The sequence below is a fragment of the Micromonospora cathayae genome (assembly GCF_028993575.1).
Classification (GTDB): domain Bacteria; phylum Actinomycetota; class Actinomycetes; order Mycobacteriales; family Micromonosporaceae; genus Micromonospora; species Micromonospora cathayae.
On the sequence record NZ_CP118615.1, the window covers coordinates 114,123 to 171,308 of the forward strand.

The following is a 57,186-nucleotide window of genomic DNA, read 5'->3' on the forward strand; positions in this document are numbered from 1 at the left end:
GTTCCTGCGCCGCCGCGCCGACCGCCGCCGCGCCCGCCGCCCGGTCCATCACTGACGGGCCCCATCGCTGACGGACCCGGTGGGCAGCCGAACGGGCCGGTACCCGTTGCGGGTACCGGCCCGTTGGTGACTCAGCTGTTCCAGTGTGCGGCGACCAGGTCAGCGGCCTGCTTCTCCCACTGCGCGTAGTGGTCCGGGTAGGCGGACACCTGGACCTTCTGCGCGGCCTGGGTCAGCGGCATGTCCTGCCAGCCGTCGACCTGCTTCAGGCCCTTCAGGAACGCGGTCGTGGAGTACTCGGGGTCGGTGATCTGCTCGACCGTGCCCCAACCACTGGACGGACGCTGCTGGAACAGGCCCTGCGAGTCGTGGTCGTTGCGGTCACCGAGGTGACCCAGGTTCTCCAGCTTCGACTCCTGCAGGCTGGTCGCGATGGCGACCACGGCGGCCCGCTCGTCCATGCCGGCCTTCTTGGTGGCCTTGACGATGGCCTTGGCGTTGGCGGTCTGCTCGGCGTTCAGCGGGATGCTCGACTGGCCGCCCGGCGTGCCGTGGGGCAGCAGCTTGCCGGTGTCCGGCTTGTCCGCCTGCACCGCCACCGGCGCGGCATGAGCCGGAGCCGCGTCCACCGCACCGGCGACCGGACCGGCCACCACACCACCGGCGAACGCCAGACCGGCGACACCCAGAACCGTCTTCCGCAGCAGCGTCGTGCTCATGATCGTGTTCATGGGGGAACTCCAATCCACACGGGGGAACGCACGCACACACCTGCGGGGGCAGGGCACGCACGCCGAAACAAAGATCAGGGGGTCGGCCGGGAGCCTGGCTCACCGCGCCGAACCATGTACAACCACCGGGCGGCCACCGGCATTCCACCGACCCGACCCGCATCCCGGATCCAGGCCCGGCCCACCAGGGCTCCTCCTCGGCCGTCCGGGAGATGTAACCACCCACCCCCGGCCCACATTCCACCCCGGCCGAACCCCGGAAACCGGACACCTGCCCTCCAACCGGACACCGTCGGGCAGCCGTCCCGGCCCTGGCCGCCGCCGACGCCAACTTCACCGGCGGCGTCGGGCGAATCGGTGCGAATTCAGCCGTTCGGTGGGATCCGGCCCACGGCGGTCACTGGGATCATCTCCCGGTGTCCGCGAAGAAGATCCGCGTTCTCCTGCTCGGTTTCGCCCTGGCCGCCGCCACCGGGCTCGTCGTCGTCAGTTGGACCGACCCCCCGGGGTCGACCGAGGCGGGTGCCTGGGTCACCCGGGCGCCCACCGGGCCGGCCCCCCGGACGCCGGGAGCGGACGTGTCCACCGCACCGGACGCCCCGCCCGGAACGGATGACGCAGCCGGGCGGATACCGGGCGCGACCCGGCCGGGCAGCGTACCGCCGGTGGTCGACCACGGCCCCCGGACCGGCAACAAGGTGGCGCTCACCTTCGACGCGGACATGACCGACGGGATGCTCTACCAGTTGCGTACCGGGCAGGTGCGGTCGTACGCGAACCTGCGGATCATCGACCTGCTGGAACGGGAGCAGTTGGCGGCCACCTTCTTCCTCACCGGCAAGTGGGTCGAGCGGTACCCCGACCTCACCCGGCGGCTCGCCGGCAACCCCCGGTTCGAACTGGCCAACCACACCTACGGCCATCTGGCGTTCACCGCGGACTGCTACGGCCTGCCCCGGATCGCCCGGAACGAGATGACCCGGGACGTCGAGCGGACGTTCGAGCTGGTGGAGGCGTACGGGGGGCGGCAGACCCGGTACTTCCGCTTCCCGGGGCTCTGTCACGACGGCCCGGCGCTGGCGGCGCTGGCGCCGCTCGGCGCGACGGTGGTCGACGGGGACGTGGTCAGCGGGGACCCGTTCGCCGAGGCGTGGCGGCCGATCGTCGACGCGGTGCTCAGCAAGGTGAAGCCGGGTTCGGTGATCGTCATGCACGTGACCGAGGCGAACGCCCCGATGACCGACGAGGCGCTGCCGCACATCCTCGCCGGGTTGGCCGAGCGGGGTCTGGTGCCGGCCACGCTGTCCGAGGTCCTCCGGGACGGGGACGATCAGGCGGAATCGGAGTCCACGCAGTAACAAAAGCCTAATATCTGGTCATAACGATCAGAGGAGGCCGGCATGACCAGCGCGATCGAAATGCCCCGGGTCGAGGAGTGCACCGTCACCCGGTGCTCGTACAACAAGAACGGGTGCCACGCGTTCGCCATCACCGTGGGCAGCAGCGACCACGCCCGCTGCCACACCTTCGTCGAGATGCCGGTCCGGGGCGGGATGGAGATGATGGTCGCGCAGGTGGGCGCGTGCCAGCGGCACGACTGCCGGCACAACTCCGAGCTGGAGTGCCACGCCCCGGGTATCCGGGTCGGCGAGCAGTCCGCCGACTGCCTGACCTACGCGCCGGCCTGAGCCGACCCACCCACGGCCGTCCGGCACGACCCGGCCCGGCCGCTCACCGCCCGCCTGCCTGGCACGGCCGGCCCGGCCACCCGCCCCGACCTGGGCCGGCCGCTCACCGCCCGCCCGGCACCCGCCGGAGGCGGCCGGGTACGGCTGCCTCGCCCCGCCGGGCGACGGCTCCCGACCAGGCCGCACACTTGACGGTATGGATGACGAGCTGGCGATCTCCGTCCGGGGGCTGCGCAAGGCGTACGGCGACAACGTCGCGGTGGCCGGCGTGGACCTGGCCGTCCGGCGCGGCGAGGTGTTCGCGCTGCTCGGCCCGAACGGCGCGGGCAAGACCACCACGGTGGAGATCCTGGAGGGGTACCGGCAGCGCGACGCCGGCGAGGTACGGGTCCTCGGCACCGACCCGGCCCACCCGACCCCGAACTGGCGGGCCCGGGTCGGCATCGTGCTCCAGGGCACCGGCGAGTTCGACGAGCTGACCGTCAGCGAGGTGGTCGGGCACTTCTCCGCCTTCTACCCGGACGCCGACGACCCGGTCAAGGTGATCGAGCGGGTCGGGCTCGGCGGCAAGGCGAAGGCCCGTACGCACACCCTCTCCGGCGGGCAGAAGCGTCGCCTGGACGTGGCGCTCGGCATCATCGGCCGTCCCGAGCTGCTCTTCCTGGACGAGCCGACCACCGGCTTCGACCCGGAGGCCCGCCGCGAGTTCTGGGAGCTGATCCGGGACCTCAGCGCCGCCGGCACCACCATCCTGCTCACCACGCACTACCTGGACGAGGCGGAGGCGCTCGCCGACCGGGTCGGGGTGATCGCCGCCGGCCGGCTGGTCGAGGTGGCTCCCCCGGCCGAGCTGGGTAACCGGCAGGAGGCGGTGGCGACGGTCTCCTGGCGTACCCCGGACGGGCGGGTGGAGAGCGCGGCGAGCGCGACGCCGACGGCGCTGGTGGCCGAGCTGGCCGCGCGCTTCGGCGGCGAGGTGCCCGGCCTGACCGTGACCCGGCCCACCCTGGAAGACATCTACCTGCGGATGATCGGACAAGCATGACCACCACCGCCAAGCCGGCGGCGTCCCCCGCCGCCCCGACCCGGACCCGCCGGAGGGGCCCGGTCGCCCTCGGGCTGCGCCAGGGTCGGCTGGAGCTGACCCAGTTCCTGCGCAGCCGGGAGTCCGTGGTCTTCACCATGGGCTTCCCGATCATCATGATCCTGATCTTCGCCGCGATCTTCAGCGACGAGATCGCCCCCGGGGTCAGCTACACGCAGTACTTCATCACCGGCATGATCGCCGCCGGGCTGATGACGGTGAGCTTCCAGAACCTGGGCATCTGGATCCCGATCGAGCGGGACCGGGGCGTGCTCAAGCGCTACCGGGGCACCCCGATGCCGAAGTGGGTGTGGTTCGCCGGAAAAGTGATCATGGTGGTGGTGATCGGCATCGCCGAGACCGCGCTGCTGCTCGCCGTCTCGGTCGCCCTGTTCGACCTGGAACTGCCGGGCAGCGCCGGCAAGTGGCTCACCTTCGCCTGGGTGTCCGTCCTCGGCGTCACCGCCTGCACGCTCTGCGGCATCGCGATCTCGTCGCTGGCCCGTACCGCCCGCAGCGGCTCGGCGGTGGTCACCCCGGTCGCCCTGGTGCTCCAGTTCATCTCCGGCGTCTTCTTCGTCTTCACCAACCTGCCGAGCTGGATGCAGCAGGTCGCCGCCCTGTTCCCGCTCAAGTGGATGTGCCAGGGGCTGCGCTCGGTGTTCCTGCCGGAGAGCTTCGGCACCCGCGAGCCCGGCGGCTCCTTCGAACTCGACCGGGTCGCCCTGGTCCTCGCCGCCTGGTGTGTGATCGGCCTGGTGCTCTGCCTGACCACCTTCCGCTGGACCACCCGCCGCGACGGCTGAGGCGTGCGGGCGGGCCCTCCGGCGTCGGAGGGCCCGCCGTCCCTCAGTACGTGTAGAAGCCCTTGCCGGTCTTGCGTCCCAGGTCACCGGCGGCGGCCATGCGCTGGAGCAGCTCCGGCGGGAAGAACTTCTCGTCGGCGGTGTCGGTGTAGATGTTCTTCGAGGCGTGCAGCAGCACGTCCACGCCGGTCAGGTCGGTGGTGGCCAGCGGGCCCATGGCGTGCCCGAAGCCGAGCCGGCAGGCGGTGTCCAGGTCCTCGGCCGAGACCACCCCCGCCTCGACCAGCTTGACCGCCTCGACCACCAGCGCGGAGATCAGCCGGGTGGTGACGAAGCCGGCGATGTCCCGGTTGACCACCACCACCGTCTTGCCGATCTCCTCGGCGAACGCCCGCACGGTCGCCAGCGTCGCGTCGCTGGTCTTGTAGCCACGGACCAGCTCGCAGAGCTTCATCATCGGCACCGGCGAGAAGAAGTGGGTACCGACGACCGACTCGGGCCGGCCGGTCACCGCGGCGATCTGGGTGACCGGGATGGCCGAGGTGTTGGTGGCGAGCACCGCGTCGGCCCTGCAGATCTTGTCCAGCGCGCGGAACACCTCGTGCTTGACCTCCAGCCGCTCGAAGACGGCCTCGACCACGATGTCCGCGTCGGCGGCGGCCTCCAGGTCGGTGGTCGGGGTGATCCGGCCCAGCGTCGCCTCGACCTCGGACGCCTCGATCCGGCCCTTCTCGGCGAACTTCTCCAACGACTTCCGGATGCCGGCGACGCCCCGCCCGGTGGCCGCGTCGTCCAGGTCCCGCAGGGTCACCTGCCAGCCGGCCTGAGCTGCCACCTGGGCGATACCCGATCCCATCAGCCCGGCCCCGACGACCGCGAGTCGACCCGCCATCTGCTTTCTCCCTCGCCTGGTGTTGACTGCTCTCCCCCGCACCCTAGTGGGGAGTCCTTAGCGAAGGTTAAGGCCGGGCGGGGCCACCGTCCGCCCGGCGGCCGGGCGGGCGAGGTGAGCCGGGCCGGCTGCCAGGGCAAGGCCGGGGCCAGGCGAGGGCGGGCCGGGCCGGGGCGGGGCGGGGCGGGGCAGGGCGTCAGATGGTGAGCTGGGGCTCCTCCGGGGCCCGGCCGCGTTCCACCCCGACCCCGAGGGCACGCAGGTCGGCCACGAAGTCGGGGTAGCCCCGGTCCACGTGGTGCACGTGCGAGACCTCGGTCGCCCCGTCGGCACAGAGCCCGGCGATGATCAGCCCGGCGCCGGCCCGGATGTCGGTGGCGCGTACCGGCGCACCGGAGAGCCGGTCCCGGCCGCGTACCACCGCGTGGTGGCCGTCGGTCTTGATGTCCGCGCCGAGCCGCATCATCTCGTTGGCGAACATGAACCGACCGTCGAAGATGTTCTCGGTGATCAGCGAGGCCCCGTCACTGACGGCGGCGAGGCCGATCGCCATCGGCAGCAGGTCGGTGGCGAAGCCCGGGTACGGCAGGGTGACCACGTCCACCGCCCGTGGCCGGTCGTCGACGCGTACCCGGAAGGTGTCGCCGCTGGTCTCGACCAGCGCGCCGGCCGAGACCAGCTTGTCCAGCGCGACCTCCAGGAACGCCGGGCTGGCCCCGGTGACCGTGACGTCCCCCCTGGTCATCGCCGCGCCGAAGGCCCAGGTACCGGCGACGATCCGGTCCCCCACGGTGGCGTGCCGCACCGGCCGGAGTTCGGGCACGCCCTCGATCACGATGGTCGAGGTGCCCTCCCCGGAGATCCGCGCGCCCATCCGGATCAGCATCGAGCAGATGTCGACGATCTCCGGCTCGCGGGCGGCGTTCTCGATCCGGGTGACGCCCCGGGCCAGCACCGCCGCCATCACCAGGTTCTCGGTCGCGCCGACGCTGGGGAACTCCAGCACGATCTCGGCCCCGTGCAGCCCGTGCGGGGCGGCGGCGACGACGAAGCCGTGCTCGCCGGAGATCTCCGCCCCCATCCGGGTGAGCCCGGCGATGTGCATGTCCAGCCCCCGGGAGCCGATCGCGTCCCCACCGGGGTGCGCGACCCGCACGTACCCCCGGCGGGCCAGCAGCGGGCCGAGTACGCAGATCGACGCGCGCAGCCGGCGGACCAGGTCGTAGTCGGCCTCGGCACCGGGCCGGTCGGGGACGTCGATGGTGACCGACCGGGAGCGGGCCGTCCCGCCCCGGGCGGCCATCGGGTCGACCGGCTGGTCGGCGTCGAACCGTACCTGGCAGCCCAACCGGCGCAGCACCTCGCCCATGATGGCGATGTCGGTGATCCGGGGCACGTTGGTGATCACGCTCCGGCCGGGGGCGAGCAGCGCGGCGGCCATCAGCTTGAGCGCCGAGTTCTTCGCCCCCACCACGTGCACCGTGCCGGCCAACCGGGCCGCGCCCCGGACCCGGATGACGTCGATCTCGTTGACCGCCAGGTCCCCGGCGTCCCCGGGCCCCACCCCGACCGGGTGGGTGGCCGTCGACCGGGCCGCCCCGCCCGGTCGATCTGGCAGGTCCAGGTCAGGTATCCGTAGGCTGTGCGTCATGGCCGTCCACCTCACGCGCATCTACACCAGGGCCGGCGACGCCGGCACGACCAGGCTGAGCAACAACGAGCAGGTGCCGAAGACCGATCCCCGGATCGCCGCGTACGCCGACGTCGACGAGTGCAACGCCGCGATCGGGGTGGCGCTGGCACTGGGCCAGCTCGACGAGGAGCTGCGGGCGGTACTGGCCGCGATCCAGAACGACCTGTTCGACGTGGGCGCCGACCTGTCCACGCCGGTGGAACCGGAGCCGGAGTACCCCCCGCTGCGGGTGACCGAGGGGTACGTGGAGCGGCTCGAGGGCTGGTGCGACCAGTTCAACGCGCGCCTGGGCAAGCTGGACTCCTTCATCCTTCCCGGCGGCACCGCCGGCGCGGCGTTGCTGCACGTGGCCCGGACCATCGCCCGACGCGCCGAGCGGACGGCGTGGGCCCTGGTCGGCCACGATCCGGAACGCACCAGCGTCCTTCCGGCCAAGTATCTCAACCGGCTCTCCGATCTGCTCTTTATCCTCTCAAGAACGGCCAATCCGGACGGGGATGTGCTATGGGTTCCGGGCGGTAACCGCTGAGCGACCACCTGACGCGCCCGGTGTCCGGGAGCCTGCACCACGTCGAGGTGTGGGTACCCGATCTGGCCGCCGCCATCCGTGGTTGGGGCTGGCTCCTCGGGGAACTGGGCTGGACGCCGTTCCAGGACTGGCCGGCCGGCCGGTCCTGGCGGCTCGGCGGCACCTACCTGGTGCTGGAGCAGTCACCGGCGCTGCGGGGCGGGCGGCACGACCGGCTCGCGCCCGGCCTGAACCATCTCGCCTTCCACGCCGGCCCGCCGGCCGCCGTGGACCGGCTGGTCGCGGACGCGCCGGCACACGGTTGGTCACTGCTCTTCGCCGACCGGCATCCGTACGCCGGAGGCCCCGGCAGCTACGCCGGCTACCTGGCCGACGGCCAGGGGTACGAGGTCGAGCTGGTCGCCGACAGCCGCTGAGCGGACCGCCGGGGCCGGCCGGAGTGCCGGGCCCGGGGCGCGAGAAGCGCCGGACGCCAGGCGCGCCGGGCCTGGGGTAGGTCGCAGTGCCGGACGCCAGGCGCGCCGGGCGGGTGTGCGCCGGGGACACCGGGTCGGGCCGCCGGGACAGGCCGAGCCGCCGGGACGTCAGGCGGCGGGCCAGTCCTGGGGGGCCAGACGCGGCGAGACCGCCCCGGGTGGGGCGGCCTCGAGCCAGGAGAGGAATCCGGTGACCGTGGATTTCGCCATGGCGATCTCGATCGGGGTCTGCTGGCTGGTACAGCTCAGGATCACCCAGTCGGCCGGCATGGAGAAGCGTTCCTGCCCCTCGGGAAGCCGCCGCCGCCGGACCAGCAGAGTCTCCCGGGAGAGCACCCGTTTGGGACGGATGGCGAAGCTGAACATGCGGTACCAGCGCAGCTCGTCACCGGAGAACCGGCCGAAGCCGGGTGACCAGCCCCGGCCGTCGAGCAGGGTGGTGACCCGGACGTTGAGCCGGATGCCACCGGTGCGGGTGACCAGCGCCCGCCGGAGGAAGAGGACGAAGACCGCCGCGATCAGGACGGCGATGCCGATTCCGATCCCTTCCACGATCTCCATCGGCGGGTCGGCTCAGTGGCCCTGAGCGGTGACCGGGGTGGCGTTCTCGGCGAGTACGGTGACGCCCCCGGCGCTCACCGAGAGGAAGCCGCCGGCGACCTCGTACGAGACCTGCTCGCCACCGGGCAGCTTGATCCGGACCTGGCCGGGCTCGGCGAGCTGGCCGAGCAGCGGCGCGTGCCCCGGCAGCACACCCAGCTCGCCCTCGGTCGTCCGGGCGACGACCATCTCGGCCTCACCGGACCAGACCTTCTCCTCGACGGCTACGAGCTCGACGTGAAGCTGCTGTGCCACGCTGTCTCCTTGCTGCGGCGGCTGGTTGCCGAAAGTCTAGTCGCGCGCCTCATGACTCCCTAACGCGGGTGTCGAGAGCTACGACACGCCCTACTTGGTCTTGTTCTGGAAGTCGGGGTGTTCGAGCATGAACGCGTCGACCGTCCCGTTGTGCAGCGAGGCGAAGAAGTCGTCCGCCTCGGGCAGGAACCGCTCCCCCCGGTACGCCGATCCGGTGCCGATCCCCTCGGCCGGCAGCTTGACCAGTTGGATGCCGTCCGGTCGGAGGTCCTTCAGGGCGAAGGCGAAGTCGGCGATGCTGTTGCCGCGCCCGCTGAAGACCAGCGACTCCCCGGCGGCCCGCAGCACCCGGTCCAGCTTGATCGGGTTGGTCACCACGTCGGCGCTGAACGCCTGGCTCACCATCGCCTTGACGAACTGCTGCTGGTGGCGCTGCCGGCCGTAGTCGCCGTCCGGGACACCGTTCTTCGGGTACCGCTGCCGGACGTAGTCCAGCGCCTGCCAGCCCTCCAGCTTCTGGGTGCCCTTCGGGTAGACCGCCTGGGGTCCGAGGTAGCCACCGCCGCCGGGACGGAGTTCGCGGTGGGTGCCGTCCGGCTCGCGGTGCTCGGAGCGCACCTCCCGCTCGATGTACATCTCGACGCCGCCCATCGCGTCGACGATCTTCTTGAAGCCGCTGAAGTTGATGATCGCCCCGGCGTCGAAGCGCTTGATGCCGGTCTCCTGCTGGATGGTCTTGGCGAGCAGCTCGAAGCCGGTGTTCGCGTCCGGGTTGCGCCCCGGCACCCGGCTGCCGTACGACATCGCGGCGTTGAGCTTGTCGGTGCCGCCGTCGTACCCGCTCTTGGTGAACGCCGGGATCTCGACCCGCAGGTCCCGGGGCATCGAGAACAGGTAGGCCCGGTCCAGTTCCGCCGGCACGTGCATGATCATGATCGAGTCGGCGAGCGGGGCGTCGGTCGGTTTGCGCGGGTCCACACCGACCAGCAGGATGTTCAACGGGCCCTTGATGTCGCTGCGCCGCTCCTGCGCACCGGCCGCGTTGTCGCCGAACAGGTCGCCCTTGCCGACCGAGCCCTCGTACCGGGACAGCAGCGCCTCGTAACCCACCAGCACCGCGCCACTGAGCAGCAGCAGCACCGTGCCGAACACCGTGCAGACCCGTGCCCACCGGGGCACGCCGGCCCACACGGACCGTTTGGCCTCCCGCTTACCGCTCCGAGCCACGAGCATCTCCATTCAGCACGCCCACGAAGAGGAGACGGGCGCACGCCACCGGATCACTGCAGTAGGTCAACGCTCAACGTGTGAATGTTGCGGATCGACGGTACCTCGCCGCGACGGCCACTGTCGCATCGACCAACGTGGGGTTGTCAAGCCGACACGCTGGGCGACGACACCGCCGCGTGCTGTCTTCCGTACCCAACGGACCCTTCCGCCACACACGACCGAGGCCGCCCCGGCAGGAACCGGGACGGCCTCGGACAAAGCTGACCGAAAGGTCAGTACTGACCGGTGGGTCAGTCCTCCTTCATCAGCTCCGCAGCCTTACGCTCCAGGTCGTCCAGGCCGCCGCACATGAAGAACGCCTGCTCGGGGAAGTGATCGTACTCACCCTCGGCGATCTTCTTGAACGCCTCGATGGTCTCCTTGATCGGGACCGTCGAGCCCGGCACGCCGGTGAACTGCTCGGCGGCGTAGGTGTTCTGCGACAGGAACCGCTCGATCCGCCGGGCCCGGCCGACGGTGAGCTTGTCCTCCTCGGAGAGCTCCTCGATACCGAGGATGGCGATGATGTCCTGGAGGTCCTTGTACTTCTGGAGGATCCGCTTGACCTCGGTCGCCACCGCGAAGTGCTCGGCGCCGACGAACTCCGGGGCGAGGATCCGGGACGAGGACGCCAGCGGGTCCACCGCCGGGTAGATGCCCTTGTCGGAGATCGACCGCTCCAGGTTGGTGGTCGCGTCGAGGTGGGCGAACGTGGTGGCCGGAGCGGGGTCGGTGTAGTCGTCCGCCGGCACGTAGATCGCCTGGAGCGAGGTGATGGCCTGGCCCCGGACCGAGGTGATCCGCTCCTGGAGCTCGCCCATCTCGTCGGCCAGGGTCGGCTGGTAACCCACCGCGCTCGGCATCCGGCCCAGCAGGGTGGACACCTCGGAACCGGCCTGGGTGAAGCGGAAGATGTTGTCGATGAAGAGCAGCACCTCCTGCTTCTTCACGTCGCGGAAGTACTCCGCCATGGTCAGCGCGGAGAGGGCGACCCGCAGCCGGGTGCCCGGCGGCTCGTCCATCTGGCCGTAGACCAGCGCGGTCTTGTCGATGACGCCGGACTCGGTCATCTCGGCGATCAGGTCGTTGCCCTCACGGGTGCGCTCACCCACGCCGGCGAAGACCGAGGTACCACCGAAGTTCCGGGCCACCCGGGTGATCATCTCCTGGATGAGCACCGTCTTGCCCACGCCCGCGCCGCCGAACAGGCCGATCTTGCCACCCTTGACGTACGGGGCGAGCAGGTCGATGACCTTGATGCCGGTCTCCAGCATCTCGGTCTTCGGCTCCAGGTCCGCGAAGGCCGGGGCCTTGCGGTGGATACCCCAGTGGTCGTCCGGGGTGAGCGTCTCGCCCTCGGCGAGGTTGAGGCACTCGCCGATGGCGTTGAACACCCGGCCCTTGACCGTGTCGCCCACCGGCACCCGGATCGGCGAGCCGGTGTCGCGCACCCCGGCGCCACGGACCAGACCGTCGGTCGGCTGCATCGAGATGGCGCGGACCATGTTGTCACCCAGGTGCTGGGCGACCTCCAGGGTCAGCGTCTTCTCGCCGCCGGAGAGCGTCACGTCGACGTGCAGGGCGTTGAACAGGGCCGGCATGGCGTCGCGCGGGAACTCGGCGTCGACGACCGGGCCGATGACCCGGACCACGCGACCCGTGGCCGTCTTGGTCTCAGCTGGTCCACCAGCAACTGCGGATACAGTCATCACACTTCACTTCCCGACGCGGCCAGCGCGTTCGCGCCGCCGACGATCTCGCTGATCTCCTGGGTGATCCCGGCCTGACGGGCCGAGTTCATCTCACGCGTGTACTTCTCGATCATCTCTTCGGCGTTGTCCGTGGCGCTCTTCATCGCCCGCCGCCGGGCCGCCGACTCACTCGCCGCCGACTCCAGCAACGCCGCGTAGATCCGCGTGTTGATGTACCGCGGCAGCAACGCGTCGAGCAGCGTCTCTGCCTCCGGCTCGAACTCGTAGGCCGGCAGCAGACCCTCGGACCGCGGACGGTCCTCGATCTGCATCGGGCCGATGATCTTTGCCACCGGGATCTGGGTCATCAGGGACTTGAACTCGGTGAAGACGATGTGCAGCTCGTCGATGCCGAGGACGCCGTCCGGGCCGGACCCACCGTCGGTGTCGTCCGCGCCGGCCGAGAACGCCTTGATCAGCGTCTCGCCCACCTCGCGGGCGGAGGCGAAGTCCGGCTGCTCCGAGAAGCCCGTCCAGCTCGCCTCGATCGGCCGGTTACGGAACTTGTAGAAGCTGACGCCCTTGCGGCCGATGACGTAGAGCACGGGCTCCTTGCCCTCGGCCTTCAGCCGGGCGATCAGCGACTCCGCCGTCTTGATCGCGTTGGAGCTGTAACCACCGGCCAGCCCCCGGTCTGCGGTGACCAGCAGCACACCGGCCCGCCGCACCTGCGGGCGCGCGGTGAGCAGCGGGTGGTCGATCCGCGCGTTGGACGCCAGCGCGGTGAGCACGCCGGTGATGGCCTGGGCGTACGGCAGGGACGCCTCCACCCGGGCCTGGGCCTTGGCGATGCGGCTCGTCGCCACGAGCTCCATCGCCTTGGTGATCTTCTTCATCCCCTTCGCCGAGCGAATGCGTTGACGAAGAACGCGTACCTGGGCCGCCATGAGTCAGCCCTACTGCTTCTCGGCGTCGTCGCCGCGGTAGCGGGTGACCGTCTCGCGGTTCTCCTCACCCTCCAGCGGGGCGGCCGGGGCCTCGTTGATCCGGGGCTCGTCGGCCTTGCCGAGGAAGGACTGCTTGAACTCGCTGATCGCCGCGTCGAGGGAGCCGATGATCTCGTCGTCCCACTTGTTGTCGGCGATCGCGGCGAGCACACCCTCGTGCCGGTGGCGCAGGTACTGGAGGAACTCCGACTCGAAGCGACGGACCTCGCCGACCGGGATGTCGTCCAGCTTGCCCTCGGTGCCGGCCCAGACCGAGACGACCTGCTCCTGCACCGGGTACGGCGAGTAGTTCGGCTGCTTGAGCAGCTCGACCAGGCGGGAGCCGCGCTCCAGCTGGGCCCGGGAGGCCCGGTCCAGGTCGGAGGCGAAGGCGGCGAACGCCTCCAGCTCGCGGTACTGCGCCAGGTTCAGCCGCAGCGAACCGGCGACCTTCTTCATCGGCTTCACCTGCGCGGCGCCACCGACCCGGGAGACCGAGGTACCGACGTTGATGGCCGGCCGGACGCCCTGGTTGAACAGGTCGGTCTCCAGGAAGATCTGGCCGTCGGTGATGGAGATGACGTTGGTCGGGATGAAGGCCGAGATGTCGTTGGCCTTGGTCTCGATGATCGGCAGACCGGTCATCGAGCCGCCGCCCAGCTCGTCGGAGAGCTTCGCGCAACGCTCCAGCAGCCGGGAGTGCAGGTAGAAGACGTCACCCGGGTACGCCTCACGGCCCGGCGGGCGACGCAGCAGCAGCGACACGGCGCGGTACGCCTCGGCCTGCTTGCTCAGGTCGTCGAAGACGATCAGGACGTGCTTGCCGCCGTACATCCAGTGCTGCCCGATGGACGAGCCGGTGTACGGGGCGAGGTACTTGAAGCCGGCCGGGTCGGAGGCCGGGGAGGCGACGATGGTGGTGTACTCCAGCGCGCCCGCCTCCTCCAGGATGCCCTTGATCGAGGCGATCGTGGAGGCCTTCTGGCCGATGGCGACGTAGATGCAGCGGACCTGCTTCTTCGGGTCGCCGGAGCGCCAGTTGTCCCGCTGGTTGAGGATGGTGTCCAGGGCGACCGTGGTCTTGCCGGTCTTCCGGTCACCGATGATCAGCTGACGCTGGCCCCGACCGACCGGGGTCATCGCGTCGACGGCCTTGATACCGGTCTGCAGCGGCTCGTCCACCGACTGCCGGGACATCACGTTCGGGGCCTGGAGCTCCAGCTCGCGGAACCCCTCGTTGGCGATGTCGCCCAGGCCGTCGATCGGCTGGCCGAGCGCGTTGACCACGCGGCCGAGGAAGGCGTCGCCGACCGGCACCGAGAGCACCCGGCCGGTGCGCTTGACGCGCTGCCCCTCCTCCAGCTTGGCGGAGTCACCCAGGACGACGACACCGATCTCGCGGACGTCGAGGTTCAGCGCCACACCGAGCGTGCCGTCCTCGAACTCCAGGAGCTCGTTGGTCATGGTCGAGGGGAGCCCCTCGACGTGGGCGATACCGTCACCGGTGTCGGAGACGGTGCCGACCTCCTCGCGGGAGACGTCGGGCGAGTAGGAGGAGACGTAGCGCTCCAGGGCGCCGCGGATCTCCTCCGTCGAGATGGTCAGCTCGGCCATCCTCTGCTTCCTTAAGTATCAGGGGCCCGGGATACCTAGTACCGACCGGTCCGAATGGCGTCTGTCATTCAGGGCGCGCAGCGGTGAAGCGGGTCAGCGCTTCGCGAGCGCGTTGCGGGTCTCGTTCAGGCGGCGCAGCACGGTGCCGTCGTACAGGTCGGAACCGACCCGGACACTGACACCACCGAGGATCTCGGGGTCCACCAGCTGCTTGACGGAAACCTCCCGACCGTAGATCGCGGCGAGGCGGGCGGCCAGTCGGCCCTCCTCCTCGTCGGTCAACGGGGCCGCCACGGTCACGTACGCGACCTGCCGGTCCCGCCGGTCCGCGACCAGCTCGACCAGCCGGGTGAGCGCACCGGTGAAGGAGCGCCCGCCGAACCCGCTCAGCGCCACCTCGACGAGGCGGACGGTGACCGGGCGGGCCTTGCCGGCGAGCAGGTCCCGGGCCAGGCTGGCCCGCTGCTCGGCCGGAGCCGTCGGGTCGGTCAGCGCGGTGGACAGCTCCGGCTGCCCGGCCACGAGCTGCCCGAAGCGGAACAGCTCGTCCTCCACCTCGCCCAGGTCACCGGCGGCTTCGGCGCTGGCCAGCAGCGCCTCCACCCCGAGCCGCTCGGCACCGTCGAGCAGCTCCGACGGAGCCGACCACCGGCCGGAGACCAGCGCGGCGAGCAGGTCGAGCGCGTCCGCGCCGACCTTGCCGCGCAGCATGTCGCCGAGCAGACCGGCCCGGTCCGCGCCGGTCCGCGCCGGCTCGGACAGCGCCCGGCGCAGCCGGGGCTCCCGCCGCAGCAGACCGGCCACGGCGAGCAGCTCGTCCGCGGTGGCGGCCACGGCGGCCGGCTGCGCGCCGCGCGCGTACGTCGTCAGCCGCTCGTTCGCGGCCTGGTACGACTCCCGGCTGGCGGCCTGCATCAACGGGCTCCCGTGCTCTCGAGGTCGTTGAGGAACCGGTCGACGGTGCCCTTGCGGCGGGCCTCGTCGGCCAGCGACTCCCCGACGATCTTGCTGGCCAGGTCGACCGCGATGGTGCCGACCTCGGTCCGCAGCTCACGCACGATGGTGGCCCGCTCGGCGGCGAGCTGCTCCTTGCCCGCCGCGATGATCCGGTCGGACTCCTCCCGCGCCTTGGCGAGGATGTCCTGGCGGATGCCCTCCGCGTCGGCCCGGGCGTCGTCCCGGATCTTGGCGGCGTCGGTGCGCGCCTCGGCGAGCTGCGCACGGTACTGCTCGAGCAGCTGGTTCGCCTCGGCCTGCGCGGCCTCGGCACGCTTGATGCCACCCTCGATCGCGTCGACCCGGGCCTGGAACGTCTGCTCCATGCGCGGGAAGACGAACTTCATCAACACGAAGCAGAGCACGGCGAAGGCGACCGTACCGACGACCAGCTCCTGCCAGAGCGGGACGATCGGGTTGTGGGTCGACTCACCACCCTCGGCGGCGAGCAGGTGGTACATGGGATACCTCCCGGTCGAGGGGCCGATTTAGAGCTGGCCGGCCCAGATGAAGCCGAAGGCGATGCCCAGCAGCGCGAGGGCCTCGATGACCGCGAAGCCGATCCAGACGTAGGGCAGGGTCATCCGGGACGACTCCGGCTGGCGGGCGGTCGACTGGATGTAGGCGGCGAAGACCAGGCCGACGCCGATACCCGGGCCGATGGCGGCGAGGCCGTAGCCGATGGCGGCGGTGCTGCCCACTACTTCGGCGAGGTACATGAGTGGTTCCTCCTGGTTATCACGCGTGACGGTCACGCGGGACGACAACGGGTGTTACAGGTGGATCAGTGCTCGTTTCCAGAGCACCGGCCCGGTGGATCAGTGCTCGTTCTCCGAGCGCCGACCCGGTGGATCAGTGCTCGTTCCCCGAGCACCGACCCGGTGGATCAGTGCTCGTCGGCGAGCGAACCCTGGACGTAGCTGGCGGTCAGGACCGTGAAGACGTATGCCTGCAGGCAGATCACCAGGAACTCGAGGAAGGTCACCGCGATGGTCATCACCCAGGACAGCAGCGAGACCGGCGCGAGCCAGATGTTCGCGTTGAGCATCGCGAAGCCGCCGAGCGTGAAGACCAGCAGGAGCATGTGACCGGCGAACATGTTCGCGAAGAGACGGACGGCCAGCGAGAACGGCCGGACGATGAAGGTCGAGAAGAGCTCGATCGGGACCAGCAGCGGCAGGATGTACCACGGTGCCGGCGGCATCAGGGCGTTCTTGAAGAACTTGCCGGCGCCGTGGTGCCGGATACCCACCCAGATGAACAGCACGTAGCTGATCACCGCGAGGATCGCCGGGAAGGCGATGTGCGAGTTCGGCGAGATCTGCAGGCCGGGCACGATCGCGAAGAAGTTGGTCAGCAGGACGAAGCAGAAGAGCGTGGTGAAGTACGGCGCGAACCGCACCCCCGCGTGCCCGATCATGTCGACCGCGATGTTGTTCCGGACGAAGCCGTAGATCGACTCGGCGAGCCACTGCTTCTTCGTCGGGACCAGCTGCGGCTTCCGGTAGCTCGCCAGGAAGAAGATGATCAAGATGCCGACGGCCAGCCACACCATGGCCGTGATCTTGGTGAACCAGTAGGAGTCGTGCGCCCCCCAGGGCACGATGCTGGGCAGGTAGAAATCCTCCACGCTGGGTGGGAATGCTGCCTCGCCCTGTGCCAGGACGTTCGCCTGTCCGAACACCGCGTCCCTTCCTAAGTAGGCGTGCCGAGCTTGCGGATGACCAGGATGACTCCCCCGGCCATGCCGAGCACGATGCCGATGCCGGTGGCGATGCCGCCGGTGTCGAGCCACCTGTCGACCAGCCAGCCGATGAATCCCCACACGAGCATGCCCGCGATCAGGTAGCTGAGCGCGGTCCAACCCTGGCCGGCGCCGGGCGGAACATCGTCCGGGGCACCGTCGGGTCGGGGGGTTTGGTCACCAGCCATGACGGGCGAACGATATCAGTCGGGAAGACGAGGCTGTGCCTCACCCCCCGCACAACCTCGGTCGTGTGGGCAGCGGGCGGGCATCTCGTCTAGCGGCACGCTACTCCCCTTCCGCCACTGAGCAAATGACCGGTACCGGACACATTCCGGGAGTGGCGCGACGAGCACCGCAACGGCCCGCCCCGGCGTGTCGCGGCGGACCGGCGTGCCGGCGGTACCGAACCGCCCGGCGCGCCACGCAGTCAGCGGGCGCGGCGGGCGGGTCAGCGGGAGCGCGGCGGGCGGGTCGCGGGGGGTCAGCGTCCGCGCGACGGGTCAGCGGGGCCGGTGGCGGTTCAGTCGGCGCGGCGGGCGTGCACAACGGTGAGCCACCAGATGTGCACGCCGGTCCAGACCACCACACCGACGGCGATGCCCACGCAGAGCGGGAGCAGACCGGCCCAGCCGCTCGCCGCGACCGCCATCATCACCCCACCCAACAGGGTGAACTTGGCCGCGTACAGGCCCAGCCCGAACGGGAGCACCAACTGGGGGTTCACCGAGTCGGCCCAGGCCAGCACCACGGTGGTCAGCGTGTAGCTCAACGCCGTCACGGCCACCCCGAGCGCCGCGCCCAGCGCCGCCGTCGGGCCGTCCAGCAGCGCGCCCACCCCGGCCGCGGCCAGCGCCGACACCGCCGTGGCGGCCAGCAGCACCGGCAGGTGCCGCAACCGCCAGTTCCCGGTACGCGCCGTCGTCGCCTCCGGCGTGTCCGTCCCGGTCTCAGCCATGCGGGTACGCCGAAGAACTGGTGCGCGTCGCGGTCTCCACAGCACCGAAGTCTAGGTGGCCGCACACTGGAGGGATGAGATGCCTGGTCACCGGCGCCACCGGCTACATCGGCGGGCGGCTCGCGCCCCGGCTGCTCGCGCAGGGGCACACCGTACGCTGCCTGGCCCGGACCGCCGGCCGGCTGCGCGACGTGCCGTGGGCGGCGCAGGCCGAGGTGGTGGAGGGCGACCTGCGGAAACCGGAGACGCTGCCGGCCGCGTTCGCGGGCGTGGACGTGGCGTACTACCTGGTGCACTCGCTCGGGCAGGCCGGCTTCGAGGCCGCCGACCGGGAGGCGGCGACGCACTTCGCGGCGGCGGCCCGGGCGGCCGGCGTACGCCGGATCGTCTACCTGGGCGGGCCGGAGCCGGCGGCGGACGACCGCCCCTCCGCGCACCTGCGCTCGCGGGCCGAGGTCGGCCGGATCCTGCTGGACAGCGGGGTGCCGACCGTGGTGCTGCGGGCTGCGGTGATCATCGGGTCCGGTTCGGCCTCGTTCGAGATGCTGCGGTACCTCACCGAGCGGCTGCCGGCGATGATCACCCCGCGCTGGGTGCGCAACCGGATCCAGCCGATCGCGGTCCGGGACGTGCTGCGCTACCTGGTCGACTGCGCCGACCTGCCGCCGGAGGTGAACCGGGCGTTCGACATCGGCGGGCCGGACATCCTCACCTTCCAGGAGATGATGCAGCGGTACGCGGCGGCGGCCGGGCTGCGCCGCCGGATCATCGTGCCGGTCCGCCCGCTGACCCCGTCGCTGTCGTCGCACTGGGTCGGCTGGGTCACCCCGGTACCCAGCACGATCGCCCGGCCGCTGGTGGAGAGCCTGATCCACGAGGCGGTCGCCCACGAACACGACATCGCCCGGTACGTCCCCGACCCGCCGGACGGCCTCACCGGCTTCGACCAGGCGGTCCGGCTGGCCCTGGCGAAGGTCCGCGACGCCGAGGTGGAGACCCGCTGGTCCACCGCGAGCGGGCCGGACGCGCCGGCCGAGCCGCTGCCCAGCGACCCGAAGTGGTCCGGCGGGTCGGCCTACACCGACCTGCGGGAACGTCGGGTGCACGCGCCGCCGGCCGCGCTCTGGCGGGTGATCGAGGGGGTCGGCGGCGAACACGGCTGGTACTCCTTCCCGCTCGCCTGGTCGGTGCGCGGCTGGCTGGACCGGCTGGTCGGCGGGGTGGGGCTGCGCCGGGGCCGCCGGCACCCGGAGCGGCTCTACGTGGGCGAGGCGCTGGACTTCTGGCGGGTCGAGGAGATCGTCCCCGGTGAGCTGCTGCGGCTGCGGGCGGAGATGCGGCTGCCCGGCCGGGCCTGGCTGGAGATGCGTGCCGAGGCCGACGGCGACGGCGGCAGCCGGTACGTGCAGCGGGCCGTCTTCCTCCCCCGGGGGCTGGCCGGGCACGCCTACTGGGCGGCGGTCGCCCCGTTCCACGCGGTGGTCTTCGGCGGGATGGCCCGCAACATCGCCCGCGGCGCGGAACAGGCCGGCACGTCGCCTGCGGCGCGGAGCGCGCCGGCTGGCTGAGCGGGCCGTTCACTCCCCCGCGCGGGGTGCCACCGTGCGGTAGGCGATCTGCTGGCTCGGCGCGGCGAAGTCCCGGACCGGTTTGTCGTGCAGGGCGGCCCACATGATCTCGCCGAGCGCGTCGACCATCACCGGCTGCACCTGCCGGCCGACCGGGTCCCGGGGATCGTCCGGGTTGGCGGCCATCGAGGCCACCGCCACCTGCGGGGTGAAGGCGACCACGGTCTCCGTGGCGTACCCCTCGGAGCTGCCGGTCTTGCCGGCCACCGGCCGGCCCAGCCGACTGCGCAGGTCGGGCGCGGTGCCCCCGTCGCAGCGCCCGTACGCCGACTGGTCGCCGACCGGGCAGCGGGCCGCGTCGGCCGCCGCGCGGGCCACGTCCACGTCGAGCACCCGCCGGCAGTCCGGCCGGCCGGCGTCGACCGGTTGGCCGGCGCGGTCGGTGATCCGGTTGACCGGCAACGGGGTGCACCGGACCCCCTCGGCGGCCACCGTCGCGTACGCGGTGGCCAGGTCGAGCGGGGTGGTCGCGGCGACGCCGAGGGTGAACGGCCCCCACTCCCGGGCCCCGTACCGGGCCAGCTTCGCGTCGTTCTCGGCCCGGAACACGATGCCGAGCCGCTCGGCCACCTCCACCACCCGGTCCGCGCCGACCTGACCGGCCAGCCAGGCGAAGTAGGTGTTCACCGACCGGCCGAACCCGGTCCACATGTCCCGGGGTCCGTTCATCGTCTCCGGGCTCGCGTTCACCGGACACCAGTAGCCGCCGCAGCTCGCCGCCGGGTCGTCGACCCGCCACCGGGTGACCAGTCGGGACGGCGCGTCGAACCGGGTGTCCAGCGGCAGTCCGGCCTCCAGCGCGGCCAGCAGGGTGAACAGCTTGAACGTCGAACCGGCCTGGTACCCGACGATGCCACCGCCCCCGGCGACCAGCTGGTTGACGGTGTGCGGGTGGTTGGGCTGGCCGGGCGGGTTGGCGTCGAGACCGTAGCGACGGTTCACCGCCATCGCCAGGATCCGGCCGGAGCCCGGTTGCACCACGGCGGTCGGCAGCGCGTACCGGCTCTCCGGCCGGTAGATCCGCAGCACCTGTTCCTGCGCGGCGCGCTGCACCTCGGGGTCGAGCGAGGCGACGATGCGGAACCCGCCCCGGCGCAGGGTGCGCTGCCGCTCCTGGACCGACCCGCCGAACGCCGGCTGGGCGTTCCACCAGGTGGTGAAGTAGTCGCAGAAGAAGCCCCAGTCGGCGCGTTCGGCGGGTACCGCCGCGCAGTCGTCGGGCGGCATGCTGGGTTGCAGGGCGAGCTGCTCGGCCCGGGCCCGCGCCGCCTCGGCCGCCGGGACCGCCCCGGTCTCGACCATCCGGTCCAGCACGTATGCCCGGCGGCGCAGGGCCGAGTCGGCGTCGCCGTTGATCGGGTCGTCGGTGTGCGGCGACCGGACCAGCCCGGCGAGCAGGGCCGCCTCGGCGAGGTTCAGGTCCGCCGGGGCCTTGGAGAAGTAGCGCCGGCTGGCCGCGTCGATGCCGTACGCGCCCGCGCCGAAGTAGACGATGTTGAGGTAGCGGGCCAGGATCTCGTCCTTGCTCAGTTCCCGTTCGATCGCCAGGGCGTACCGGGCCTCCTGGATCTTGCGGGCGGTGCTGATCTCGGCGGCGGCCCGGCGTTCCGCCTCGGTCAGCGTCGGGTCGCTGCTGAGCACGTTCCGGACGTACTGCATGGTCAGCGTGGAGGCGCCCTGCCGGCTGCCGCCGTCGCCCCGGTTGGCGGCGAAGGCCCGGACGACGCTGCGCAGGTCGACCCCGCTGTGCTGGTGGAAGCGGGCGTCCTCGGCGGCCACGATCGCCTGGCGCATCACCGGGGCCACCCCGGCCAGCGGCACGTCCGTCCGGTTCTCCAGGAAGAACGAGGTGATCAGGGTGGTGCCGTCGGCGGCGTACAGCTGCGACCGTTGCGCGGTGGGCGGCGTACGGAGGCTGTTCGGCAGCTCCGCGTAGGGCACGGCGAGGGTCCGGAAGCCGAGTCCGAGGACCAGCGCGAGCGGTAGGGCCGCCGCGGCGAGCACCAGTCCGGCCAGGGTGCCGGCGAGCACCACCGTGAACAGCTTGTGCAGACGGGCCTGGGTCATCAGCTCTCCCCGCAGGAGCCGGGTCAGGACCCGTTCAGCATGACCCCCGGACAGCCGGAAAACCGGACACTTTCCGCATATCCGCAGTAAATTCGCACTGCGGGCGTAACTGTCGGGAAGCTCAGGGCAGCAGGACCGCGGCCAGCGGCTGCACCGTCTCCTCGATCTCGTCGGCGACCCGGCTGAAGCACTGGTCCCCCCGGCCCCACGGATCGTCCAGGTCGTCGCCGGGCAGCGGCGCGGCACCCTGCCGGGCGGCGTGCGCGGCGGCCACCAGGGCCACCCCCCGGGCGTACACCTCCTCCGGGGAGGACCCGGCGGGCGGCAGCGCGGCGGCGTCCACCAGCCCGAGCAACCGGCCGAACTCGCCCAGCACGAAGGTCCGCCCGGCGGCGTCCGGTCGCAGCGCCAACACGTACTCGTGCTGGTCCTCGGTGGCGGTGAGGACCAGGTCGGCGGCGTCGATCTGGTCCGAACGCAGCTTGCGCGCGGTGAACCCGGCGACGTCACCACCCCGCGAGATGATCTGCCGGGCCGCCGGCGGGTTCATCTCGTCACCGGCGTGCCAGCCACCGGTACCGGCGCTGTGGCTGAACAGCAGTCCGTCGGCGCGCGCCGGCTCCACCGACCGCCGGGCCAGCCGCTCCCGGACGGCCAGCACCAGCAGCCGCTCGGCCATCGGGGACCGGCAGATGTTGCCCATGCAGACGTGCAGAACGGTGAACGGCGGCACCTACGCCACCCGGCTCTCGAGCTCCGGCACGACCTCGCGCAGCTTCTCCACGGCGATCGCCCCCTCCCGGACCAGCCGGGGCACGTCACCGGTCAGGTCCACGATCGTGCTGGGCACCGGGTCCGGGCAGGGGCCGGCCTCCAGGTACGCGCGGACCGCGTACCCGAGCTGGTCACGGGCCTCCTCGGCGGTGAGCGCCGCCGGCTGCCCGGTCTTGTTCGCCGAGGAGACCGCCATCGGGCCGGTCTCCCGCAGCACCTCCAGCGCCACCGGGTGCAGCGGCATCCGGACGGCCACCATGCCGGCGGAGTCGCCGAGGTCCCACTGGAGGCTGGGCGAGTGCTCCACGACGATGGTCAGCGCCCCCGGCCAGAACGCCTCGACCAGATCCCGGGCCGCGCGGGGCAGGGTGAACACCAACCCGTCCAGGGTGTGCCGGGAGCCGATCAGCACCGGCGGGGCCTGCCGGCCCTGCCCCTTGGCGTCGGCCAGCGCCTTCACCGCGAACGGCGTGAAGGCGTCCGCGCCGATCCCGTACACCGTGTCGGTCGGCAGGACGACCAGTTCGCCGTTCTTGACGGCCTCGATGGCCGCGGCGATGCCGCGGTCCCGATCGGCCACCGACCGGCAGTCGTAGAGCATCACGAGGAGCCAGTCTGCCACGCCCCGCCGGCACGGTGGGCCGGGGCGCTGCCGGCGTCCGGCTGGTGGTCCGGCCGGCCGGTCGGTCCGTGGCCGTCCGACCGCCGGCGGGCGGTGGCGAACCGGGGCCGCCCGGCCAGGTCGAGGTGGCCGGTGACGGCCTCGAACCGGCCGTCGGCGGCGATCAGCTCCGGTACCGCCGTGCCGTGCGTGTCGTCGTGCTCGACGGCCAGCAGACCGCCCGGACGCAGCAGCCGGGCCGCCTGCCCGACCAGCGGCCGGACCACGTCCAGTCCGTCCGGGCCACCGAAGACCGCCTCGTCCGGGTCGTGCCCGGCCACCTCCGGCGGCACGGCGGTCCCCCGCGGCACGTACGGCGGGTTGGACAGCAGCACGTCCACCCGGCCGGTCAGCCCGGCGAGCAGTTCCGGGTCGGTGACGTCGGCGGCGACCACCCGGACCGGCCGGTCCCCGGCGGCGGCCCGTTCCGCCGCGTTGCGCCGCAGCCAGGCCAGCGCCGCCGTCGACCGTTCCACCGCCACCACCTCGGCGGCCGGCAGTTCGTGGGCCACCGCGAGCGCGATCGCCCCGGACCCGCTGCACAGGTCCACCACGACCGGGGCGTCGAGCTGCCGGGCCCGGTCGATCCCCCAGCCGGCGACCAGTTCCGTCTCCGGCCGGGGCACGAACACCCCCGGCCCGACCGCCAGGTCCAGGTACCGGAAGCCGGCCCGCCCGGTCAGGTGCTGCACCGGTTCCCGGGCCGCCCGGCGGGCCACCAGATCGTCGAGCCGGCCGATTTGCGCGGTGGTGAACCCGTCGACCAGCAGCAGCCGGCTCCGGGGCACCCCGAGCACGTGGGCGGCGAGCAGCTCCGCCTCGGTCCGGGCCGCCCCGATGCCCGCCGAGGCGAGGGTCCGGGTCACCCGGGCGAGTACCGGTGTGACGGGATGACGGTTGTTCGTCCCTTCGGACGGCTGTTGCGGCGTGACGGTCACGACATAATCATGAAGCGTCGCGCACGTCACCCCGAACGCGCGCGTCCCTCCGCGCGCCCGCTGGCGTGCCGGGGTCGGGCGTGACCGACCAGGGGTGCCGCCGGCGACCACGGTGCGCCGCCGGTGTGGGCGGTGCGGACGGGAGGCTGCGGGTGGGTTGGCTCGACCGGGTCACCGACCAGGTTGACACTCTCACGCAGGCGCGCGACCTCATGGAGGCGAGCCGGTCCGCCGAGGCGTGCACTCTTCTGGAGCAGGTCATCGGCACCACCGAGGACCCGTACACCCGCGCCGACGCCCGGGTGCAGCGCCTATCCGCGCTGATCAACCTCGGTCGGACCGCCGAGTTCACCCGGGCCATCGAGGAGGCGTCCACCGCCGTCCGGGACCTCGCCGAGCCGTACCTGCACGGGCACCTCAACGCCCTGGCCGCGCTCGCCGCGCACCACCAGGGGGCCCTCGACCGGTGCGTCACCCACCTGGTCCGGGCCGCCCGGATGCTCGACCGGGTGGAGGACCCGGACCGGGACACCGCGTGGGGCTGGCACGACCTGGCGATGGCCTACTCGTACCTGAGTTTCCACGGGTACGCGCTCACCGCGATCGAGAAGGCCCGGCAGATGGGCCTGGCCGCCGGCATCCCGGAGGAGACCTTCGCCGCGCCCGGCATCCGGCTGCGCAGCGCGGTCGCCCTCGACCACCACGGCGACAGCGACGGTTGCCTGCGGGTGCTCCGGGACATCGCCGCCGACCTGGAGCGGTTCCGCCGGACCGGCCGGGCCGGTCGGCTCCGTCCGAGCAGCCTCTCCGCGTACGGCTACGCCGCCGCCCGCCGGGCCTGCCTCGGCGATCCGGTCGGTGGCGACCCGGTCGGCGGCGGCACCGAGGACGACCCGGTCCGGTTGCTCGGCTTCGGCGGGGACAGCGCCCGGCCCCGGGACTTCCGGCAGTTGGGCCACGTCTGCCTGGCCATCGCCGGGGGCCGGCCGATCGAGGCGATCACCCGGCTGGACACCGCCTCGGTCTCCACCGAGACCCTGGGCGCGGCCGAGCCGGCCCGGCTGCGCAGCATCGCGTTGGCCTCCGCCGGTGACCACGCCGGCGCGCACCGGGCCGACCGGATGGCGTTCCGGCTGGCCGCGCAGCGTACCGACCGGTTGCGGGACGTCTACATCGACGGCGTCGCGGCCCGGATCGACCACGAGCAGATGCGCCGGGAGGCGGCCCGGTTCGAGGGGGAGGCGCTGACCGACCCGCTCACCGGCCTACCCAACCGTCGCCGGCTGGAACGGCACATCGCCGGCATGGCCAACCGGGGCGAACGCCTGGTCATCGGGGTCTGCGACCTGGACGGTTTCAAGGCGGTCAACACCCGGCACGGGCACCACTCCGGCGACCTGGTGCTGCAACGGGTGGCCGGGGTGATCAACCGGGTGATGCGACGGGGCGACTTCGTGGCCCGCTACGGCGGGGACGAGTTCGTGGTGGTGCTCTCCGGCACCGGGATCGAGGAGGCCGTCGAGGTGTCCCGCCGGATCGACGCGGCGATCCGGACCGAGGACTGGGAGTCCCTGGTGCCCGGCACCCCGGTCCGGGTCACCATCGGCTTCGCCGAGGTCAGCTCCCCGGGCCCGCTCGGCCGGGACGCGATCCGGGCCGCCTTCGACGCCGCCGACCAGCAGATGCTCCGGGCCAAGGCGCACCCCCGCGCCTCCTGAACGCGGCCGGGCACCGCGACGCCGGGCCCGGACCGGCGGGCGGGTGTGGTCGGCCGGGCCGCCGGCCTCAGCGGCGGGTCAGTTCGGTGTCGCCGGCCAGGCGGGCGGCCCGGTCGGCCTCCACGAGAGCGTCGAGCACCCCGTCCAGGTCACCGGCGAGGGCCAGGTCCAGGTTGTACGCGGTGTAGCCGATCCGGTGGTCGGTGATCCGGTTCTGCGGGAAGTTGTAGGTGCGGATCCGCTCCGAGCGGTCGACCGTCCGCACCTGCGCCTTGCGGGCGTCCGAGGCGGCGGCGTCGGCCTGCTCCTGGGCGGCGGCGAGCAGCCGGGCCCGCAGGATCCGCATCGCCTGCTCCCGGTTCTGGAGCTGCGACTTCTCGTTCTGGCAGGAGACCACGATGCCGGTCGGCACGTGGGTGATCCGCACCGCCGAGTCGGTGGTGTTGACCGACTGCCCACCCGGGCCGGACGACCGGAACACGTCGATGCGCAGCTCGTTCGGGTCGATGGTGACGTCGACCTCCTCGGCCTCCGGGAGCACCAGCACACCGGCCGCGCTGGTGTGGATGCGGCCCTGCGACTCGGTCACCGGGACCCGCTGCACCCGGTGCACGCCGCCCTCCCACTTGAGCCGGGACCAGACCCCGTTGCCGCCCTCCGGCACGCCCTTGGTCTTGATCGCCAGGGAGACGTCCTTCACCCCGCCGAGGTCGGAGTCCTGCGCGTCGAGCACCTCGGTGAGCCAGCCCCGCCGTTCGGCGTACCGGGTGTACATGCGCAGCAGGTCCCCGGCGAACAGCGCGGACTCCTCGCCGCCCTCGCCGGCCTTGATCTCGACGATGACGTCCTTGGCGTCATGCGGGTCACGCGGGATGAGCAGCTCGGCGAGGCGTTCCTCCAGCGCCGGCAGGGTGGCCGCGATCGACTCCGCCTCGCCGGCGAAGGACGGGTCCTCGGCGACCAGTTCCCGGGCGGCGGCCAGGTCGGCGCGGGCCTGCTCCAGCTCACCGGCCGCCTTGTGCAGCGGCACCAGCTCGGCGTAGCGCCGGCCGACCCGCCGGGCGGTGCCCTGGTCGGCGTGGATGGCCGGGTCGGCGAGCCGCTTCTCCAGCTCGGCGTACTCGTCGAGGAGGGCGGCCAGGCGCTCGCTGCTCATGCGGGTGCTCCCTGCGGGTCGGCGCGAATCGGGCAGATACGGACGACGCCCGCGTCCGGCGGGAAACCGGACGCGGGCGTCGGACCTACGGCTACTTGGCCTTCTTCGCCTGAACCTTGGCGTACTTCTGCTGGAACTTCGCGACCCGACCGGCGGTGTCGAGCACCCGCTGCTTGCCCGTGTAGAACGGGTGGCAGGCGCTGCACGTCTCGACGTGGATCGAGCCGCCCTTGGCGGTGCTGCGGGTCGTGAAGGAGTTGCCGCAGGAGCAGGTGACCTCGGTGGTCACGTACTCCGGGTGGATGTTGGGCTTCATGTCGCCTTCGGTCCTCTCGTGGGTGGTCGCCGGGTCGCCGACCGCGCGTGAACGCCTGCGCGGGATCGGCGTGAACCGGAACCGGTGGCCGATTGACCAGTGTGCCATGGGCTCGCGCCGACCCGTGAACCGGGCCGCACAGCTCCCCCAACGCACCCTCCACCACCGGCATTCCCGCCCCGGCCGGGCGCATTACCGTGACCGGGGTGACCCGTCTCATCGCCACCCGGGGGTTGCCCGCCTCGGGCAAGACCACCTTCGCCCGTACCCTCCAGCCGTCCGTCGTCCGGGTAAACCGGGACGATCTGCGCCGGATGCTGCACGGTGCGCGGCTCTTCACCCAGTGGGCGGAATCGCAGGTCACCACGGCCCAGCGGGCCCAGGTGGAGGCGCTGCTGCGGGCCCGGGTCGACGTCTGCGTCGACGACACCAACCTGCGCGCCCGGACCCTGCGCGAGTGGGCCCGGCTCGCCGCCCGGTACGGCGCCGACTTCGAGGTGCACGACTTCACCGACGTACCGCTGGACGAGTGCCTGCGCCGCGACGCCGGACGGTCGGCGGACGAGCGGGTCGGCGCGGAGGCCATCATTCGCCTGCACGAACGGTTCCTGGCGGACCGGCCACTGCCCCTGCCGGTCCCCGAGGTGCCACCCGGCGGGCCGGCCCGGGTACGCCCGCCCGCGCCGGAACCGCCCGAGGTCGTCCTGGTCGACATCGACGGCACCGTCGCGTTGCACGTCTCACGCAGCCCCTACGACATGACCCGGGTCGGTGAGGACGCGCCCAACGAGGCGGTCATCGTGGCGGTCCGGGCCATGCACGCGGCCGGGTACGGGGTGGTGTTCTGCTCCGGCCGGGACGCCTCCGCCCGTGCCGCCACGGTGGCCTGGCTGGACCGGCACGTCGGGGTGCCGTACCTGGCTCTGCACCTGCGGGCGGTCGGCGACAACCGGAAGGACGCGGTGGTCAAGCGGGAGATCTACGACCGCGAGCTGCGCGACCGCTACCGGGTGGTCGGGGTCTTCGACGACCGGATGCAGGTGGTGGCGATGTGGCGGGAACTGGGCCTGACGGTCTTCCAGGTCGCCGAGGGCGACTTCTGACGGCCGGCCGGAGCCCCCGCTGGCACACCGGGCGACAGCGGGGACCCCGGCACCGGGATCAGGCGGCGGGAACGCGGCCCACCAGGGTCAGGCGGCGGGAACACGCCCCACCAGGATCAGGCGGCGGGAACACGCCCCACCAGGATCAGGCGGCGGGAACGCGGCCCACCGCGGGGGCGGCGGCGAGGGTGAGGGTGGCCTCGGCGCGGACGCCGTTGACGGTGACCGCGAGCAGCACCGAGGCGGCCGGCTTCAGCGCGGTCAGCGTGCCGGTGGCCGGATCGAAGCGGGCCACGTGCCAGGGCCGGACCCCGTCGGGCGGACCGACGTGCACGCCGGGCGAGGCGGACCAGTCCGCGCTGACCGGGGCGGCCACCGGCACGGTACGCCCACCCGGCTGGGTGAGGGTCGCGGTGACCGTCGCCGGGGTGCCGACCGCCACGGTGGCGGGGGCGGTCAGGGTGAGCCGGTCGACGTGCGCCCGGAACTCGGCGGCCACCCAGCGCGGCCCCGCGCCGCTGCCGGCCCCGGCCGGGGCGGCGACGGCCAGCGGGTCACGCCGGGCCCGGTCGGCCTCCTGCCGGGTCACCGGGTCCACGCCGACCATCGTCCAGCCGGTGAAGCCGCCCTGGTCGGCGGGGCTGGACGGGCCCTTGCCGGCGTTGCCGTTGATCAGGAAGGGCACCCCGTCGACCCGGTCGGCGTGGAAGGTGCCGACGTGCCCGCCGACGAAGAGCGCGCCCTTGCCGGTGCGGTGCTGGAAGTCGGCCAGCCACTGCTCCACCAGCGCCGCCTCCTTGCGGTCGGTGAGCTGGCTGGCCTTGGCCGGGCCGGGGTCACGCGGCGGATGGTGGTGCAGCACCACCACCGAGCCGATCGCGTCGTCGGTGGCGGCGGAGTCCAGCGCGGTACGCAGTGCCCGGACCTGGTCCAGGCCGCCGCCGCGCAGGGTGCCGGTGGAGCTGTTCAGGGTGACGAAGCGGGTCCCCTTGTGGTCGAACACCTTCGACGGCGCGCCGAAGACCGCCTGGAAGTTGGCGATCGGGGCACCCATGATCTCGTGGTTGCCGGGCACGTAGTGGTAGGGCAGTTCCCCGCCGAGTTCCTCGTCCAGGATCCGCTTGGCGAGGGCGAAGTCCGCCGGGTACGCGGTGTCCACGAAGTCCCCGTTGATCAGCAGGAAGTCGGGCTGGGCCGCCTTCACCTCGCGCAGCGTACGGCGGGCCTGGGCGACCAGGTCGCTGTCCGGGTCCGCCGCGACGAACTGGGCGTCGGAGAGGACGGCGAACCGCCAGGGCATCCCGGCGACGGTGCCGTCGCGCAGCACCACCCGGTCGGTGCGGTACGGCTCGGCCGGCACGTCCACGGTCGGCGCGACCTTCGCCACCAGGTCGTCGATCACCACCTCGCTGGTGTACCTGGCGGCGGCGTTGGTCTCGGCGACGTAGAAGCGGCGTACCCGTAGCGGGTACTGCACCCCGGCCGGCACGTCGAACTGCACGTACCGCCAGCCGGTCCAGGTGACCAGCGGGCCGCGCAGCACGTGCTGGGTGTCCTGGGCGTCGTGCAGGTGCAGGCTGGGCCACTCCCCGGTGCCGTTGCCCTTGATCCACATGCCGAACGCCTGCGGCTGTCCGGGTACCTCGATCCAGGCCGGCGGGTCGGCGTAGGCGGCCCGGGTGCCGGTGGACTGGCCGAAGTCGTACGCCAGCTTCAGGCCGGTGCCGGTGCGGCCCGGTACGGGCGCGACCGAGCCGGTGGCGCGGGCGGCGCTGAACTTCCAGGCGGGCGCGTCGTCGAAGCCGGCGACCGGTACGTCGGTCAGGCCGACGGTCACCGGGAGCACCGTGCGCCGGCCGGCGACGGTGACGGTGACCAGGGCGGAGCCGCTGTCCCGGCGGGCGGCGACGGTGAGGTTGCCGTCGGCGGTGGGGGTGACGGTCAGCAGGTCGCGGTCGTAGTCGAGGGTCAGGTCGGCCGGCTCGACCGGCGCGGTGTTGCCCTCGGCGTCGTAGCCGACCACGCCGAACGTCCCGGTGCCGGTGGCGTCGGTCAGGCCGACCCGGTCCACGGTGGCGTCGATCCGGGCCAGCGGGCCGAGCACGGTGAGGTCGAGGGTGCCCCGCGCGCCACCCCGGGCGGCGGTGACGGTGACCCGGCCGGGCCGGGCGGCCCGGAACACCCCGTCGGCGGCCACCCTGCCGTGCGCCGCCGGGTTGGCCCGCCAGGTCGGGGTGCCGGCCGCCGGGCCGTACGTCTCGTCGTGGCCGGCGGCGGTGAGTCGGCGGGTGAGGCCGGGGAAGACCCGGTCGGGACGGCCGCCGCGGACCGGGGCGACGCCGGGCGCGGCGGTCGGGTCGGCGGCGGTCTCCAGCCAGTACCCGGTGAGCCGGCCGCTGCCCTTCGGCGCGTAGATCGCCAGGCCGTTGGGGACGGCCCGTTCGGTGCCGTCGGAGGGGCTGTTCTCCACCTGGACGGTGGCGGACCCCGGTTCCCGGGCGAGCAGCGTGGACGAGCCGCCGCCGTCGAGGTTGAGGGCGTGGTGCGCGCCGAGTTCGGCCATCATCCGGCCCAGTTCGGTCTGGGTGACGCCCCGGCTGTCCACCTGCCGGCCGTCCACGGTGAGCATGATCATGCGGCGGCCGTCAGCGGTGAACCCGACCGAGGTACGCGGAGCCAGCGAGGAGTCGGCGATCTCCTGCACCACCCCGTCGCGGACCAGCACGTTGCCGCCGCCGACCGCGGCCCGCAGGGTGCTGCCGTCCGACGGCTTCGGCCGGTACGCCACGGTCACCGGGTCGCCCGGGCGCAGGCCGGCGAGGGCGTCCGCGCCGGCGTCCCGGCCGAGCAGGACGCTGGTGCCGGCCGGGATCGGGCCGCCGCCGGCCCGGTCGGTGACGGTGGCGACCCGCCCGGCGACCAGGGTGACCTCGGTGACCCGGCTCGCGCCCTGCACCGCCCGGCCCCGGTCGTACGCGCCCCAGAGCGGGGTGAACAGGCCGACGCCGCCGGGCTGGACCATGTTGTTGAACTGGGTCAGGGTGACCGGCCCGCCGGGCAGGGTGGCGGTGCCGTCGAAGGTGACCTGAATCACCCGGCCGAGACCTCCGGCGGTGATGCCGACCGCGTTGGGGTGCCCGGCGACCGGCGACTGGACCAGTTCGCCGCCCCGGATGCCGACGCCCTGGGCGGCCCCGGAGTTGTTGATGTCGAAGAAGTCGCCGTTGACGGCGGCGACCGCCCCGGCGGCGTCCACCGCGCCGCGCAGCGGCTCGGCCCGGCTGACCGCGCCCGAGTTGACGTAGTCGACGGTGAGCCCGCCGGTCAGGTCGGCGGTGAGCGCGTCCGCGCGCAGCCAGCCCTGCTGGTCGTACCGGTCGAAGGAGGTGAGGTCGAGCCCGGGGGCGACCGGGCGGGTGGTCGTCGCGGTCTCCAGGCCCCCGGCCGGCGCGACCCCGTCGGTCCGGCCGGTGTCGGCGGTGTCGGCGGTGTCGGCGGCCAGCGTGGTGGCGGTGGACGGGTGCGAGGAGGACCGGGGGGCGTCCTCGGCCGTGGTGCCGGTCGACCGGAGGTCGGCCCCCGGCCGGTCGGGTGGCGCGGCGACGACCGGGGTCGGGCCGGCCAGGCCGAGCAGCGGCGTCAGCAGCAGTACGCCGGCGAGTCGGGCGGATCGGGTACGCATGGCGGTCAGTCAACCCGATGATGAACAGAAGTTTCAATACTTCGAAGCGAACCGAAGGAAAACTCCAGTCGGCGATCGTCCCCCCGGGACAGCGGAACCGGCGACCGTCCCGGAGCAGCGAAAAGGGGCCCGACCGCGAACGGCCGTGCCCCTTTTCGCCGTGCGCCGGTTACTCGCCCGGCGTCGACTTGGCGATCTGCATCAGGAACTCGATGTTGGTCCGGGACTGCTTGAGCCGGTCCAGCAGGAGATCCAACGCGGCCTGCGAGTCCAGCGAGTGCAGGACCTTGCGGAGCTTGTGCGTGATGGCCAGCTCCTCCGGCGCGAGCAGGATCTCCTCCTTACGGGTACCGGAGGTGTGGATGTCGATGGCCGGGAAGACCCGCTTGTCGGCGATCTTCCGGTCCAGCTTCAGCTCCGCGTTACCGGTGCCCTTGAACTCCTCGAAGATGACCGTGTCCATGACGGAACCGGTCTCCACCAGGGCGGTGGCCAGGATGGTCAGCGAGCCACCGTTCTCGATGTTCCGCGCCGCGCCGAGGAACCGCTTCGGCGGGTAGAGCGCGGTCGAGTCGATACCACCGGACATGATCCGGCCGCTGGCCGGCGCCGCCAGGTTGTACGACCGCCCGAGCCGGGTCACCGAGTCGAGCAGCACGACCACGTCGTGCCCCAGCTCGACCAGCCGCTTGGCCCGCTCGATCGCCAGCTCGGCGACGGTGGTGTGGTCCTGCGGCGGCCGGTCGAACGTGGCCGCGACGACCTCGCCCTTCACCGACCGCTGCATGTCGGTGACCTCTTCGGGCCGCTCGTCGATCAGCACCACCATCAGGTGGCACTCCGGGTTGTTGTGGGTGATCGCGTTGGCGATCGCCTGGAGCACCATGGTCTTACCGGCCTTGGGCGGCGACATGATCAGCGCCCGCTGGCCCTTGCCGATCGGCGTGACCAGGTCTATCACCCGCGTGGTGAGGATGTGTGGCTCGGTCTCCAGCCGCAGCCGCTCCTGCGGGTACAGCGGGGTCAGCTTGTAGAACTCGGGACGACGGCGGGCCTCCTCCGGCTCCATGCCGTTGACCGAGTCCAGCCGGACCAGCGGGTTGTACTTGTCCCGCCGCTGCTCGCCGTCGCGCGCCGCCCGCACCGCACCGGTGATGGCGTCACCGCGCCGCAGGCCGTACTTCTTGACCTGCGACATCGAGACGTACACGTCGTTCGGGCCGGCCAGGTAGCCGGTGGTCCGGACGAAGGCGTAGTTGTCCAGCACGTCGATGATGCCGGCCACCGGGACGAGTACGTCGTCCTCGCTGACCTGGGGCTCGCGCCCGCCGCCACCGGTGTCGCCACCGGTCTCGGTGCGCTCGCCCCGGCCCCGCCGACGGTCCCGGAACCGGCTGCGCCGGCCCCGCCGGCCGCCGCCCTCGCCGTCGTCGTCACCGTCGGCGTCCCGGTCGTTGCGCTGGTCCCGGTCATTGCGCTGATCGCGGTCGTTGCGCTCGGCCCGGTCGGAACGCTGGCCGCGCTCGCCCCGGTCGTTGCGCTCGCCCCGGTCGGTGCGCTCGGTGCGGTCGCCCCGCTCGTTGCGGTCACCCCGCTCCGGACGGTCGCCCCGCTCGGCCCGCTCGTTACGGTCGCCCCGGTCGGCGCGGTCGCCACGCTCGGTACGGTCGTTCCGCTCGGTACGGTCGGTCCGCTCCGCACGCTCGACCCGCTCCGGACGCTCGGCGGCCTCCGGCGTGGACTCGCGCTGCTCCGCCTCGACAGCCGGTGCCGGCGCGGCAGCGGCGGTCGCCGCGGCCCGCTCGGCGGTGACGGCGGCCCGGCTGCGCCGGGTACGCGGACGCGCCGGCTCGGCCTCGGCGGGCGGGGTCGTCGGCTGCGCCGCCGGCTCCGCGCCGTCGCGCACCTCGGCCCGGACCTCCTCGCGGACCGGGGCGGCGGCAGCCGCCACCTCGGCGCGCGGTCGAGGGGCTCCGGCGGCGGCGCCGCCCTGCCGCTCGGTGATGGCACTGATCAGCTCACCCTTGCGCATCCGCGCGGTACCGGAGATGCCGAGCGACGCGGCCAGGCTCTGCAACTCCGGCAGGAGCATCGCCGACAGGCCCGTGCCACTGCGCCGACGACGGACGGGGGCGGCGGCGGTGGCTTCGCCAGCGACGTTGGAAACATCCGACGTCACGTCGGTGGTGTCGCTCAATGGATTCCTTCCCTCGATAGGCCGGGGCTGCCCGGAGTCAAGATGCTCAGGTGGCCGGGCGGCCTCGGTGCACCCGTGTCGCATGACGCGCCGCGGGAGTCTGTGACACAGCAGCCGGTCGGTTTCCCGACTCACCAACGTCGGTGAGCAGGTCTCGCCGTCTGCGGCGACCTGTGGAGACTGCGGTGCGGCGTGGGCCTAGGCAGGGGTGAGACGGGCTGACCGCCGAGAGCTTCGGGGGTGCGCCGACCCGCAGAGAGATCGCATGCTTCGCGGCTGTGCTAAGTCTAGAGCGTAATCAACTCATGCGACCTGCGGCAACAGGGTCCCGCTCGGCGTGTCCCAGTCTACCCCTAACGACCTGCGCGCCGCTGCCATCCACCGGTAACCGCCAAACCTGCCAACCTGTTCCCGGGAGGAACTCGGCGGGCGGCTCGGTCAACGCCAGCACGGTCGGCCCGGCCCCACTCACCACCGCCGCCACACCAGCCCCACGCAACGCCGTGACCAGGGCGTACGTCGCCGGCATGCCCTCCGCGCGGTAGTGCTGGTGCAGCCGGTCCTCGGTCGCCGGGAGCAGCAGCGCCGGCGCGGCGGTCACCGCGTGCACCAGCAGCGCGGCCCGCCCTGCGGTCAGCGCGGCGTCCGGGTGCGGCACGGTCGCCGGCAGCGCCGCCCGCGCGGTGGCGGTCAGGCCCCGCTCGTCCGGCACGAAGACCGTCGGGTGCACCCCGGCCGCCGGGGCCAGCGAGACCGCCCGCGCGCCGGTCGGTTCCGTCCAGGCCACGGTGAAGCCGCCCAGCAGGCAGGGCGCGACATTGTCCGGGTGGCCCTCCAGGTCGGCGGCGAGCCGGAGCGCCCCGGCGTCGTCGAGCCGGTCCGCCCCGTCGGCCACCAGCGCGCGGGCCAGCAGCACCCCGGCCACGATCGCCGCCGACGAGGAGCCCAGTCCACGGGCCTGGGGGATCCGGTTGACGCACTCCACCGCCAGCCCGGCCGGCTGGCCGCCGAGCGCGTCGAAGGTGGCCCGCATGGCGGTCACCACCAGGTGCCGGTCGTCGTCCGGCAGCTCACCGGCCCCCTGCCCGGTCACCGCCACCCGGACCCCGCCGTCGGTCACCTCGGCGGCCACGTCGTCGTACAGGGCCAGCGCGAGGCCCAACGCGTCGAAGCCGGGACCCAGGTTGGCGCTGGTCGCGGGGACCCGGACACGCACCGGGTCGGCGGTGAAGTTCAGGGGCACGCCGCCCATGCTAGGGGTCCGGCCGGACCCGCCGCCGGCTGGGACACCCGGCCCCGGCGACGGCCCACGGCACGGCTCAGTGGGAGGTCACCGGGTCGGCGGCCGGGGGACGCTCGGTGAGCGAGAGCCGGCGGGTGGCGATCCGCCAGCCGATCGCGTACACCAGGGTGGTCAGCCCGCAGCCGGCCAGCACCACCCGCTCGTCGACCGTGTCGACCAGCCCCGCCACCACCAGCTGGCTGACCGAGATGGCCAGCGTCGCCAGCATCATGTCGGTGGCGAAGACCCGCCCGCGCAACCGGTCCGGCACCTCGCCCTGGAGGGCGAAGTTCGACATCACCCAGTTGCTGCCCCCGGCGAAGTGCGCCACGAAGACCAGCACCAGGACCAGCGGGAACCAGCCGGTCAGCGACACCCCCAGGTAGGCCAGCCCGTACGCGGACATGGAGAGCGCCAGGCCGGTCAACAGCCAGCGGCGGTTGGTCAGCACCCGGCGCATCAGGATCGGGCCGACCAGCGCCCCCGCGCCCCGGACGGCGAACAGCAGCCCGGTGCCGATCGCGCCGACCCCGTACAGGCCGGCGAGGAGCGGGAAGACGGTCAGCACCCCGTTGCCGAGGCCCACCGCCGACTTCACCGTGACCAGGCCCAGCACCCGGGGCCGCTGCCCGATGTAGCGCAACGCCTCGGCGATGGCCGCGAAGGCCCGCTGCGCCGGCTCGGTCCGGTCGCGGGGGGCCTGCAACGGCCGGCGGATCAGCGCGGTCAGCCCGGCGGCCAGCACCAGGGCGACCGCCGCGATCCAGAAACAGGCGTACGGGCCGAAGGCCGCGCTGATCACGCCGCCCAGGGACGCCCCGACCACGGTCATCGTGCCCCAGGCGGAACCGGCGACCGCGTTGCCGGCGGCCAGTTCGTCCGGGTCGAGCACGTTCGGCAGGGCGGCCTGGGCGGCCGGGGAGTAGAACGCCTTCGCCACCGCGATCACCGAGATCGCCAGCATCGCCAGCCAGGCCGTGCCGGCGTCGCGTACGCCCAACAGGAGCAGCGCGCCGACCAGGGCGGCGGCGTTCGCCGACATGAGGATCTTCCGGCGGTCGAAGCGGTCGGCGATGGTGCCGGTGTACGGCAGCAGCAGGGCCAGCACTCCGGTGTCCACGGCCAGCACCAGCGCGCCCCAGACCCCGCTGCCGGTCAGCTCGGGCAGGAGCACCAGCAGCGGCACCATGACGAACCAGTCTGCGCCGAAGACCACCAGTTCGGCCAGGAAGAGGATGCGGAAGTTCCGGTTCCGGGTGAGAACCGTCAGTGTCGACGCCACGTGCCCACACCCTACCCGGGGCGATCAAACCCGGTGGGGCCGCCGAGCGGGCCGGTCCTCCCCCGGCGGGCGTCGCCACCACGCCGGAGGAGGACCGGGCCGGTCACTCCTGCGGCGGTAGCGGCGACTGCCGGCTCTTGGGCAGGCGCAGCACCTCGAACTGGTCGGTGCCGTCGACCAGCGCCGCCGACGGGGCCGGGGCCGGTCGCGTACCCCCGGCGGGGTCACCGGCCGACGGACCGCCGGCGGCGACGGTGGCCGGCTCCGGCGCGTCGACCGGGGTCGGCCCGGCCGCAGCGGCGGTCCCGCCGGTCCGGGCCTGCCGGCGGGCCCGCCGGCGCTCCTTGCGGGTCTCCACCATGGTGTAGAGGGTCGGGACCAGCACCAGGGTGAGCAGGGTCGAGCTGAGCAGCCCGCCGATCACCACGATCGCCAGCGGCTGGGAGATGAAGCCGCCCTCGCCGGTCAGCCCGAACGCCATCGGCAGCAGCGCGAAGATGGTCGCCACCGCGGTCATCAGGATCGGACGCAGTCGACGCCGGCCGCCCTCGATCACCGCCTCCCGCACGCCCATGCCCTGTGCCCGGTACTGGTTGATCAGGTCCATCAGCACGATCGCGTTGGTGACCACGATGCCGACCAGCATCAGCACCCCGATCAGCGCGGGCACCCCCAGCGGGGTGCCGGTGAGCAGCAGCAGGCCGATCGCGCCGGTCGCCGCGAACGGGATCGACACCAGCAGGATCAACGGCTGCACCAGGCTGCGGAACGTCGCCACCATGATCAGGAAGACGATGGCGATCGCGGCCAGCACGGCCAGCCCCAGGTCGGCGAACGCCTCCTCCTGGTCCGCGCTGACCCCGCCGACGGTGAGCGTCGCGCCCGGCACGTCGATGGCGTCCAGCTTCTCGCGCAGCTTCTTGGTGGTCGCGCCGAGGTTGGAGCCGGTGGCCGTACCGGTGACCGTGACGCTGCGGTCGCCGTCGATCCGGGTGACCTGCTGGAGCCCCTCGACCTGCTCGACGGTGGCGATGTCACCCAGCTTCGCCGGACCCACCGGCAGCGCGCGCAGCGCGTCCACCGTGGTCGGCGGCGCGCCGGCGAACCGCAGCACCACGTTGCGCTGTCCACCGTCGACGGTCACCTGGCCGATCGGGCTGCCCCGGTACGCCTGGGCGACGAGCTGCCCGACGGCCGCCTCGGTGAGCCCGACGCGGGCGGCGGCGGCCCGGTTCACCGCCACCTCCACCCGGGGTACCCGCTCGGCCAGGCTGGACGAGACGTCCTCGACGCCGGCCAGGTCGGCCATGGCGGCGCGGGCCTCCTCGGTGGCGCGGGCCAGCGCCTCCGGGTCGGCGGCCTGGACGACCACCGCGAGCTGGTTGGCGGACGCGCCACCCTGACCGCTGGGGAAGCTCAGTTCGCCCACCCCGTCGCCGAGCGCGTCGAACTCCCGGCGCAGGTCCTCCTTGAGCCGGTCGGTGTCGGTGTCCTCGGCGAGGCCGAGCACGTAGCTGGCGGCGCTGTTGCCGCCGCCGCCCTCCCACGGCAGGCCGCTGCCCCCGATGGTCACCTGGTACGTCTCGACGCCCCCGGTCTTCTCCAGCAGCGCCTCGACCTTCTTGGCCGCCTCGTCGGTGCCGGCCAGCCCGGTGCCGATCGGCAGCTGCTGGCTCATGTTCAGCGAGTCCTGGCCGGAGTCGTCGATGAAGTTGGTCTCCAGCCGGGTCGACAGGCCGAACGTGCCGAGCAGCACCACCAGGCCGATCGCCACCGTGGTCCACCGCTTCCGGGTGGCGAAACCGATCACCGGCAGGTACGCCCGCTGCAACGGGTTGCGCAGCTCCTTCTCCTCGGCGGCCTGCCGGACGTCCGCCTTGCGGACCGTGCCGCCGGCCGGCTTGAGGAACCAGTACGCCAGCACCGGGATGACGGTCAGCGAGACCAGCAGCGAGGCCAGCAGGGCCACCGTGACGGTGATCGCGAACGGCGCGAAGAGCTGCCCGACGAACCCGCCCACCAGGGCGATCGGCGCGAACACCGCGACCGTGGTGAGGGTGGAGGCGGTCACCGCGCCGGAGACCTCCCGGACCGCGGAGAGGATCGCCTCGCGTTTCGGCTCGCCGTACTCCAGGTGCCGTTTGATGTTCTCCAGCACCACGATCGAGTCGTCCACCACCCGGCCCACCGCGATGGTCAGCGCGCCGAGGGTGAGCAGGTTCAGCGAGTAGTCCCCGATCCACAGCGCCAGCAGCGCCACCAGCACCGACAGCGGGATGGAGACCGAGGTGACCAGGGTGGACCGGACGGAGAGCAGGAAGACCAGGATGACGATGACCGCCATCACCAGGCCGAGCAGGCCCTCGGTGGTCAGGCTCTCGATGGACTTCTCGACGAACGGCGCCTGGTCGAAGACCACGGTCAGTTCGGCGCCGGAGGCCGCCGACAGTTCGGCGAGCCGGTCCCGGATGTCGTGCGAGATGGACACCGCGTTGCCGTCCGGTGCGGCGGTGACCGCGATACCCAGGCTGTCCCGGCCGTTGGTGCGGGTGACCGAGGTGGGCGGGGCGAGCTGCTCCTCGACGGTCGCCACGTCGGCCAGCCGGACCGGGGTCGCGCCCGGCGCGACGATGATCCCGCGCAGGTCGTCCAGGGTGGCCAGCGGCTTACCGACCTGGACGGTCAGCGACCGGCCGCCCTCGACCACCGCGCCCGCCGGCACGGTGATCCCGTTGGTCTGCAGGGCGGTGCCGATCGCCGTCGGCTGGAGCCGCGCGGCGGCCAGCTTCGCCGGGTCCGGCGTCACCACCACCAGCTCGTCACGGGTGCCGGTGACCTCGACCGTGCGGACCCCGTCGACCGCCTTCAGCTCGGGCACCACCGCGCTGTCCAGCTTCGCGGCCAGCGCGGCCGGGTCGTCGCCGCCGGACGCGGCGATCACCACGGCCGGCAGGTCGTCGGTGCTGCCGGCGATGACCTGCGGGTCGACGTCCGCCGGGAGCTGGTTCCCGATCCGGTTGACCGCCGTCTGCATCTTGCTGACCACGTCGTCCACGTCGGTACCGAAGACGTACTCGACGACGATGGTGGTAGAACCCTCCCGGGAGGTGGAGGTGATCTTCTCGACCCCCGGGATGCCCTGGAGGCTGTTCTCGATCGGCTCGGTGACCTGGGACTCGACCACCTCAGGGCCGGCACCGGGGTAGGTCGCGACCACGAACGCGGCCGGGAACTCCAGCGACGGCAGGAGTTGCTGCTTCAGCGACGGCACGGCGAACGCCCCGAACGCCGTGATCACCACCGCGATGAGGGCGACCAGCCCCCGGTTGGCGAGGCTCAATCTGGCGAGCAGCGACATCGGCGTAGCTCACTCCTGGAGTAAGGGTTGGCTGGGTACGCCAGTCTGCCTGACCCGGGTAACGCTCCCAGCGCCGGGGTCACCCTGCGTATATGCGCCGTGAGCAGCGCATATTCACCTGTTGCCGGGGTCTGCCTCAGGCCAGGTCGAGGGAGCGGGCGGCGGCCAGCGCGTCGTTGGCGATGGTGATCGGGGCGGGTGCGGTGGAGATCGCCCACTCCGGGTCCTTCAGGCCGTGCCCGGTGACCGTGCAGACCACCGTCGAACCGGCCGGGACCTTGCCCGCCGCCCCCTGCTGGAGCAGCCCCGCCACGCTGGCCGCGCTGCCCAGCTCGACGAAGACGCCGACCTCCCGGGCGAGCAGCCGGTACGCGGTGAGGATCTCCCGGTCGGTGACCGCCGCGATCAGCCCGCCCGAGGCGTCCCGGGCGTCGATCGCCTTCGTCCAGCTCGCCGGGTTGCCGATCCGGATCGCGGTGGCGATGGTCGACGGCTCGTGCACCACCTGGCCGGTGACGATCGGGGCCGCCCCGGCGGCCTGGAAGCCGTACATCTTCGGGGCCCGGGTGGTGGTGCCGGCGGCCAGCTCCTCCGAATACCCCATCCAGTACGCGGACACGTTGCCGGCGTTGCCGACCGGCAGGCAGTGGATGTCCGGGGCGTCGCCGAGGGCCGCGACGATCTCGAAGGCGGCGGTCTTCTGCCCGTGCAGCCGGTCGATGTTGACCGAGTTGACCAGGGCCACCGGGTAGTCCTGGGCGAGCTTCGCGGCCAGCGAGAGGCAGTCGTCGAAGTTGCCCTGCACCTGGAGCAGCCTCGCGCCGTGCACCAACGCCTGGGCCAGCTTGCCGAGGGCGATCTTGCCCTGCGGCACCAGCACCGCGCAGGTCAACCCGGCACGGGCCGCGTACGCGGCGGCGGAGGCGCTGGTGTTGCCGGTGGAGGCGCAGATGATCGCCTTGTTGCCCGCCTCGATCGCCTTGGACACGGCCAGGGTCATCCCCCGGTCCTTGAACGAGCCGGTCGGGTTGGCCCCCTCGACCTTCAGGTAGACGTCGCAGCCGAGCCGGCTGGACAGCACCGGCGCGGGCAGCAGCGGGGTGTTCCCCTCGTGCAGGGTGACGACGGGCGTGGCCTCGGTGACCGGCAGCCGCTCCCGGTACTCCTCGATCAGACCCCGCCACATATCGCTCTCCTCGCTACCTCGACGCCCCGTCGGAGCTGCTTCGACGCCCCGTCGGACCGGGGGACCAGCCCAGCGTGGACCAGTCTCCCGGCCAGCGGGAAGCCGGACCCGTGGTTACCCACCTGACGGGACGGACCGAGCCCACCTCGCGTGCCCGGCCCGCCGGGACGGCTCGGTCACCCGCCGCCGTCGACCGGGCCGGCCGGTCACTCGCCGCCCTCGACCCGCAGCACGCTGGCGATGGACCGGACGGCGTCCAGCCCCCGTAGTTCCTCCACGGTCGCGGCCAGCGCGGCGTCCGGAGCCACGTGCGTCACGATCACCAGTACCGCGTCCACCCCCCGGCCGGCCGGCTCGGTGCCGGCGGGCGCCTGCCGGACCGTGGCGATCGACACGTCGTGCCGGGCGAAGACCCCGGCCACGGCGGCCAGCACACCCGGCTTGTCCGCCACGTCCAGGCTGACGTGGTACCGGGTGAGTGCCTCCCCCATCGGCCGGACCGCCAGGTCGGCGTACGCGGACTCGCTGGGCGCGCGGACCCCGGCCAGCCGGTTACGGCCGACCGCCACGATGTCGCCGAGCACCGCGCTGGCGGTGGCCGCGCCACCGGCCCCCCGCCCGTAGAACATCAGCGGTCCGGCCGCGTCCGCCTCGACGAACACCGCGTTGTACGCGTCACCCACGCTGGCCAGCGGGTGGCTGCGCGGGATCATCGCCGGGTGCACCCGGACGCTGACCGACTCCCGGCCGGCCGCGTCGACGCCCCGGGCGGCGATGCAGAGCAGCTTGATCGTGCAGCCCATCGCCTGGGCGCTGGCCACGTCGGCGGCGGTGACCTCGGTGATCCCCTCCCGGTGCACGTCGGCCGCGCCGACCCGGGTGTGGAAGGCCAGCGAGGCCAGGATCGCCGCCTTCGCCGCCGCGTCGAAGCCCTCCACGTCGGCGGTCGGGTCGGCCTCGGCGTACCCCAGTTCGGTGGCCTCCTCCAGCGCCTCGGCGAACCCGGCGCCGGTGGCGTCCATGGCGGAGAGGATGAAGTTGGTGGTGCCGTTGACGATGCCGGTGACCCGGGTGATCCGGTCCCCGTGCAGCGACTCGCGCAGCGGGCGCAGCAGCGGGATCGCCCCGGCCACGCTGGCCTCGTAGTAGAGGTCCGCCCGGCCGTCGGCCGCCGCGTCGTGCAGCGCCGCGCCGTCCTCGGCCAGCAGGGCCTTGTTCGCGGTCACCACGCTCTTGCCGGCGCGCAGGGCGTCGACCAGCCAGCTCCGGGCCGGCTCGATCCCGCCGACCACCTCGACCACCACGTCCACGTCGTCCCGTTTGATCAGGCCGACCGCGTCGGTGGTGAACAGCTCCGGGTCGACCGGCAGGTCGCCGCGGTCCCGGCCGAGCCGGCGGACGGCGATCCCGGCGATCTCCAGCGGCGCGCCGATCCGGGCCGCCAGGTCGGCCGACTGCTCGTGCAGCAGCCGTACCACCTCGCTGCCGACAGTGCCGCAGCCGAGTATCGCCAAGCGCAACGGTGACGTCATCCAACATCCAATGCGAGCAGGTCCGCTTCGGTTTCCCGGCGGACGATCAACCGGGCCCGACCGTCGCGCACCGCCACGACCGGTGGCCGGGGCACGTGGTTGTAGTTGCTGGCCATGCTCCGGCAGTAGGCCCCGGTGCCGGGCACCGCGACAAGATCTCCGGGTTGCACGTCGGCGGGCAGGAATTCATCCTTCACCACGATGTCCCCGGACTCACAATGCTTTCCCACCACGCGGGCGAGCAGCGGTTCCGCCGTCGAGGCCCGGGAGGCCAGCGTGGCCGAGTACGACGCGTCGTACAGCGCGGTCCGGATGTTGTCGCTCATCCCGCCGTCGACGCTCACGTACGTCCGGATCCCGTCGACGTCCTTGACCGTGCCCACCTCGTACAGGGTGAACACGGCCGGACCGACGACGGCCCGGCCCGGCTCGATGGACAGGTGCGGCACGGCGAGCCGCTCCACCGCGCACTCCCCGTCCACGATCTTGCGGAGCCGCTTCGCCAGCTCCGCCGGGGCCGCCGGGTCGTCCTGGGTGGTGTACGCGATACCGAAGCCGCCGCCCAGGTCCAGCTCGGGCAGCTCCACCCCCCGGGCGTCCCGGATCTGCGCCTGCAGGCCCAGCACCCGGCGGGCGGAGACCTCGAAGCCGCTGGCGTCGAAGATCTGCGAGCCGATGTGCGAGTGCAGCCCGCGCAGCTCCAGCACGTCCTCGTCGAGGATGCGCAGCGCGGCGGCCAACGCCGCCCCGCCGGCCAGCGAGAAACCGAACTTCTGGTCCTCGTGGGCGGTGGCGATGAACTCGTGGGTGTGCGCCTCCACGCCCACGGTGACCCGGATCAGCACCCGCGGCCGGACCCCGCGCTCCCGGGCCAGCGCGGTGAACCGGTCGATCTCGGTGAACGAGTCGAGGATCACCCGGCCCACCCCGGCGTCCAGGGCCCGGGTCAGCTCGGCCACCGACTTGTTGTTGCCGTGGAAGCCGATCCGCTCCGGGGGCATCCCGGCGGCCAGCGCGACCGCCAGCTCGCCGCCGGTGCAGACGTCGAGGTACAGGCCCTCCTCGGCGATCATCCGGACCACCGCGCGGCAGAGGAACGCCTTGCCCGCGTAGTAGACGTCCTCGTCCGGGAAGGCGGCCCGGAAGTCCCGGCAGCGGGACCGCAGGTCGTCCTCGTCGAGCACGTACACCGGGGTGCCGTACTCGGCGGCGATGGTGCGGACGTCCAGGCCCGCCACGGTCAGCACGCCGTCCGCGTCCCGGGTCACCTGCCGCGGCCAGAGCTCCGGCACCAGGGCGTTGACGTCCACCGGGGTACGCAGCCAGGCCGGCCCCCGGCTACCGATGTCGCCGTGCAGCGCACCGGCCTCATGCGCCCGCATCAGCAGCCTCCGCTTCGCGACTGCGGGGCTCGCAAGCTCACTCCTCGCGCTCGCAGCACCCGCCCTCCGCTTCGCGACTGCGGGGCTCGCAAGCTCACTCCTCGCGCTCGCAGCACCCGGGTCACATCCTCTCCGGGGCGGAGACGCCGAGCAGGTCGAGACCGTTGGCGATCACCGTACGGGTGGCGTCGTTGAGCCAGAGCCGGGCCCGGTGCAGGTCGGTGACCTCCTCGTCGCCGCGCGGCAGGATCCGGCAGTTGTCGTAGAAGCGGTGGTACGCCCCGGCGAGGTCCTCCAGGTAGCGGGCCACCCGGTGCGGCTCCCGCAGCTCGGCGGCGGTGGCGACCACGGCGGGAAACTCGGCGAGCGCCTTGAGCAGCTCGTTCTCCTTCTCGTGGTCGAGCAGCTCGGGGCGGAACGCCTCGGCGTCGCCCCGGGTCAGGCCCACCTCGGCGGCGTTCCGGCCGACGCTGGCCGTCCGCGCGGCGACGTACTGCACGTAGTAGACCGGGTTGTCGCGGGTGGCCCGGGTCCACAGCTCCACGTCGATGTCGATCGGCGAGTCGAAGGAGTAGCGGGCCAGCGCGTACCGGGCGGCGTCCACGCCGATCGCGTCGACCAGGTCCTCCAGGCTCACCACCGTGCCGGCCCGCTTGCTCATCCGCACCGGTACGCCGTCGCGGACCAGGTTGACCAGCTGGCCGATGAGGATCTCCAGGGTGACCGCCGGGTCGTCGCCGAAGCAGGCGGCCATCGCCCGCATCCGGCCGACGTACCCGTGGTGGTCGGCGCCGAGCATGTAGACCGCCCGCTCGAAGCCCCGCTCCCGCTTGTCGAGGTAGTAGGCGCAGTCGGCGGCGAAGTACGTCCACTCGCCGTTGGACTTGCGCAGCACCCGGTCCTTGTCGTCGCCGAAGTCGGTGGTGCGCAGCCAGACCGCGCCGTCGGCGTCTTGGACGTGGCCCTGCGCGCGCAGCCGGGTCAGGGCGTGCTCCAGCTCACCCCGGTCGTGCAGGCCCTGCTCGCTGAACCAGGTGTCGAACTCGACGCCGAACTGACCCAGCGAGGTCCTGATCTCGTCGAGCATCAGCGCGACGCCCTCCGCCCGGAAGACCGCCTGGGCGTCCGAATCGGCCAGGGTCAGCACGTCCGGCCGACGGGCGACCACGTCGGCGGCGATCTCGGCGATGTACGCCCCGCCGTAGCCGTCCTCCGGGGTCGGCTCGCCCCGGGCGGCGGCCAGCAGCGACGCGGCGAACCGGTCGATCTGGGTGCCGGCGTCGTTGACGTAGTACTCGGTGCCGACCTGCGCCCCGGTGGCCCGCAGCAGCCGGCCGATCGCGTCGCCGACCGCCGCCCACCGGGCCCCGCCGATGTGCACCGGGCCGGTCGGGTTGGCCGAGACGAACTCCAGGTTGATCTTCTCGCCGGCGAGCCGGTCGCTGTGGCCGTACCCGGGACCGGCGGTCACGATCGACCGGGCCAGCACCCCGGCGGCGGCGGCGTCGAGCCGGATGTTCAGGAAGCCGGGACCGGCGATCTCCACCGACTTGATCCCGGCGGCCCGACCGAGCTGCTCGGCGAGGGCGGCGGCCAGCTCCCGCGGCGGCTGCCCGACCTTCTTGGCGAGTTGCAGCGCCAGGGTCGAGGCGTAGTCGCCGTGCTCCGGGTTGCGGGGTCGCTCCACCACCGTCCGCTCGGGCAGGGCGGAGCGGTCCAGCCCACGGTCGGCGAATACGGCGTGGGCAGCGGAGAGAACGACCTCGGCGAGTTCTGCGGGAGTCACCGAACCATGTTATCGGGGGTAGACTCGGTCACTCGTGGGCGACCCTGCGCGTCAACCGGCCCGCCACACTCCCCTGACCGACCGACCTGACGAGGCACCATGAGCATCAGCACCCCGGGCGGCGACCAGCGCCGTCCGTCCGTGGTCAGCACCGGCAAGAAGCCGGCGGCCGGCAGGCCCGCGACCGGCGCGAAGGCCACCGCCGCCCGGCCGACCGGGGGCCCCCGCCCGGCGGGCGGCGGCAAGGGCAAGGGCCCGAAGAAGCCGATCACCCCGGTGAAGGTCAGCCAGGGCCGGGCCTGGGGCCCGATCGCCCTGATGGTGGCGGTCGGTGTGCTCGCCGTGGCGATCGTCGGCTACGGCGGCTGGGCCGCCTTCAAGGGTTCGAAGCCGTGGGAGGAGCGGGCCGCCGACATCTCCGGCATCAGCAACTTCCGGGAGAGCGACCCCGACCTGGTCAAGGGCGGCAACCACAAGGCCGGCTCGATCCAGTACTCGGTCCTCCCGCCGGTGGCCGGTGAGCACAACGGCGCCTGGCAGAACTGCCAGGGCGACGTCTACGACGCCCCGATCGCCAACGAGCACGCGGTGCACAGCCTGGAGCACGGCGCGATCTGGATCACCTACCGTCCCGACCTGCCGGCCGACCAGGTGGCGAAGCTCACCGAGAAGGTCCAGGGCCAGGAGAAGATGATGCTCAGCCCGTTCCAGGGGCTGGACAAGCCGATCTCGCTCCAGGCCTGGGGCTTCCAGCTCAAGGTCGACAACGCCGACGACAGCCGGATCGACGAGTTCATCAAGACGCTGCGGATCAACGCCTCGATCGAGGGCCCGAACGCCAACTGCGGACAGGGCATCACCGCCACCGGCACCACGCCGCGTGACGGCGGGCAGATGCCGCAGCAGTGAGGACGGACCGGAGATGACCGCACCGACAACGGACCTCGCGCCTGACGCGAGCCCGGCCGCCGACGGCGGCCGGGCGCCCGGGTCCGCCCGACGCTGGGGCACCGTGGCGCTCACCGTCGCCGTCGTGCTCGGGCTTCTCCTCGGGTACGCGGGGGGCCTGCTCACGCCCCGGCTGACCCGGCCCGGGGACGCCTCGGCGGAGGCGGGTTTCGCCCGGGACATGTCCACCCATCACGCCCAGGCGGTGGAGATGGGGCTCATCGCGTTCGACCGGGGCGCCGACGCCGAGGTACGCCAGATCGGGGGCGACATCGCCACCGGGCAGCAGGGCGAGCTGGGGATGATGCAGGGCTGGCTGCGCTCGTGGGGGCTGGACCCGACCGGCTCCCAGCCCCGGATGGCCTGGATGCCGGGCGGTACCGAGATGATGCGGAACGGGCTGATGCCCGGGATGGCCACCCCGGAGGAGATGACGCGGCTGCGCGCCGCCCAGGGCCGGGAGCTGGACATCCTCTTCCTGGATCTGATGATCGACCACCACATGGGTGGGGTGCACATGATCGACGGGGTGCTGGAGCAGAGCGACGATCCGGAGGTCACCCGGGTCGCCCAGACGATGAAGAACACCCAGCAGAAGGACCTGGAGAACCTGCGCGCCGCCCGGGAGCGGCTGGGCGGTTAGGTCCGTGTCGAACCGGAAGACGATCGCCGTCCCGCTCGGGGCGGCGATCGTCGTCTGGCGGTCTCGACGGTGCCCGCAGCAGGCGGTCCGCGGCACCGGCCGGTGGGCCGACCCCGGAACGACCACCACCAGTTGCACGGTATGCCCGATTCGGTTGGTTCAAGGTTTTTCTACCCACATATCGTGACCAGTTGTGATTCGGGGTCGTTGCGCAGGACGTGGGGGTTGCACTCAGAGACGCACGGCGCTCGGTCACCAGTTGGTGCCGACGCCACACCATCGGCGGTGACGGGACGGTGGCAGCCGTCCGTCGCGGACAACGGCCGGGCGAATCGGGACCGCTCAGCCGCGAACAGGAACTGGACCTGATCGACGCCCTGCGCGGCGTCCACCCCGACGCGTTCGGTCTGGACGAGGAGTTGTGGACCCGGCAGAGCCTCACCACCCTCATCCAGCACCGGTACCACCTGCCGCTGGAGGCGGGCGCGGTCGGGGCGTACCTGCGGGCCTGGGGGCTGGGCCCCCGGGAACCCCGGGAACGGGCCTGCGGGCTCTGCGTCGGCGCGGTGGAACACTGGGTCCGTACCGAGTACCCGACCATCACCCGGGCCGCCCAGGAGCATCTGGCCGAGGTCTACTGGCTGGGCCGGGTACGCCTGCGCGGCACCATGCCGGCGGCGGACGTGGTCTCGGCGGTGTCCTCCCGGGGGCGGGTCCGCTTCATGGTCACCACCCCGTCCGTGGACCCGCCGCTGCCCCGGGACTTCGTGCTCCGGCTCAGCGGCACCGAGGAACGGACCGTACACGTGATCGTGGACGGCTCCTGGCCGAGGAACGAGTGGCCCCGACGGCTGCCCCGGCGCATCGTGCTGCACCCGCTGCCGAGCTGCGGCCGTACCCCGGCCACCCGGCCCAACCGCCTCGGCCCAGCCGCCTGACCGCGGCGCACCTCCGGTGAACTGCTCGGATGCACCGGCGCGGCGACCCGCCGCGCCGGTGCGGCGATACCGATTGGGCGGTCACCGGGGGTGTTTGCTACTCTTCTCGCGTCGCTGAGCCCCCGTAGCTCAGGGGATAGAGCACCGCCCTCCGGAGGCGGGGGCGCAGGTTCGAATCCTGCCGGGGGCACCAGAGCAGACCAGCACGACAAGGCCGCTGACCAGGGAAAACCAGGTCAGCGGCCTTCATCGTTCCCGGACGGTCGTCGGCTAGGCCGCCGACCGCTCTCCGGAGACGAGCCGGTCCCAGGCCGCCATCGCACAGTCCACCACGCCGTCGAGCTGGGCACGGGTGGCGCCGTCGCGGGCCTGGAGGGACATGCCCTGCACGATCGCGCCGACGAACCGGGCGATCGGCTCCGGGTCGGTGCCGGCCGGTACGTCACCCTCCGCCACGCCCCGGGCGATCCGCCGCCGGATGTCGGCGATGTCCCGCTCCCGGCACTCGGCCAGGAACCGGCGGACCTCGTCGGACTCGGGTAGTCCGGCGGTCGCCGCGAGCACCACCAGGCACCCGGACGGGTTGGCGGGGTCCACGTACGCGCGGGCGTTGTGCCGCAGCATCGCCTCGATCGCGGAGCGGGCGCTGCCGTCGGAGTCGAGCGCCCGCTGCGGGGCCGACCCCTCGGTGGCGTTGTAGAGGTCGACGGCCTCCCGGAAGAGCGCCTCCTTGCTGGTGAAGGCGGCATAGAGGCTGGGTGAGGCGATGCCCATCGCCGCGGTCAGCTCGGACAGCGACGCACCCTGGTAGCCGCGCTGCCAGAAGACCTCCATGGCCCGGCGCAACGCGGTGGTGCGGTCGAACGTGCGGGGCCGGCCTCGCTTCACCATCGGCAACTCTCCTCGGTTCGAGGATAGGCGACCGCCCGCCCGCCGGCTGTACGGTGCTTTGCAGCCTTTTGCCGACTAGGCTGTAACGGCCCCGTGCATTGGAGACGGTCCATGGTCGATCTGCCGCCGCTGCGCCACCCCCTCGTCGCCGCGCCGATGGCCGGCGGTCCGTCCACTCCCCGGTTGGTCGCCGCCGTCGGACAGGCCGGCGGCCTCGGGTTCCTGGCCGCCGGATACCGCCGGCCGGAGCAGGTGGGCGAGGAGATCCGGCAGGTACGTCAGCTCACCGGGGCGTCTTTCGGTGTCAACGTCCTGCTACCCGGTGCGGCCCGGGCGACCGAAGCCGAGATCGCCGCCTACGCGGCCACGCTGCGACCCGACGCGCAGCGCCTCGACGTCGCACTCGGCGAACCCGTCGCCGACGACGACCACCTCGACGAGAAGATCGACCTGTTGTGCCAGGAGCGGGTCCCGGTCGTCTCGTTCGCCTTCGGTCTCCCCACCGGTGCCACCGTGGAACGCCTGCACGCGGCGGGGACCTGCGTACTGGTCACCGTCACGACGCCCGACGAGGCGGTGGCAGCGGCGGAGACCGGCGCGGACGGCGTGGTGGCCCAGGGCATCGAGGCCGGTGGGCACCGGGGCGGTTTCACCGACCGGGTGGGCGTCGGCGAGTACGGGCTGTTGACCCTGCTGCGCCTGGTGGCCCGGGTCAGCCGGCTGCCGGTGGTGGCGGCCGGTGGCCTGATGGACGGTCATTCGGTCGCCGCCGCGTTGACCGCCGGCGCGACCGCAGCCCAACTGGGTACGGCGTTCCTGCGCTGCCCCGAGGCCGGGACCAATCCGGTGCACCGGGCCGTGCTGGGCGGTTCCCGGGAGACCGTCGTCACCCGGGCGTTCACCGGTCGACGGGCCCGGTCGATCGTCAACGGGTTCGCCAGCCGCCAGTCGACCGTGCCGCCGCCGGCCGCGTACCCGCACGTCCACCGGCTGACCGCGCCGTTGCGCCGCGCGGCCGTCGCCGCCGGGGACACCGAGACGGCCAGCCTCTGGGCCGGGCAGGGGCACGCCCTGATCCGCGAACTGCCCGCGGGGGAGCTGGTGCGGCAGTTGGCCGCCGAGACGCACACGGCGCTGGCGGCGACCCGGCACCCGCCCGGCGGCTGAGCGCGCGCGAACCGCCGCGAGGTGGCGGTCACGGGCCGGTGGCCGGTCGGTCCCCCGACCAGCCCGTAGGCCGACGATGCCCGCCGTCCCGGGCGGCGGAGACCGTCAGTCCCCGACCAACCGCAGGCCGATGATGCCCGCCACGATCAACGCCAGGAAGAACAGCCGGCCCGGGGCCGCGCTCTCGCCCAGGGTGACGATGCCCGCGACCACCACCCCGACCGCGCCGATGCCCACCCAGACCGCGTAGGCGGTCCCCATCGGCAGCGACTTCATCGCCCAGGCGAGCAGGAGGAAGCTGAGCACCGCCGTACCGACCGCCAGCATCGACGGCCACAGCCTGGTGAAGCCCTCGGTGTGTTTGAGCGCGCCCGCCCAGACGATCTCCAGCAGCCCCGCCAGGACGAGGACGAACCAACCCATGCGTGTTCTCCTCCAGGAAGGCCCGGCCGGCGTCGCCCCCCGTAGGACCCGGGACCCCGGTCCTGTCGTACGACGCCGGCCGGGCGGCTGGCTCCCGTACCGCCCGGCCGGGGCGGCGGGTGACGGGTGACGGTCAGGCCGCGAAGCCACCGTCGACCGAGATGGCGGTACCGGTGACGTACCGGCCGCCCTCCCCGGCCAGGTGGCTGACGGTCGCCGCGATGTCGGCCGTCGAGGCGTACGCGCCCAGCGCGATGAAGGTCCGCTCGTGGTTAGCGCCCGCGCCGTCGGCGGGGTTCATGTCGGTGTCGGTGGAGCCCGGATGCACCACGGTCGCCGTGATGCCCCGCGGACCCAGGTCGCGCGCCAGCCCCCGGGTCATCCCGACCAGCGCGCTCTTGGTCATCGCGTAGAGGCTGACCCCCGGGTAGGGCACCCGCTCGGCGAAGCAACTGCCGATGCTGATCACCCGGCCGCCCCGGCCCATGTGCCGGACCGCGGCCTGGGTGGCGAGGTACACCCCCCGCACGTGCACGGCCAGGGTGCGGTCCAGTTCCTCGACGGTGACCTCGTCGATCGGGCCGTACGGGAAGACACCGGCGTTGTTGACCAGGATGTCCAGGCGACCCAGCTCGGTGACCGTCCGCTCGACCGCGGCGACGATCGCGGTCGCGTCGCCGCTGTCGGCCGCGACGGCCAGCCCGCGCCGCCCGGCTCCCGCGATCTCCGCGACCACGCCCTTGGCCTTCTCCCCGGCGTCGAGGTAGGTGATCGCGACGTCGGCGCCGTCGCGGGCGAGCCGGAGCGCGACGGCTGCCCCGATCCCCCGGCTGCCGCCGGTCACCAGCGCCACCCTGCCCGCGAGTCCCGCCACGGCCGCCCCCATTTCTGTATCGATCGACACAATAATGGAGCGTAGCGTCTCGGCCGCCCCGGCGGAAGCATCGACGGGCGGTTGTCCAGCAACATGACGACGCCGCGCGGAGGCATGACGGGCCACCGTGCGGCAGCATCGCGGGCCGCCGCGCGGAGGCACGACGGCCACCACGGCACCATGACGGCCAACGTCCGCCGGCATGACGGCCACCGCCCAGCGGCATGACGGCCACCGCCGGGTGGGCACGGTTCGAACCGGGGAGGACACCAGCCGGTACCGGAGCGGACCGGCGACCCGGCCGTCGCGCACCCACCGGGCCGCGCCGGCGGTTCACCCGTCGGCGGCGGCTCCCGCCGACCCGGCGCGACGGGCGCGGGCCCGGCGTTTCCCCTCGTGCATGGCCGCCACCCGGGCCACCGGGATGGTGTGCCCCTCGGCGACCAGGTCGGCCGGGAGGCGCTGCGGCGCGGGCATCCGCCCCGCCCACGGGTCCCCGCCGGCGAGCAACGCCGGCACGGTACGGATGGTGAAATCGGCTGGCGTGACGTCGGCCAGGTCGGCCCAGTCCACCGGGAACGACACCGGCACCCCGGGGCGCAGCCTCGGGCTGTACGCGGCGACCACGGTGGCCCCGCCGGCCCGGGTGGAGTCGACGAACACCCGGCCGCCCCGGTCCTCCCGGATGAAGGCGGTGGTGGCGAGCGCCGGGTCCGTCCGGGCGGCGCGGGCGGCGAGCGCCCGGGTGGCGGCGGCGCAGTCCGCCGCGTCGGTGTCCGCCGCGACCGGCACGAAGACGTGTACGCCCTTGGCTCCGCTGGTCTTGACCGCACCGGCCAGCCCGGCGTCGGCCAGCGCCTGCCGGACCAGTTCGGCGGCGGCCACCACCAGCCCGAAGTTCTCCCCCTCGGGCGGGTCCAGGTCGAGCACCAGGTGGGTGGGACGGTCCGGGGCGTCGACCGTGGTGAGCGTGGGGTGGTACTCCACCGACCGCTGGTTGGCGAACCAGAGCAGCGTCCGGCGGTCGTCGCAGAGGGCGTACGCGATCCGTCGGTGGGACGCCTCGGCCCAGACCTCGGTGCGGCGTACCCAGTCCGGGGTGTACCGGGGCAGGTTCTTCTGCATGAAGGCCGGCTGGCCGGGGCGGACCCGGACCACCGAGAGCGGCCGGCCGCGCAGCGCCGGCAGCAGTTGCTCCCGGACGGCGTCCAGGTAGTCGACCAGGTCCCGCTTGGTCGCGTCAGTGCCGTCGGAGAGCGGCTGGTCGAGGTTGGTCAGCGGGACCCCGTCCCGGATGTCCTCCGCACCGCTCACCACCCCACCCTGCCCGCCCCGTCGACGCCGGGCAACCCGACACGCGCCGCGCCCCGCCGGGCACCGACACAGCCGCAGCGGCCACCGGACCCGGCCGGCGGGCCCCGCCAGGCACGGGCCCGCCGGTCACATGCCCCACCAGGCACGGGGCGCGCCGGTCACGGGCCCCGCCGGTCACGGGCCCCGCCCCACTGTGGCGGACGCCACGAATCTGACCGATCGGTCAGGCCCTGACCGATCGGTCAGGCATGCTGGTGGGCAAGGAGGTGGCCGGCATGGCCCGGGTGGTACCGGAGACACACGACGAGATCCTCGCCGCGGCGGCACGGCGGTTCGCCGCGACCGGATACAAGGGCACCTCGTTGCAGGACATCGCCCGCGAGGTCGGGGTGTCCAAGGCGACCGTGCTGTACCACTTCGCCAGCAAGGAGGCCCTGCTCAGCGAGTTGATGGCCCCGGCGCTCGCCGACCTGCTGGAGCTGGACGACCGGCTCACCGGGCTGGTCGGCGCGGCAGCCCAGCAGACCGCCGCCGAGGGTTTCGTCGACCTGGCGGTACGCCACCGCCGCAAGATCGCGTTGCTGCGCGGTGAGTTCGCCGCGCTGCTCCAGCAGCCGGCCTTCGCCCACGTCCAGCAGATCTCCGAGCGGCTCATCGCGGCGTTCGCCGGCCACTCGACCGACCACGAGGCCCGGGTGGTGGCGCTGGTCCTGCTCGCCGGGATCGCGGAGACCTGCGGGGAGTTCGGTGACCTCACCGACGACGACCTGCGGGCCGCCCTGCTCGGTCTGGTCCGGCGGGCGCTGCCACCACCCGGGTGACCACCACCACCGTCCCGTACCGCGCACGACCTCATCCCACGACCTAGGACAAGGACAACGATGGCGACCCTGTTGTACCGGCTCGGCCGGGGTTCGATGCGCCGACGGCGACTCGTCGTCGCGCTCTGGCTCGTCCTGCTCGTCGGGCTCGGCCTGAGCGCCGCGTTCTTCCGCGGCCCGACCTCGAGCGACTTCACCATGCGCGGCACCGAGTCGCAGGAGGCGCTCGACCTGCTGGCGAAGGAGTTCCCGGCGGCCAGCGGGGCCACCGGCACCATCGCGGTCAAGGCACCCGCCGACGGCCAGTTGGGCACCCCGCAGGGGCAGGCCGTCGTCCGGGAACTCGTGCAGGAGGCCGGCAGCGTGCCCGGCGTGGTCGGTGCCGTCGACCCGTTCCAGGTCGGCGCGGTCTCCCCGAACGGCCGGTACGCGCTGGTCCAGGTGCAGTTCTCCGGCGGCGCGGACGAGGTCACCGACGAGCAGCGTGAGGCGTACGCGGAGGTCGGCGCGCGGGCCGAGAGCCAGGGCTGGCAGGTCGCCCCCGGCGGTGAGGTGCTCAACGCCGAACCGGAGGTCGGCTCCACCGAGGCGATCGGTGTCCTGGTCGCCCTGGTCGTGCTGGTGGTCACCTTCGGCTCGCTGGTCGCGGCGGGGATGACCATGCTCAACGCGCTGATCGGCGTGGGCGCGGGCATGGCCGGGCTGTTCGCGCTCAGCGGCGTGATCGACCTGACCAGCACCGCTCCTATCCTGGCGCTGATGCTCGGCCTGGCGGTCGGCATCGACTACTCGCTCTTCATCACCTCCCGGTACCGGCAGAACCTGCTGACCGGGCTCTCTCCGGACGAGGCGGTCGGCCGGGCCGTCGGGACCGCCGGCTCGGCCGTGGTGTTCGCCGGTGCCACCGTGGTCATCGCCCTGGCCGGGCTCGCGGTGGTCAACATCCCGTTCCTGACCGTGATGGGCCTGGCCGCCGCCGGTACGGTCACCGTGGCGGTGCTGGTCGCGATCACGCTCCAGCCGGCGCTGCTCGGCTTCGCCGGCCGTCGGGTGCTCCCCCGCAAGCTGCGGGACGCCGTGCCGGCCGCCGACGCCGCCCCGGCCCCGGCGGACACGCGGGTCGCGGACACCACCCCGGCCACCGGCGACGCACCGGCCGGCACCGGCCCCGCCTCCTCGACCGTCGGAGCGGCCGGGACCGCCGGGTCGGCAGCCGCAGGCACCGCCGGGTCAGCCGGCGGGACCGCCGGGTCGGCAGCCGCCGCCGAGGCGGCCGAGGACCGCTCCGGGTTCGGTTTCCGCTGGGCCCGCTGGGTCACCCGGTTCCGTATCCCGGTCATCCTGGCCGGCCTGCTCGGGCTGGGCCTGCTCGCTATCCCGACCACCGACATGCGACTGGCCCTGCCCGACCCGAGCACCGCGCCGGTCGGCACCCCGGCCCGCACCTCCAGCGACCTGATCAAGGAGGGCTTCGGGCCCGGCTTCACCGGTCGGCTCGCGGTGGTGGTCTCCGGGGACTCCGCGCAGCAGACCCAGGCCGCGCTCCCGCAGGTCGTGCAGCGGGTGCAGGGCACCGACGGCGTCCTCGCCGTGGCCCCGCCGCAGGTCAGCCCGGACGGCCGGACCGCGCTGCTCGGCGTGATCCCGGAGGCCGGCCCGACCGACGAGGCCACCGAGACCGCCGTGCACGACATCCGGCGGGCGGTCGACGGGATCGACGGGGTGGAGGTACGGCTCACCGGGGTCACCGCGATCGGCATCGACGTGTCGGAGAAGCTCGCCGACGCGCTGCCGGTCTACCTGCTGCTCGTCGTCGGTCTCTCGGTGCTGCTGCTGATGCTGGTGTTCCGGTCGATCCTGGTGCCGGTCAAGGCGGCGCTGGGCTTCCTGCTGACCGTCGCGGCGACCTTCGGCATCACCGTCGCGGTCTTCCAGCAGGGCAACCTCGCCGACCTGGTCGGGCTGGACACCCCCGGCCCGCTGATCAGTTTCCTGCCGATCCTGCTCATCGGCATCCTGTTCGGCCTGGCCATGGACTACGAGGTCTTCCTGGTCTCCCGGATGCGGGAGGACTTCGTGCACGGCGACACCGCCGCCCAGGCCACCATCAACGGGATGGGGCACGGCGCGCGGGTGGTCACCGCCGCCGCCCTGATCATGATCTCGGTCTTCGGCGGGTTCGTCTTCCTGGACGACCCGGTGATCAAGTCGATGGGCTTCGCGCTGGCCATCGGCGTCGCCATCGACGCGTTCGTGGTCCGGATGACCATCGTCCCGGCGGTGATGTCGCTGCTCGGCGACCGGGCCTGGTGGCTGCCCCGCTGGTTGCAGCGGGCCCTGCCGAACGTCGACATCGAGGGCGAGGGGCTGCGCGCCCACCTGCGTACCGACACGTGAACCGGCCGGGGGTCCTCCTGACGTCCGCATCCGCGGGAGGGCCCCCACGTCCGGTCACCAGGCCGGAGGCGGGCCGATCCCCCGGGCCGGTGGGCGGGCCGGTCCCCGGCTCTCACATGCCGGCCGGGTACGTCTCCAGTTCGCCCGGCGTGGCCAGCGCCGGCAGCGGATGCAGGGCGGTGGTCTCGTCACACCAGACGAAACCGTCGTACCGCTCCCCCAGCCGGGTCGGCACGTAGTTGGCCTGCCGTTCCAGCCCGGGGTCGTAGACCACCCCGATCGCCCGGTGGTCGAGGGTGCCGGTGACCCAGCCCGGCTGGTCCGCGCCCCCGAAGACCAGTACCGCCCGTTCGGGCATCAGCTCGTGCAGCCGGTCCTCCAGCGAGCCCGGCCGGGCCGGCGGCGCGGTCATCGCCTCTGCCGGGGACCCCCAGCGCGGGGCGGCGACCAGCCCGCCCCGGTAGCTGCCGAACCCGACCAGCAGCACCGCCCGCTCGCCGTGCCGTTCCCGCGCCAACTGCCCGATGTTGACCAGCCCGGCCCCGGCCATGTCGGTGGCCCGGGCGTCACCGACGTGGGTGTTGTGCGCCCAGACCACCCCCCGCGACTGCGGGCCGTACCGGTCCAGGAGCCGGTCCAGGGTGTCGGCCATGTGGGTGTCCCGTACGTTCCAGGAGTCGTCCCCGCCGGCCACCATGGTCCGGTAGTAC

General features: G+C 72.9%; 51 protein-coding genes and 1 tRNA gene (2 of these 52 running past the window's edge). 17 read left to right on the plus strand and 35 right to left on the minus strand.

Annotation, left to right across the window (positions count from 1 at the left end):
* On the plus strand, window positions 1-55 hold the 3' portion of the coding sequence (locus PVK37_RS00525) for a DUF4126 domain-containing protein (RefSeq protein WP_275031692.1). 548 nt of this gene lie to the left of the window's left edge; 55 of the gene's 603 nt are visible here — the last part of the coding sequence; its start codon lies off the left edge, out of view; the stop codon is at window positions 53-55.
* Between the two features lie 76 nt (window positions 56-131).
* Here PVK37_RS00525 and PVK37_RS00530 read toward each other — a convergent pair whose 3' ends face one another.
* The gene (locus PVK37_RS00530; RefSeq protein ID WP_275035166.1) at window positions 132-719 is read right to left on the minus strand and encodes a hypothetical protein; all 588 of its coding nucleotides are present in this window, start codon (window positions 717-719) and stop codon (window positions 132-134) included.
* A gap of 428 nt (window positions 720-1,147) precedes the next feature.
* Here PVK37_RS00530 and PVK37_RS00535 point away from each other — a divergent pair, with 428 nt between their 5' ends.
* From PVK37_RS00535 to PVK37_RS00550, 4 genes are all read left to right on the plus strand, one after another.
* Entirely contained in the window at window positions 1,148-2,089 is a 942-nt protein-coding gene (locus tag PVK37_RS00535) for a polysaccharide deacetylase family protein (RefSeq protein ID WP_275031693.1), read from the plus strand.
* A 42-nt stretch (window positions 2,090-2,131) separates the two neighbouring features.
* Complete coding sequence (locus PVK37_RS00540; protein ID WP_275031695.1) at window positions 2,132-2,419, plus strand: DUF1540 domain-containing protein; 288 nt, start codon at window positions 2,132-2,134, stop codon at window positions 2,417-2,419.
* Window positions 2,420-2,615: 196 nt separating this feature from the next.
* Window positions 2,616-3,464: an ABC transporter ATP-binding protein gene (locus PVK37_RS00545; protein WP_275031697.1), complete on the plus strand. Its 849-nt coding sequence runs from the start codon at window positions 2,616-2,618 to the stop codon at window positions 3,462-3,464.
* Complete coding sequence (locus PVK37_RS00550; protein WP_275031698.1) at window positions 3,461-4,309, plus strand: ABC transporter permease; 849 nt, start codon at window positions 3,461-3,463, stop codon at window positions 4,307-4,309. Before PVK37_RS00545 ends, PVK37_RS00550 begins: the two co-directional genes overlap by 4 nt.
* Before the next feature lie 43 nt (window positions 4,310-4,352).
* Here PVK37_RS00550 and PVK37_RS00555 read toward each other — a convergent pair whose 3' ends face one another.
* Together PVK37_RS00555 and murA are read right to left on the minus strand one after the other, a co-directional pair.
* On the minus strand, window positions 4,353-5,201 hold the full coding sequence (locus PVK37_RS00555) for a 3-hydroxyacyl-CoA dehydrogenase family protein (RefSeq protein WP_275031699.1): 849 nt from the start codon (window positions 5,199-5,201) through the stop codon (window positions 4,353-4,355).
* 196 nt (window positions 5,202-5,397) lie between these two features.
* Entirely contained in the window at window positions 5,398-6,852 is a 1,455-nt protein-coding gene (murA, locus tag PVK37_RS00560; protein ID WP_275031700.1) for a UDP-N-acetylglucosamine 1-carboxyvinyltransferase, read from the minus strand.
* Between murA and PVK37_RS00565 the strand changes: the two genes are divergently transcribed.
* Window positions 6,851-7,423, plus strand: coding sequence for a cob(I)yrinic acid a,c-diamide adenosyltransferase (locus PVK37_RS00565; protein WP_275031701.1), 573 nt, complete (start codon window positions 6,851-6,853; stop codon window positions 7,421-7,423). The two genes, murA and PVK37_RS00565, sit on opposite strands and share 2 nt — an antisense overlap.
* Window positions 7,424-7,470: 47 nt before the next feature.
* A complete protein-coding gene (locus PVK37_RS00570) occupies window positions 7,471-7,839 on the plus strand; it encodes a VOC family protein (protein WP_275031702.1) in 369 nt (122 codons plus the stop codon).
* 168 nt (window positions 7,840-8,007) lie between these two features.
* On the opposite strand, the gene PVK37_RS00575 is transcribed toward PVK37_RS00570, so the two are convergent.
* From PVK37_RS00575 to PVK37_RS00630, 12 genes are all read right to left on the minus strand, one after another.
* Window positions 8,008-8,460, minus strand: a complete 453-nt coding sequence (locus tag PVK37_RS00575; protein WP_275031703.1) for a DUF2550 domain-containing protein — start codon at window positions 8,458-8,460, stop codon at window positions 8,008-8,010.
* A gap of 12 nt (window positions 8,461-8,472) precedes the next feature.
* Entirely contained in the window at window positions 8,473-8,754 is a 282-nt protein-coding gene (locus PVK37_RS00580) for a F0F1 ATP synthase subunit epsilon (RefSeq protein ID WP_275031704.1), read from the minus strand.
* Between the two features lie 90 nt (window positions 8,755-8,844).
* On the minus strand, window positions 8,845-9,987 hold the full coding sequence (locus tag PVK37_RS00585) for an LCP family protein (RefSeq protein WP_275031705.1): 1,143 nt from the start codon (window positions 9,985-9,987) through the stop codon (window positions 8,845-8,847).
* 287 nt (window positions 9,988-10,274) lie between these two features.
* Window positions 10,275-11,732 carry a F0F1 ATP synthase subunit beta gene (gene atpD / locus PVK37_RS00590; RefSeq protein WP_275031706.1) on the minus strand — a complete coding sequence of 486 codons (1,458 nt, stop codon included), beginning with the start codon at window positions 11,730-11,732 and terminating at the stop codon, window positions 10,275-10,277.
* Window positions 11,732-12,661 carry a F0F1 ATP synthase subunit gamma gene (locus PVK37_RS00595; protein ID WP_275031707.1) on the minus strand — a complete coding sequence of 310 codons (930 nt, stop codon included), beginning with the start codon at window positions 12,659-12,661 and terminating at the stop codon, window positions 11,732-11,734. Before PVK37_RS00595 ends, atpD begins: the two co-directional genes overlap by 1 nt.
* 9 nt (window positions 12,662-12,670) lie before the next feature.
* The gene (gene atpA, locus PVK37_RS00600; protein WP_275031708.1) at window positions 12,671-14,314 is read right to left on the minus strand and encodes a F0F1 ATP synthase subunit alpha; all 1,644 of its coding nucleotides are present in this window, start codon (window positions 14,312-14,314) and stop codon (window positions 12,671-12,673) included.
* Window positions 14,315-14,407: 93 nt separating this feature from the next.
* A complete protein-coding gene (locus tag PVK37_RS00605; protein WP_275031709.1) occupies window positions 14,408-15,229 on the minus strand; it encodes a F0F1 ATP synthase subunit delta in 822 nt (273 codons plus the stop codon).
* The gene (locus tag PVK37_RS00610; RefSeq protein ID WP_275031710.1) at window positions 15,229-15,771 is read right to left on the minus strand and encodes a F0F1 ATP synthase subunit B; all 543 of its coding nucleotides are present in this window, start codon (window positions 15,769-15,771) and stop codon (window positions 15,229-15,231) included. Before PVK37_RS00610 ends, PVK37_RS00605 begins: the two co-directional genes overlap by 1 nt.
* Before the next feature lie 27 nt (window positions 15,772-15,798).
* A complete protein-coding gene (locus PVK37_RS00615) occupies window positions 15,799-16,029 on the minus strand; it encodes an ATP synthase F0 subunit C (RefSeq protein ID WP_275031711.1) in 231 nt (76 codons plus the stop codon).
* 167 nt (window positions 16,030-16,196) lie between these two features.
* On the minus strand, window positions 16,197-16,994 hold the full coding sequence (atpB, locus tag PVK37_RS00620; protein WP_275031712.1) for a F0F1 ATP synthase subunit A: 798 nt from the start codon (window positions 16,992-16,994) through the stop codon (window positions 16,197-16,199).
* 11 nt (window positions 16,995-17,005) lie between these two features.
* Window positions 17,006-17,242 carry an AtpZ/AtpI family protein gene (locus tag PVK37_RS00625; protein WP_275031713.1) on the minus strand — a complete coding sequence of 79 codons (237 nt, stop codon included), beginning with the start codon at window positions 17,240-17,242 and terminating at the stop codon, window positions 17,006-17,008.
* 335 nt (window positions 17,243-17,577) lie between these two features.
* Window positions 17,578-18,012 carry a hypothetical protein gene (locus PVK37_RS00630; RefSeq protein ID WP_275031714.1) on the minus strand — a complete coding sequence of 145 codons (435 nt, stop codon included), beginning with the start codon at window positions 18,010-18,012 and terminating at the stop codon, window positions 17,578-17,580.
* A gap of 74 nt (window positions 18,013-18,086) precedes the next feature.
* On the opposite strand from PVK37_RS00630, the gene PVK37_RS00635 reads away from it, so the two are divergent.
* Window positions 18,087-19,580 (plus strand): SDR family oxidoreductase, encoded by a 1,494-nt coding sequence (locus tag PVK37_RS00635; protein ID WP_275031715.1) that lies wholly within the window; start codon window positions 18,087-18,089, stop codon window positions 19,578-19,580.
* A gap of 9 nt (window positions 19,581-19,589) precedes the next feature.
* Here PVK37_RS00635 and PVK37_RS00640 read toward each other — a convergent pair whose 3' ends face one another.
* The 4 genes from PVK37_RS00640 to prmC form a co-directional block, all read right to left on the minus strand.
* Entirely contained in the window at window positions 19,590-21,707 is a 2,118-nt protein-coding gene (locus PVK37_RS00640; protein ID WP_275031716.1) for a transglycosylase domain-containing protein, read from the minus strand.
* A 121-nt stretch (window positions 21,708-21,828) separates the two neighbouring features.
* Window positions 21,829-22,440, minus strand: a complete 612-nt coding sequence (locus PVK37_RS00645; RefSeq protein WP_275031717.1) for an arsenate reductase/protein-tyrosine-phosphatase family protein — start codon at window positions 22,438-22,440, stop codon at window positions 21,829-21,831.
* Entirely contained in the window at window positions 22,441-23,082 is a 642-nt protein-coding gene (locus tag PVK37_RS00650; RefSeq protein WP_275035306.1) for an L-threonylcarbamoyladenylate synthase, read from the minus strand.
* Window positions 23,082-24,080 (minus strand): peptide chain release factor N(5)-glutamine methyltransferase, encoded by a 999-nt coding sequence (gene prmC, locus PVK37_RS00655; protein ID WP_275031718.1) that lies wholly within the window; start codon window positions 24,078-24,080, stop codon window positions 23,082-23,084. The genes PVK37_RS00650 and prmC overlap by 1 nt, the downstream gene beginning before the upstream one ends.
* Window positions 24,081-24,232: 152 nt before the next feature.
* On the opposite strand from prmC, the gene PVK37_RS00660 reads away from it, so the two are divergent.
* Complete coding sequence (locus PVK37_RS00660) at window positions 24,233-25,798, plus strand: GGDEF domain-containing protein (protein ID WP_275031719.1); 1,566 nt, start codon at window positions 24,233-24,235, stop codon at window positions 25,796-25,798.
* Window positions 25,799-25,865: 67 nt separating this feature from the next.
* On the opposite strand, the gene prfA is transcribed toward PVK37_RS00660, so the two are convergent.
* Window positions 25,866-26,954: a peptide chain release factor 1 gene (gene prfA / locus PVK37_RS00665; protein WP_275031720.1), complete on the minus strand. Its 1,089-nt coding sequence runs from the start codon at window positions 26,952-26,954 to the stop codon at window positions 25,866-25,868.
* Window positions 26,955-27,045: 91 nt separating this feature from the next.
* Window positions 27,046-27,270: a 50S ribosomal protein L31 gene (gene rpmE, locus PVK37_RS00670; RefSeq protein WP_275031721.1), complete on the minus strand. Its 225-nt coding sequence runs from the start codon at window positions 27,268-27,270 to the stop codon at window positions 27,046-27,048.
* Window positions 27,271-27,476: 206 nt separating this feature from the next.
* Between rpmE and PVK37_RS00675 the strand changes: the two genes are divergently transcribed.
* Window positions 27,477-28,373, plus strand: coding sequence for a phosphatase domain-containing protein (locus PVK37_RS00675; RefSeq protein WP_275031722.1), 897 nt, complete (start codon window positions 27,477-27,479; stop codon window positions 28,371-28,373).
* A 145-nt stretch (window positions 28,374-28,518) separates the two neighbouring features.
* On the opposite strand, the gene PVK37_RS00680 is transcribed toward PVK37_RS00675, so the two are convergent.
* The 9 genes from PVK37_RS00680 to argS form a co-directional block, all read right to left on the minus strand.
* Window positions 28,519-32,055: a phosphodiester glycosidase family protein gene (locus PVK37_RS00680; protein ID WP_275031723.1), complete on the minus strand. Its 3,537-nt coding sequence runs from the start codon at window positions 32,053-32,055 to the stop codon at window positions 28,519-28,521.
* A 169-nt stretch (window positions 32,056-32,224) separates the two neighbouring features.
* On the minus strand, window positions 32,225-34,252 hold the full coding sequence (gene rho / locus PVK37_RS00685) for a transcription termination factor Rho (RefSeq protein WP_275031724.1): 2,028 nt from the start codon (window positions 34,250-34,252) through the stop codon (window positions 32,225-32,227).
* A 298-nt stretch (window positions 34,253-34,550) separates the two neighbouring features.
* The gene (gene thrB / locus PVK37_RS00690) at window positions 34,551-35,504 is read right to left on the minus strand and encodes a homoserine kinase (protein WP_423790978.1); all 954 of its coding nucleotides are present in this window, start codon (window positions 35,502-35,504) and stop codon (window positions 34,551-34,553) included.
* A gap of 67 nt (window positions 35,505-35,571) precedes the next feature.
* A complete protein-coding gene (locus PVK37_RS00695) occupies window positions 35,572-36,816 on the minus strand; it encodes an MFS transporter (protein WP_275031726.1) in 1,245 nt (414 codons plus the stop codon).
* A gap of 103 nt (window positions 36,817-36,919) precedes the next feature.
* A complete protein-coding gene (locus PVK37_RS00700) occupies window positions 36,920-40,174 on the minus strand; it encodes an efflux RND transporter permease subunit (protein ID WP_275031727.1) in 3,255 nt (1,084 codons plus the stop codon).
* Window positions 40,175-40,310: 136 nt separating this feature from the next.
* On the minus strand, window positions 40,311-41,360 hold the full coding sequence (gene thrC, locus PVK37_RS00705; protein WP_275031728.1) for a threonine synthase: 1,050 nt from the start codon (window positions 41,358-41,360) through the stop codon (window positions 40,311-40,313).
* Window positions 41,361-41,566: 206 nt separating this feature from the next.
* Entirely contained in the window at window positions 41,567-42,880 is a 1,314-nt protein-coding gene (locus PVK37_RS00710) for a homoserine dehydrogenase (RefSeq protein WP_275035307.1), read from the minus strand.
* An 8-nt stretch (window positions 42,881-42,888) separates the two neighbouring features.
* The gene (gene lysA / locus PVK37_RS00715) at window positions 42,889-44,274 is read right to left on the minus strand and encodes a diaminopimelate decarboxylase (RefSeq protein ID WP_275031729.1); all 1,386 of its coding nucleotides are present in this window, start codon (window positions 44,272-44,274) and stop codon (window positions 42,889-42,891) included.
* A gap of 121 nt (window positions 44,275-44,395) precedes the next feature.
* Window positions 44,396-46,060: an arginine--tRNA ligase gene (argS, locus tag PVK37_RS00720; protein WP_275031730.1), complete on the minus strand. Its 1,665-nt coding sequence runs from the start codon at window positions 46,058-46,060 to the stop codon at window positions 44,396-44,398.
* Between the two features lie 99 nt (window positions 46,061-46,159).
* On the opposite strand from argS, the gene PVK37_RS00725 reads away from it, so the two are divergent.
* From PVK37_RS00725 to PVK37_RS00740, 4 genes are all read left to right on the plus strand, one after another.
* The gene (locus PVK37_RS00725) at window positions 46,160-46,969 is read left to right on the plus strand and encodes a DUF3105 domain-containing protein (RefSeq protein WP_275031731.1); all 810 of its coding nucleotides are present in this window, start codon (window positions 46,160-46,162) and stop codon (window positions 46,967-46,969) included.
* A gap of 13 nt (window positions 46,970-46,982) precedes the next feature.
* A complete protein-coding gene (locus tag PVK37_RS00730; RefSeq protein WP_275031732.1) occupies window positions 46,983-47,651 on the plus strand; it encodes a DUF305 domain-containing protein in 669 nt (222 codons plus the stop codon).
* A gap of 218 nt (window positions 47,652-47,869) precedes the next feature.
* Window positions 47,870-48,589: a winged helix-turn-helix domain-containing protein gene (locus PVK37_RS00735; protein ID WP_275031733.1), complete on the plus strand. Its 720-nt coding sequence runs from the start codon at window positions 47,870-47,872 to the stop codon at window positions 48,587-48,589.
* Window positions 48,590-48,707: 118 nt separating this feature from the next.
* A tRNA-Arg gene (locus PVK37_RS00740) sits at window positions 48,708-48,782 on the plus strand.
* 77 nt (window positions 48,783-48,859) lie between these two features.
* On the opposite strand, the gene PVK37_RS00745 is transcribed toward PVK37_RS00740, so the two are convergent.
* Window positions 48,860-49,480: a TetR/AcrR family transcriptional regulator gene (locus PVK37_RS00745; protein WP_275031734.1), complete on the minus strand. Its 621-nt coding sequence runs from the start codon at window positions 49,478-49,480 to the stop codon at window positions 48,860-48,862.
* A gap of 111 nt (window positions 49,481-49,591) precedes the next feature.
* Between PVK37_RS00745 and PVK37_RS00750 the strand changes: the two genes are divergently transcribed.
* Window positions 49,592-50,647 (plus strand): NAD(P)H-dependent flavin oxidoreductase, encoded by a 1,056-nt coding sequence (locus tag PVK37_RS00750; RefSeq protein ID WP_275031735.1) that lies wholly within the window; start codon window positions 49,592-49,594, stop codon window positions 50,645-50,647.
* A gap of 105 nt (window positions 50,648-50,752) precedes the next feature.
* Here the strand turns inward: PVK37_RS00750 and sugE are convergent, their stop codons facing one another.
* The 3 genes from sugE to ligD form a co-directional block, all read right to left on the minus strand.
* Window positions 50,753-51,070: a quaternary ammonium compound efflux SMR transporter SugE gene (gene sugE, locus PVK37_RS00755; protein ID WP_275031736.1), complete on the minus strand. Its 318-nt coding sequence runs from the start codon at window positions 51,068-51,070 to the stop codon at window positions 50,753-50,755.
* 133 nt (window positions 51,071-51,203) lie between these two features.
* Window positions 51,204-51,944: an SDR family NAD(P)-dependent oxidoreductase gene (locus tag PVK37_RS00760; protein ID WP_341483412.1), complete on the minus strand. Its 741-nt coding sequence runs from the start codon at window positions 51,942-51,944 to the stop codon at window positions 51,204-51,206.
* A 333-nt stretch (window positions 51,945-52,277) separates the two neighbouring features.
* Complete coding sequence (gene ligD / locus PVK37_RS00765) at window positions 52,278-53,258, minus strand: non-homologous end-joining DNA ligase (RefSeq protein WP_275031737.1); 981 nt, start codon at window positions 53,256-53,258, stop codon at window positions 52,278-52,280.
* Between the two features lie 275 nt (window positions 53,259-53,533).
* Here ligD and PVK37_RS00770 point away from each other — a divergent pair, with 275 nt between their 5' ends.
* Window positions 53,534-54,079 (plus strand): TetR/AcrR family transcriptional regulator, encoded by a 546-nt coding sequence (locus tag PVK37_RS00770; RefSeq protein WP_275035309.1) that lies wholly within the window; start codon window positions 53,534-53,536, stop codon window positions 54,077-54,079.
* Window positions 54,080-54,139: 60 nt separating this feature from the next.
* Window positions 54,140-56,476: an MMPL family transporter gene (locus PVK37_RS31765; protein ID WP_275031738.1), complete on the plus strand. Its 2,337-nt coding sequence runs from the start codon at window positions 54,140-54,142 to the stop codon at window positions 56,474-56,476.
* A 112-nt stretch (window positions 56,477-56,588) separates the two neighbouring features.
* On the opposite strand, the gene PVK37_RS00780 is transcribed toward PVK37_RS31765, so the two are convergent.
* Window positions 56,589-57,186, minus strand: partial view of an erythromycin esterase family protein gene (locus PVK37_RS00780; RefSeq protein WP_275031739.1) — the 3' portion only. It continues 659 nt past the right edge of the window; the window shows 598 of its 1,257 coding nt (coding positions 660-1,257); its start codon lies beyond the right edge, outside the window; it ends in the stop codon at window positions 56,589-56,591.

Excerpts from the sequence above, each read along its gene's own strand:
- PVK37_RS00610 (WP_275031710.1), bottom strand. The coding sequence starts at position 15,771 with ATGTACCACCTGCTCGCCGCCGAGGGTGGTGAGTCGACCCACAACCCG.
- PVK37_RS00545 (WP_275031697.1), top strand. The coding sequence starts at position 2,616 with ATGGATGACGAGCTGGCGATCTCCGTCCGGGGGCTGCGCAAGGCGTAC.
- prfA (WP_275031720.1), bottom strand. The coding sequence starts at position 26,954 with ATGAGCAGCGAGCGCCTGGCCGCCCTCCTCGACGAGTACGCCGAGCTG.
- PVK37_RS00725 (WP_275031731.1), top strand. The coding sequence starts at position 46,160 with ATGAGCATCAGCACCCCGGGCGGCGACCAGCGCCGTCCGTCCGTGGTC.
- PVK37_RS00565 (WP_275031701.1), top strand. The coding sequence starts at position 6,851 with ATGGCCGTCCACCTCACGCGCATCTACACCAGGGCCGGCGACGCCGGC.
- rpmE (WP_275031721.1), bottom strand. The coding sequence starts at position 27,270 with ATGAAGCCCAACATCCACCCGGAGTACGTGACCACCGAGGTCACCTGC.
- PVK37_RS00575 (WP_275031703.1), bottom strand. The coding sequence starts at position 8,460 with ATGGAGATCGTGGAAGGGATCGGAATCGGCATCGCCGTCCTGATCGCG.
- sugE (WP_275031736.1), bottom strand. The coding sequence starts at position 51,070 with ATGGGTTGGTTCGTCCTCGTCCTGGCGGGGCTGCTGGAGATCGTCTGG.
- PVK37_RS00550 (WP_275031698.1), top strand. The coding sequence starts at position 3,461 with ATGACCACCACCGCCAAGCCGGCGGCGTCCCCCGCCGCCCCGACCCGG.
- atpD (WP_275031706.1), bottom strand. The coding sequence starts at position 11,732 with ATGACTGTATCCGCAGTTGCTGGTGGACCAGCTGAGACCAAGACGGCC.
- thrB (WP_423790978.1), bottom strand. The coding sequence starts at position 35,504 with ATGGGCGGCGTGCCCCTGAACTTCACCGCCGACCCGGTGCGTGTCCGG.
- PVK37_RS00640 (WP_275031716.1), bottom strand. The coding sequence starts at position 21,707 with ATGACCCAGGCCCGTCTGCACAAGCTGTTCACGGTGGTGCTCGCCGGC.
- PVK37_RS00585 (WP_275031705.1), bottom strand. The coding sequence starts at position 9,987 with ATGCTCGTGGCTCGGAGCGGTAAGCGGGAGGCCAAACGGTCCGTGTGG.
- PVK37_RS00680 (WP_275031723.1), bottom strand. The coding sequence starts at position 32,055 with ATGCGTACCCGATCCGCCCGACTCGCCGGCGTACTGCTGCTGACGCCG.
- thrC (WP_275031728.1), bottom strand. The coding sequence starts at position 41,360 with ATGTGGCGGGGTCTGATCGAGGAGTACCGGGAGCGGCTGCCGGTCACC.
- lysA (WP_275031729.1), bottom strand. The coding sequence starts at position 44,274 with ATGCGGGCGCATGAGGCCGGTGCGCTGCACGGCGACATCGGTAGCCGG.
- PVK37_RS00555 (WP_275031699.1), bottom strand. The coding sequence starts at position 5,201 with ATGGCGGGTCGACTCGCGGTCGTCGGGGCCGGGCTGATGGGATCGGGT.
- PVK37_RS00770 (WP_275035309.1), top strand. The coding sequence starts at position 53,534 with ATGGCCCGGGTGGTACCGGAGACACACGACGAGATCCTCGCCGCGGCG.
- atpA (WP_275031708.1), bottom strand. The coding sequence starts at position 14,314 with ATGGCCGAGCTGACCATCTCGACGGAGGAGATCCGCGGCGCCCTGGAG.
- PVK37_RS31765 (WP_275031738.1), top strand. The coding sequence starts at position 54,140 with ATGGCGACCCTGTTGTACCGGCTCGGCCGGGGTTCGATGCGCCGACGG.
- PVK37_RS00745 (WP_275031734.1), bottom strand. The coding sequence starts at position 49,480 with ATGGTGAAGCGAGGCCGGCCCCGCACGTTCGACCGCACCACCGCGTTG.
- PVK37_RS00615 (WP_275031711.1), bottom strand. The coding sequence starts at position 16,029 with ATGTACCTCGCCGAAGTAGTGGGCAGCACCGCCGCCATCGGCTACGGC.
- PVK37_RS00540 (WP_275031695.1), top strand. The coding sequence starts at position 2,132 with ATGACCAGCGCGATCGAAATGCCCCGGGTCGAGGAGTGCACCGTCACC.
- PVK37_RS00625 (WP_275031713.1), bottom strand. The coding sequence starts at position 17,242 with ATGGCTGGTGACCAAACCCCCCGACCCGACGGTGCCCCGGACGATGTT.
- PVK37_RS00750 (WP_275031735.1), top strand. The coding sequence starts at position 49,592 with ATGGTCGATCTGCCGCCGCTGCGCCACCCCCTCGTCGCCGCGCCGATG.
- PVK37_RS00635 (WP_275031715.1), top strand. The coding sequence starts at position 18,087 with ATGAGATGCCTGGTCACCGGCGCCACCGGCTACATCGGCGGGCGGCTC.
- PVK37_RS00605 (WP_275031709.1), bottom strand. The coding sequence starts at position 15,229 with ATGCAGGCCGCCAGCCGGGAGTCGTACCAGGCCGCGAACGAGCGGCTG.
- PVK37_RS00630 (WP_275031714.1), bottom strand. The coding sequence starts at position 18,012 with ATGGCTGAGACCGGGACGGACACGCCGGAGGCGACGACGGCGCGTACC.
- PVK37_RS00595 (WP_275031707.1), bottom strand. The coding sequence starts at position 12,661 with ATGGCGGCCCAGGTACGCGTTCTTCGTCAACGCATTCGCTCGGCGAAG.
- PVK37_RS00650 (WP_275035306.1), bottom strand. The coding sequence starts at position 23,082 with ATGCTCTACGACTGCCGGTCGGTGGCCGATCGGGACCGCGGCATCGCC.
- PVK37_RS00730 (WP_275031732.1), top strand. The coding sequence starts at position 46,983 with ATGACCGCACCGACAACGGACCTCGCGCCTGACGCGAGCCCGGCCGCC.
- murA (WP_275031700.1), bottom strand. The coding sequence starts at position 6,852 with ATGACGCACAGCCTACGGATACCTGACCTGGACCTGCCAGATCGACCG.
- PVK37_RS00530 (WP_275035166.1), bottom strand. The coding sequence starts at position 719 with ATGAGCACGACGCTGCTGCGGAAGACGGTTCTGGGTGTCGCCGGTCTG.
- PVK37_RS00700 (WP_275031727.1), bottom strand. The coding sequence starts at position 40,174 with ATGTCGCTGCTCGCCAGATTGAGCCTCGCCAACCGGGGGCTGGTCGCC.